Source organism: uncultured Thiocystis sp. (assembly GCF_903866365.1).
Classification (GTDB): Bacteria; Pseudomonadota; Gammaproteobacteria; order Chromatiales; family Chromatiaceae; genus Chromatium.
On the sequence record NZ_CAIPNF010000063.1, the window covers coordinates 1 to 56171 of the forward strand.

Consider the following 56171-nt stretch of genomic DNA (forward strand, 5'->3'; position numbering starts at 1 on the left):
CCCTTCTCGGTGGCGTGTGACGTGAGGCGCGCCTGGCCCTAATGGTGGCGCTTGATTAGTTTTGTACTGTACTGAGGCCACGGTCACTCTACCCATCCTACCTCTACCTCGCTTAGCGGGACAAAACCCGAGCCAGGGTGCGTAGCGCTTCATTGACCGATGCAGAATCCGGAAAGATTTTCGCGACATCCGAATCGAGTAATACGGTGGTAACATTGCCAGAAAATTCTTTGGCGTACTTTCCTCGAACGCATCCTTTCATATTCGCGAAATCATACTCTTCACGCATGTCATCGACTTCGTTAGTGGCTTGATTGCTGTTCATAGAAAGCGTGCTCTTTTATCGTCGCTTTTCTTGCGCTAATGATCCGAATTGTATCTTCACGAAAAACGTGAGAAACAACCAATACTTTAGCAGATGTTGTTTCACCGATTATCAGATAACGATCCTCGCTATCAGAATGATCGATATCAGGATAAGTCATCGATAGAAAATCTTGAAATACTGTAATCGCTTCAGCAAACGAAATATCATGCTTCGCTTCATTTTTCTGGGCTTTTTGATTGTCCCATTCAAATTCCATAAACAGCCTGATGTTTTGTCTTAGCCAGCGTAGTCACACGCGCCGAAGCATCATGTTTGCACCACATAAAACGCTCCGGGGATACCGGGAGCATTCAAGTCTGCCTTCCAGTTCAGTGGTTCGATGGGTTTCGTGACCGGCAGGCTTCCGTACTTAATCATCAACGTCGTGCCGCGGTCACTCTACCCATCCTACGCTGGCTGCGTTTTGGCTGGCGCGGTTGTTGCGTAAGCAAGAACCGTGACAGGCAAATAAGTCAGGTTGAACTGAATGTTCGACAGCTTATCCTTCAATCGGCACAATCTCCGCTGGTACGGCATTGCAGAATAAGCTCCGTCGCGTCCGCGGGGTCCGCTCTTTAACCGCTTGTTAGGCGATTGAGTTATTTACACGCATAAAAATAATTCGAACCGAATCCATTTAGTTAACTATGCATCAAAACGATCAACCACATTAAATCCAAGTATCGGCATCACATTTCTATGCAATTCACGAGCAAATTTTGGAATAAATATACTCAAATTTTTACTGTAATTTATAAGCCAAAGGGATTTCAATTTAGCGCGGGCGTCCTCATTAATATATATCTCCCCATATTTATCAATTAATACCATTGCAGCACTTACTCCATCACAAGCTAACGAAAAAATATAATCTTCCTCATCATTAATCAGAGATGACTTTAAATCATCTACCATACTAGAGAGGTCGTTACGAAAGAGTTCAAGATTCATTTTGTCATCCTTAAGGAGTGAATGTTTCAAAATAATTTCGATTTTCTTGGACATAATCACGAACCTTAATAATATAACAGTTGTCGAAGCCGATCTTGCGTGCTGCCTAACGATTCTGCTTTAGCGACTTGCTAGATTCGGACCCTTTCAGGCGAAGCCAATGGCGTCATAGAACGTGCGGCGCCCCGAGGGTAGCTGGGGAAATACAGATTTTGAATTTTTTCAGCTTCCTTTTCTTATGCGCCGCAATCTGGCCTGATGATCACTTCAGGTCTATCACGTTTCGTGAATTTAGCGAATAAAGCTAAGCAGAATCGACCGAGCGAGAGCGAGGGCGATTTCTGCTTTAGCGCATTGTTAAGTTCGTGCATCAGAAGAAACGCGGCCATGCTTGGCAAGCCGCCGACGCTAAAATCAAAAGGGGGAGAATGAAAAAATCCTTTCCGTTCAGAGAAGCAAAAACGATTTCTGTCATTAACTTGTGTTATGCAGAATCGTTTTTGCTTCTCTGAATAGCATGGATTTTGGATTTTTTCATCCCTCTTTTTTGTCGGCGATTTCGCCTGCCAAGATCAGATATTTTTCTTTATTTTCAAGAACTTAACAGTGAATTAGACAGAATCCGTAATTATGGTGCTAGACAGATTCCACGTTCGCTGTACTAAGACCGGTAGGCTGGGGTGAGGAACGAACCCCAGCGGACGCCGCTAATGATGGGATCCACTCCCCTTCACTCCTGCCTACTCGACTCGTGAAAATCAGATGGTTCATCCGCCAACGGACCTGCGTTCGGATCCAGCAAGCGCGGGAGGAAACCAGTCCGGATCAAGAATCGCGTCGACGCGCCACGGACAGGATTCCGGGAAATCGTCCAAACCCGTCTCTTCGGATGCCTTGGCGACGGCATCCGACCAGACGCCCGCCCACCAGTCGGCATCTTCGAGACTGACCTTCAGGCTGGGGGTGTTCCTGATGCACAGCGCGATGGCGTTGCGCTGCTCCTTAAGCGTGCGGCGCCAACTGTTGCCCTGGCGCGCTGGCTGATGCCGCCATTTCAGCAAGTGGGTCAGCAAGAGCGCCATGCGGCGGCCAAGTTCGCGGCGTTCGCTTTCCCCCACGTCCTCGATTTCCTCGGCAATGTGCGCGATGTCCAGTTGCGCGAACCGCCCCGCGCGCAGGAGCCGCGCCTGCTCGTCGGCCCAGGCAATGATGTCGTCGTCGTAAGCGGTGGCGGTCATCGTTGCCGTGTCTCCGATGGGTCACGCGCGACCCATTACGACAGCGTCAGCCCCTTTTCGCCGCGCGTGATGCCAGTGGGACCGGAGCGGACGACTTCGATCAGCAGTCCCTCGGGGATGGCGTCGATGAAGGCGTCGAGCTTTTTGGAGGCACCGGTGAGTTCGACGACATAGCTGGTCTCGGTCACGTCGATGATCTTGGCGCGGAAAATCTCGGTGAGACGCTTAAGTTCCTCGCGATCCGGGCGCTCGGCGCGCACCTTGACCATCATCATCTCGCGCTCGATGTGCGGTCCGTCGGAAAGATCCAGCAGCTTCACGGTGTCGATCAGCTTGTTCAACTGCTTCTTGATCTGCTCGACGATCTCCTCGCTGCCGGTGGTGACCAGCGTCATGCGCGAGAGGGTCGGGTCGTCGGTGGGGGCGACGGTCAGGGATTCGATGTTATAGCCACGGGCCGAGAACAGACCCGCGACGCGCGATAGCGCTCCGGCCTCGTTCTCCAGCAACACGGCGATGATGTGTCTCATGGTGAAAATCTCGTGTCGTATTAAACCGCGTCCATCCGGATATGCGTCGTGTTGAGCGGTCGGCCAGGTTTGCATGAACCGGTGACCGTCGGCGTCGACGCGGTTTAAATCATTTAAAATTCAATCCTTAAACCGCGTCAGCGATGACGCGCATTGGATTCATGCGTGGCCAAACCAAAACACCAGCCACGCAAAATCCTGTTGGACGCGGTTTAGGCCAGTTCGCGGTCGGTCAGGCTGGGCGACAGGTGCATCTCGTGATGCCCCTTCCCCGCCGCGATCATGGGATAGACGTTCTCGGTCGGATCGACCACGACATCCAGGAACACGAAGCGATCCTTCATCGCGAACGCCTCGCGCATGGCGTCTTCCAGATCGGCGGGACGCTCGACCCGCATTCCGACATGGCCGAAACTCTCGGCAAGCTTCACGAAGTCCGGCAGCGCGTCCACATAGGAATGCGAGTACCGGCTTTCGTAGAACAACTCCTGCCACTGGCGCACCATGCCCATGTAGCCGTTGTTGAGCAGCACCACCTTGATCGGCAGCGAATACTGCTTGCAGGTCGCCATCTCCTGGATACACATGAGGATACTGGCCTCGCCAGAGACGCAGGCGACCTGGGCCTCGGGAAACGCCAGTTGCACGCCCATCGCCGCCGGCAGCCCGAAGCCCATGGTGCCGAGACCGCCGGAGTTGATCCAGCGCCGCGGCTTGTCGAAGGGATACAACTGCGCCGCGAACATCTGATGCTGGCCGACGTCGGAGGTCAGATAGAGTTCGCCATCGGTGACTTTGTAGAGTGTCTCGATGGCGAACTGCGGCTTGATGGCGGCACTGGTCCGGTCGTACTGGAGACAGTCCAGACGGCGCCAGTCGGCGATCTTGGCCCACCAGTCGGCGATCGGCGCGGGATCCGGCTGGGGTTTTTGCGCCTGGTAGAGCCGCAGCATCTCGGTCAGCACGCCCGCCACCTGACCGACGATGGGCACGTCCACCCGAACGTTTTTCGAGATCGAGGAGGGATCGACATCGACGTGGATGATCTTGGCATGCGGACAGAAATGTTCGATCTTGCCGGTCACCCGATCATCGAAGCGGGCGCCGATGGCGATCAGCACGTCGGTCTCGTGCATCGCCATGTTGGCCTCGTAGGTGCCGTGCATCCCGAGCATGCCGATGAACTGGCCATCGGTCGTGGGAAAAGCCCCGAGCCCCATGAGGGTGCTGGTGATCGGAAAGCCGGTGGCGCGCACCAACTCGGTGAGTTGGGCCGAACCTTCGCCGAGCACCACGCCGCCGCCGGTGTAGAACACCGGGCGCGTTGCCTGGAGCATGAGATCCACGGCCTTTTTGATCTGCCCCGGATGCCCCTTCTCGACCGGATTGTAGGAACGCATCCGGATCTCGCGCGGGTAGTGGTAGGGGATCTTGATGTTGGGATCCGTCACGTCCTTGGGGATATCCACCACCACCGGACCAGGTCGGCCCGTGGTCGCGATATGAAACGCCTTGCGAATGGTCAGGGCCAGATCGCGCACATCCTTGACCAGAAAGTTGTGCTTCACGCAGGGCCGGGTGATGCCGACGGTATCGACCTCCTGGAAGGCGTCGCTGCCGATCACCGGCGTCGGCACCTGCCCGGTCAGCACCACCATGGGGATGGAGTCCATGTAGGCGGTGGCGATGCCGGTGACGGCATTGGTCGCGCCCGGCCCCGAGGTGACGAGACAGACGCCGCACTTGCCGGTCGCGCGCGCATAGCCGTCCGCCGCGTGGGACGCACCCTGCTCGTGACGGACCAGGATGTGCCTGACCGTGTCCTGTTTAAACAGGGCGTCGTAGATATGCAGGACCGAGCCGCCGGGATACCCGAAGACCAGTTCGACGCCCTCGTCGAGCAGCGCCTGAACGACGATTTCGGCTCCGCTCAGTTGCCTGCCAGCCCCGGCATCGGCCTCAGCCGCGCCCGCCCTGTTCGGTTCCGCTCCAGTCAGTGCCACTTTAAGCGACCTCCGATCAGCCCGCGCAACCGGGGGACGCATGGCCCGTCGGCGGATGCCCGCGAAGAAGCGGCGCCCGCGTCACGCCTCCTATCGCGGCGAATCCGCGATCGTCGGGAGGCGTCAACCAGCCATGGTTCCCCGGTTGAACGAGGAATAATGAAAACGTTGAAAAAGGATCGAAGTTACAGCGATCGTTACCGGCGGTCAAGCCAGGCAAACCGGCCGAACCGCGACCCTGCCGATCATCGTTCGTTCGGGCGAAGGGCGGCAGGCCGGATCGTTAAACCCTCCTGCCAACCTTGAGCATACTTCTTCTGGCGGCGGACAATCCGTAAGAAATGTCATGCACGTTCTGCAGGAGCTCCAGTTCTTCCCAGGCATCCTCCGGCCATCCATCGGGTTGCCCCTGATCGCCCAGCACCAGGTCGCGGAAGAGCGCTTCGAAAGCTTCGACATCTCCCCAGCCGACCGTCAGTCGATTCAGCGCCTCCGGAAAATCCGTCTCCAGTACGCAGGGCAGGCCGCTTTTGCCCGACCGCCGCGCCCTCTCGGCGCTTGAGACCCTGGCCAATGGAGTGGCGCGGATCCAGTCGGGCACCTCGGAGAGATGCGGATGCCCCGCTTCGCGCACGTCTGGCAAATGGCTCAGAAAGAGATCGACGAAGGCCTTGATCGACTTCTTCGGGTGTTCGAACTCCAGCGTGAGAGTATAAAGATCGGTCCAGTCGAAACCCGTCGGCTGAGATTTCCGCGCGTCGACCACGCGGGCTCGCAGCCGAATCCCTGGCGCTCCAGTGGTTCCCGCGATCGACAGTTTGATGCTCTGATCGATGTCATAGGCCTCGAAGACGGTCACGACGTGACGCCCCGTCGCAATCTGCGCCAGCATGTAACGCAGGTCTTCGTCATCATTGGCGGTCACCTCCAGTTCCCTGACGAGATCGCCGGATCGACCGCTTTGTTCCGTCGACCTTCCTCCTTGCAGCATTTTCAGCAAGTGTTCGAGCCGCGAATGACTGCGCGGAGTCAGACTGAAAAACCGCGCGGCAATCAGATGGGTTCCGTCCTGCAGCGCTTTCGCGCGGATCAGATGGGCATCGGCCGTAATCCGTTCGCCCTGTTTCCAAGGCAGGACGATCCGCAGCGAACTCGTCTGCTCGGGAAGCGCATGGTCAATGGAGAAGAGCACCCCGCCCCAGGAAATATCCAGATTGATCGCGGTGACCGGGTCGACCATCCCAGGAAAAGTCACCTGAATTGGAATGTTGACCTGAATCCGCGCCTGGGTGCGACGATCAAGCCTGAGTACCTCGTTCTGGGGCTGCTTCATATCGCCATTACCCTATAACCGGTCTGCAACGATGTCTTTCGCTGTTGTCGGTTTGTGTCCAGATGAATCCAGCTTGGTTTCAGCAACATCGCGGGCTCCCGCGGTTAGGGAAGACATATCTATTACAACAAGAGTATTCGAAAATTGCATCCCATCCCGCAGACTATTCCAGACTTCGGCGGGAACAGGTCTGGCATCTGAAGAGTTGTTTCCAAGTTCATTGAACCCTAAACTCGCCCGCTTTCCCTTGCAATGACGGTCCCCATGCGCACCTCACAGTTCCCCCTGCAGACCATCAAGGAAATCCCCGCCGACGCCGAGATCGCCAGCCATCGGCTGATGCTGCGCGCGGGCCTGATTCGCAAACTCGCCGCCGGTCTCTATACCTGGCTGCCGCTGGGCCTGCGCGTGCTGCGCAAGGTCGAGCGGATCGTCCGTGAAGAGATGGACCGCGCGGGGGCGCTAGAGGTTTCGATGCCGGCCGTGCAACCCGCCGAACTCTGGCAGGAATCCGGCCGTTGGGAGAAATATGGTCCCGAACTGCTGCGCTTTCATGACCGCCATCGGCGCGAGTTCTGTTTCGGCCCCACCCACGAGGAGATCATCACCGATCTGGCCCGTAACGAACTCAAGAGCTACAAACAGCTCCCGATCAACTTTTATCAGATCCAGACCAAGTTCCGCGACGAGATCCGCCCGCGCTTCGGCGTGATGCGCGCGCGCGAATTCCTCATGAAGGACGCCTATTCCTTCCATCTCGACGAAGCCTCGCTGGCCGAGACCTATCGTCAGATGCACGCGACCTATTGCCGTATCTTCACCCGCTGCGGGCTCGACTTCCGGCCGGTGCAAGCGGACACCGGCAGCATCGGCGGCAACGCCTCGCACGAGTTCCATGTGCTCGCGACCTCCGGCGAGGACGCCATCGCCTTCTCCACCGGCAGCGACTATGCCGCCAACGTCGAGATGGCCGAGGCCGTGGCGCTCGCCGCCGCGCTGCCGCCGCCCGCCGAGGACGCGCGTCTGGTCGACACGCCCAACGCGCGCACTATCGCCGATTTGGTCGAAGGGTTCGGTCAGCCGATCGAGCGCACGGTCAAAACGCTGGTGGTTGCCGCCTCGGACGCCATCGACGCCGATCTGATCGCCCTGCTGGTGCGCGGCGATCACGAACTCAACGCCATCAAGGCGGAAAAACTGCCGCAGGTCGCCGCGCCGCTACGCATGGCCACCGAGGCCGAGATTCGCGTGGCCATTGGCGCCGGTCCCGGCTCGCTCGGCCCGAAGGATCTGCCTATCCCCTGCCTCATCGATCGCACCGTCGCGGTCACCGCCGACTTCAGCGCCGGCGCCAACCAGGACGGCAAACACTGGTTCGGGCTCAACTGGGGCCGCGACCTGCCGCTGCCCGAGGTTGCCGACCTGCGCAACGTCGTCGAAGGCGATCCCAGCCCGGACGGACAGGGGACGCTCACCATCGCGCGCGGCATCGAGGTGGGGCATATCTTCCAGCTCGGACGCAAATACAGCGAGGCGATGAAGGCGACCGTGCTGGGCGAGGACGGGCGCGCGACCACGCTCACCATGGGCTGCTACGGCATCGGCGTCTCGCGCGTCGTGGCCGCCGCCATCGAGCAGCATCACGACGATCGCGGCATCCGCTGGCCCGCGCCGATCGCCCCCTTCGAGGTCGCGCTGCTGCCGATGAAACTCGGCAAATCCTACCGCGTCCGCGAGGCCACCGACCAACTCTACGCCGACCTCCAAGCCGCCGGGATCGAGGTGCTGCTCGACGACCGCGACGCCCGCCCCGGCTTCATGTTCGCGGACATGGAACTGATCGGTATCCCGCATCGCATCGTGGTCGGCGACAAGGGGCTCGACGACGGACAGGTCGAGTATAAGGGACGCACCGACGCGGAGATGCAATTGGTCCCGCTCGCGGAGATCGTCGCATTCGTCCGCGACCGCTTAGCGATTTCCTGAAATAAGGCGATTTCCGGGAAACATCGCCCCCACCCCTCGCGGCTCGGGCGGCGGCGCGTTTCGTCAGGAAAGGGACAGGATTAACAGAATTTTTCAGGATTAAAAATAATGAAAACAAATTGTTATGAAATCCTGCTCATCTTGAGACATCCTGTTAATCCTGTCCATTTTCACGCGCGATCTCTGGCATGAACATTTCCGGAAATCGCCTAAAAACAGCAACCGTAAACAACGGAACCACATGACCAAAGAAGCCACTTTTACTCGCGATGAACTCCTGGCCTGCGGCCGGGGCGAGCTGTTTGGGCCGGGCAACGCCCAGTTGCCGGTGCCGAACATGCTAATGATGGACCGGATCGTCCGCATCGCGAATTTCGGCGGAGCCAATAGCAAGGGCGAGATTCTCGCCGAACTGGACATCACACCGGAACTCTGGTTCTTCGAATGCCATTTTCCGGGCGATCCGGTCATGCCCGGCTGTCTCGGACTCGACGCCCTGTGGCAACTGGTCGGCTTCTATCTGGGCTGGGTCGGCAATCCCGGCCATGGTCGGGCGCTGGGCGTGGGCGAGGTCAAATTCACCGGCCAAGTGTTACCCGCCGCGAGCAAGGTCACCTACCACATCGACATGAAACGGGTCATCACCCGCAAGCTGGTGCTCGGCATCGGCGACGGGGTGGTGCAGGTCGACGGGCGAACCATCTACACCGCCAAGGATCTGCGGGTGGGACTCTTCACCTCGACGGAAGGGTTCTGAGCGGTCCATGACTGCGGACGACGGCCTCGCAGTAGGTCCTCCAAGCAGACCCTGTAGCCTCACGGTTGCGGATTCCGCCGCACGGGCCGGCCCATGGGTCGACGGAACAATGATCAACGCACTCGCTCAACTCCAAGCGCTGCTCGATGCGCTGAATGCGCTCAACGAGGTTATCGATGCTAATTTGCTGGCGGGCATAGTCCCCCAGCGATTCAGCCTGATCGCGTTTTACGCCAGACATCGCCAGCTCAAGTGAACTGAGACGATACTTGACGTCTTTAAACTCCGAGTGCATCTCGGTCCGCAGTGTCTGTACATCCGAGCGTAATGCCCGCAGATGCTCCAACACTAAATTGTCGACACTTTCAGTCATTGTGGTTTAACCCCATGAATCAATTAAAAGAGACGGACGGAGGACGCCGCCCGGGATGACCCGAATCGACTTCTACAGCCTGGAACCCGAGAGTCGCGGCGACCGCTTTCTCCTGACCTGCCGGCTCGTCGAGCGGATTCGCGCCAAGGACCTGCGCGTCCTCATTCACTGTCCGGATCCGGAGCAGGCGCGCCATCTGGACCGCCTGCTCTGGACCTTTCGCCAGGACAGCTTTCTGCCTCATGGACTGGTGGGTCAGACCGATCCCGAACTCACGCCCGTCTTCATTGGCGACGCTGGAAAGCCGGAAACCGAGTGCCAGGTTTTGCTCAACCTCTCCTTCGAGATTCCCGGCTTCGTGGACCGTTTCGAGCGCGTGTGCGAGCTGATCGACCATGACCCCCACGCCCGCGCCACCGGACGCGAGCGTTTCCGCGCGTATCGCGAGCGTGGCTATCCGCTGGAGCATCATCGGATACGGCTTTAGGTGATTTCAAGGGCATCTCCATCCCTTGAGCAGGATGCAGTCCTGTAGGGGCGAATTTATTCGCCGCGTCGGTTACGCCGATGCCCGGATGTAGGGGCGAATTCATTCGCCGCGTCGAGTGCGCGGATACCGGGATGTAGGATGTAGGGGCGAATGAATTCGCCCCTACAGCATGCGCGCGGCTCTCAGAATCTCCAGTGCCGCGTCGAAGTTGAAGCGCTGAATCTCACGCTCAAGATCGTCGAATGTCTCGCCCAATGCCGCGCGCAGCAAGGCGGCCGAGTCGCTTGCGAACTGGACGGACTGCACATTGTCCTCCGTCAGCAAGGCATCCAGTTCGCTGATGACCCGATCCAGCAGGGCCCCCTGAACAGGCGTTTCGGGACGGCTCCATTCGTCCTCCTCCGGCAGCGCCAGGATAGCGGCGACCAGGCGGTCAAGTTCCCGCTGGAGTTCCTCGGTCGCGGAGGCGATGACCTCCGCCGCGGAACGACGCCCAAGCGAGACTTCCAGGCGCCCCGCGCAGCTCGCCAGACGATCGGCGCCCAGGGTCGCGGCGGCCCCTTTCAGACCGTGGGCGACCCGTACCGCCCCCAGTTCGTCGCCCGCCGTCAGACAGGCGCGCAGCGCCGCCGGATCCTCGCCATGCGACTGTGCGAACAACCGCAGCAGACGCAGATAGATCGTGCGCTGTCCCCGTACCGCCGCGAGTCCGCGCAGACTGTCGAGCCCGGGAACCCCGGCCAGCCAGGGTTTCCAGGCGACGCCTTCGCGCGAGACGGCTCGCGGGCCGTCGCTGTCGCGCGCGTCGCTTCCCGGCAGCCATTGCAGCAAGGCGCGGTAGAGCACGTCCGGTTCCACGGGCTTGGGCACGAAGTCATTCATCCCGGCGTCCAGACACGCCTGCCGATCCTCCGCGAAGGCGTTGGCGGTCATGGCCAGAATCGGGACCGCCTCATGCCCTGCCTGGGCGCGGATCGTGCGCGTCGCCTCCAGACCATCCATTTCAGGCATCTGCACATCCATCAGCACCAGGTCATAGGCGTTCGCGGCGACCATGGCGACCGCCTCCCGACCGTTTGCAGCCGTCTCCACCGCCAGGGCCACCGCATGCAGCAATTCCATCGCCACCTCGCGATTGATGACATTGTCTTCCACCAGCAGAACGCGCGCGCCCGCCGCGCGGCGGCGTAACGCGGACTCGGTATTGGTCGACAGTATTGCGCATGGTGTCGGCGCGATGCCGCGACCGCGGCCGAGTCGGGCAGTAAACCAGAAGGTGCTGCCCTGCCCCGGCGTACTTTCGACGCCGGCATCGCCACCCATGAGTTGCGCCAGCCGCAGCGTGATGGCGAGCCCCAGACCGGTGCCGCCATGCTTGCGCGTGGTCGAGGCATCGGCCTGACCGAAGGGTACGAACAGACGCGGCAGCTCGTCCGGCGCAATGCCGATGCCAGTGTCGATCACCTCGAAGCGGACCAGCAGCCGGTCGTCGGATTCATCCAGCAGGCGAGCGCGCAGGGTGATGGTCCCGCGCTCGGTGAATTTGACCGCGTTGCCGACAAAATTGAACAACGTCTGACGCAGCCGGGTGGGATCGCCGTGCAGCCAGGGCGGGACATCGCCTGCATCCACCTCGATCGTCAGCCCCTTGGATTGGGCCTGGTCGGCGATCAGCGAACATGCATGGTCAAGGATGCCCATCAAGGGAAAATCGGTCTGCTCCAGTTCAAGGCGGCCCGCCTCGATCTTGGACAGGTCGAGAATGTCGTTGAGGATGGACAGGAGATGATGGGCAGCCGACTCGATCTTGTTCAGACGCACGGCCTGCTCGGGCGTCACACCACTGCGTTGCAGCAGATAGGTGAGACCGACGATGGCGTTCATGGGCGTGCGGATCTCGTGGCTCATATTGGCGAGGAAAGCGCTCTTGGCCCGATTGGCGGCCTCGGCCGCCTGCCGCGCTGCCTCACTGATCCGTTCTATCTCTCGTTGGGCGCTGATATCGCGGGAGAATCCCACCGTACCCAAAACGCTGCCATCCGTGTCGAGGATGGGCGCCTTGAAGGTTTCGAAGATGGTTTCCGCCTGACTGGCCAGGGGCCCCTCCACCGTTTTTTGCCGCCGCGAGGCCATCACCTCGTCATCTTCGGCCCGGTAGCGCTCGGCCATCTCCCGCGGCCAGAGATCGAAATCGGTCTTGCCCAGCAGGTCGGCGATCGGCCAGTGAACGGCCTCGGAGAACGCGCGGTTGACGGCAAGTACGCGCCCTTCGCGATCCTTGAGCCAGATCAGATGCGGGATATTGTCGATCAATGCCCGCAGGGAGCGGGTCTGACGGCGTAGCTCTCCGGTGCGCTCCTCGACCCGTTCCTCCAGATGGTGGCTGTAACGGTCCAGCTCCGCCTCGGCGCGCTTGCGTTCGCCGATGTCCCGGCAGATGCAGAGCACCAGATTCCGTCCACCCCAGGTGGCACCGCTGGCGCTGACCTCGACATCGTATTCGGAGCCGTCCTTGCGCCGGTGGCGCGTTTCGAAGAGTGTGCCCGCGGTCTTGAAATCGGGGAATCCCTCACGGACCTGCTGTTCGGACAGCACCGCGTCGAGATCCCAACTGTGCATCCCGATAAGCTCCTCCGCCGGATAGCCCGCCATCTCCGCAAAACTCCGGTTGGTCTCGACGACCCGATGATCCTGATCGAACACCAGGATGCCATCGCGCGAATTCTCGATCAGCGCCAGACGCCGCGCGGTCTCGTCGGCGAGGGCGCGCGACACCTGGTCGATGTCGGTAATGTCGCGCGAGATCCCGAACGTGCCGATCACCTGACACTGGGCGTCGTGCAGCGGGCCCTTGATGGCAAGGAAGAGCCGCTCGCCCAGGGTGGTCATCAGAGGCTCCTGAAAGGTCACGCTCTGGTCACCCGCCATGACCCGCTGGTCGTTCAGCCTGATCATCTCCGCCTGATCGGGGGGAAAAAGATGGCCGTCATCGCGTCCCAGCACCGCTTCGGCGGATTTCCCGGTGATGCGCGTGGCGGCCTGGTTGAACAGCAGATAGCGGCCCGCCTTGTCCTTCGCGAAGATGGCATCGGTGGAACCGTCGGCAATCGCGCCGAGCAGGCTCAATGCGCGCAGCCGATCGGTCTGGGACTGATGCAGGCTGGCGGCGAAGACCAGTTGCTGACGCTGGCGCAACAGGAAGGCACCGGCGGCGGTCATGAACAAGGCCAACAGGCCCGCCAGACCGATCCAGACAGCATTGTTCAACACCCCGGCATAGAGTTCGAACCGATTGAGCTTGGCGACCAGAAACCAGTCGCTGCCGGGCACGGCAAGCACCACGCCGATGGCCGGCATACCGCGATAGTCCACGCCTTCCAGCAAGACCCCGAGTTTGGCCTGATCCCACAGCGCCTGCACGGCCAGCACGTGCTCCGACGTGATCGGCACGCGCAGCTTCAACGCGGAATCGGCCCGGTGCCGCAGTTCGTTCAGATACAGCGCCTGGTCGCCATCGCGCCGGAACAAGAGGGTCTCGCCAGTGGCAGTAGGAATTGGCCAGGTCTGGAGCATGGGGTACAGATAGGCCGCCAGGTCTGAATGCAGGACGATGACCGGACCGGGAGCGCCGTCCCGCGCCGGCAGCGGCACCAGGAAATCCAGGTGGATCCGATCGAGATGATCGCGATAGGGTCCGAACTGGCTCACCGTCTGATCGGTGACGGACTGCCTGACCGCCGCGACCAACTGGGGATCGGGGGTCGGCATGGCGCCGTCCGAACTCCAGAGCGGTTCGCCCAGGGCATTCAGCAACAGGACGCCTTGAAAGCCGTTATAGCGCGCGAACAACTTGAGATTGGCCCGCAGATCGACAGCCGCCGCCGGCTCGGCACCAGCGAGCCAGTGTGCATCGAAGTCGGCTCCGAACCGGCTGGCGCGCAGGAAACGGGCGTCGTCCCACCGCTCATTGAGCCAATCGGCGATCTGGCGTGTCTTGAGTTCGGCAATCGTCTTGAGACGGGCGGCCTCGCCATCCTTGCGCTGATGGACATCGATGGCAATGCCACCCGCCGTCAGGATGACGATGGCCGCCGCCAGCAAGGCGAACGGCAGCAGCATGGCATGGTGCGGCGGCTCCGGAAGCTCCGCCTCCGCGACTGGCGCGACCGGTTGCAACAAACGCCGCAGCAGGCCATAGAGCAGCAGGGAGGTGACGGCGACGAACAGCCAACCCTTGATTGTGCTAACGAGGGTGATCTGGGCCGGGACAACGACCAGCCAGGCCATCGCCTTATCGGACAGCAGGATCCACAGCCCGGCGAACACCGCGTACACCAGCACCACGGTCAGGATCGTCGAGAACGTGGCGCGGCTGGCGGGTCGCTCTGGGTCTGGCCTCACTGCGATCTCCTCAAGGTCGCCATGGGCGCGGGCGGCTTGAACTGTCGGGTCGAATCGACCTCGGTTCGAGCAAGGTCGGCATCAGTTCGGCGGATCAAGTTCGGCCTCGCCGTAACGAGCGGCGATTTCTCGGAACTCCTCGAACCTGGCGAGAAAGGCATCGGTCACATCCGGATCGAAATGGCTGCCACGCCCGACGACGATGATGTCGAAGGCGTCGCCAAAATCCATGGGCGGTTTATAAACGCGCGGCGAGATCAGCGCGTCGAACACATCGGCGAGTGCCATCAACCGCGCGGCAATCGGAATGGCGTCGCCGGCCAGACCGTCGGGATAACCGCTGCCGTCCCATTTCTCATGATGATAGTGGGCGATGTCCTTGGCCAGGACGAGAAATTCGACCAACCGGTCGGCATCGCGTTCGGCCAGTTCGATGGCGTCGCTGCCCAGCTTGGCGTGGGTTTTCATGATTTCCCACTCCTCAGGCGTGAGCTTGCCCGGCTTGAGCAGGATGGAGTCGGGAATGCCGACCTTGCCGATGTCGTGCAGCGGAGCCGACTTCGCCAACTGGTCGATCACGCGGTCGGTGAGGAACTCGGAGAAGCGGGGATGATTGCGCAATTGCTGGGCTAGCGTGCGGACATAACCCTGGGTGCGCCGCAGATGGTTGCCGGTCTCCGGGTCGCGGATCTCGGCCAGATGCGCCAGCGCATGGATACTGACATCCTGCACGACCAGATTCTCGCTCATGCGTCGCGCGAGTTCGGCCTCCAGATAGGCGTTCTGATCCTTCAGCCAATCGCGCGCCTGCTTGAGTTCCAACTGGGTGCGGACCCGCGCCAACAAGATCGACGGCATGATCGGCTTGGCGATGTAGTCCACCGCGCCGACATCGAGACCGCGCAGTTCGGCCTCGGCGCTGTCCATCGCGGTGACGAAGATCACCGGAATCTCGCGGGTCAGGAGATCGGCGCGCAGTCGGGTGAAAACCTCGTAGCCATCCATGCCCGGCATCATCACGTCCAGCAGGATGAGATCCGGCCAGGGCGCGGTGGCGGCGATCCGCAACGCCTTCTCGCCAGACGTGGCCGCGCGTACCCGATAGTCGAGTTGCAAGAGTTCGCTCAAGACCGTGAGGTTTTCGGGCGAGTCATCGACGATCAGGATCGTCGGCAGGGCTCCGTCCAGCATTTAACCTCCTAAAAAGGTGGGAATGATGCGTCTATCCCTAACAATGGGCGGATATCATAGATGAATAATCGGCGGACGGGAGCATCGCGGCCTGTTTCGACCATAAAAACAATCCGGGATGTCGCATTAACCGCATGCCTAACCAGGTCTGTCACGTTGCCGTTCGCCTGGTCGGCGAGCGGACGCGGCCATTTAGGGGTTGACGCCGCCGCATTTCCGACTAAATTAATAGGTCAAGAAGCTTGAATGATCATGACATAAATTCATTTAATGGCTATCTATTCACTGACTAGGGGAACGCCACAATGATTCAGTCTGACCTACAGCAGCAAACGCCCGCCGGGGGGCGTCCCTTGCCACTCGATGAAGACGGATTTTTAGTCGCTCCGGAACTCTGGAATCGGGGCATGGCAAAGTTCATCGCCAAACTTGATGGCGTCTGGCCGCTCAGTCCCGAGCATTGGAACATCATCTACTATCTGCGCGAGCATCGCCTGACCTATGGCGCGCTGCCACCCGCCTCGCAAATCTGCCGCGCGCACGGCATGGAGCGTCGCGCGGTGCAACGGCTGTTCGGCTCCTGCCGCGAGGCCTGGCGCATCGCCGGGCTCTCGCATCCGGGCGAGGAAGCGCTGAACCACATGACCTAACGCCTGCGCTTCGACGGGCGGATGGCGGAAATCAGTTCGCCTCCAGCCCTTCCACCCGCTGAAATCCGCGCGGCAGCAGGCGTCCGCGCCGGCCGCGTTCACCCTGATAGACCTCCAGGTCGGCCGGCTTGAGCGTGAACTCGCGCTTGCCGGACAGGATCTTCAGGCTGCCGCCCGCCGGCACCACGGCCAGCGCCACCATGACTTCCTCGCGCGCCGCGACTTTCGCTGCCGGAATCCCGATAATTTTGTTGCCCTTGCCGCGTGACATCTCGGGCAGTTCGGAGACCGGAAACACCAGCAGATAGCCGGCGCTGGTGGTCGCCGCCAGCCGCGCGCCGACGGCGTCGCCAAGCGGGACCGGAACCAGCACCTTGGCGCCCGGCGGCAGGCTGACGATCGCCTTGCCGGCCTTGGGCTTGGCGAACAGATCCTCCAGCCGGGCGATGAACCCATAGCCCGCGTCCGAGGCGAGCACATAGCGGCTCTCCGGCGAATCCCCGAGCACGGCGACGAAGCGGGCGCCCGGCGGCGGATCGAGTCGGCCGGTCAGCGGCTCGCCCTGTCCGCGCGCCGAGGGCAGACCGTTGGCCGGAAGCGAATAACCGCGCCCCGTCGAATCCAGAAAGACCACGGTCTGATGGCTGCGCAACCGGGCGGCACCGAGAAAGCGGTCGCCCGAGCGATAACTGAGTCCCACCACGTCCACCTCATGTCCCTTGGCCGCGCGGATCCATCCCATCTCGGACAGAACGACGGTCACCGGCTCGCTCGGCGCCAGTTCGTTCTCGTCGATGGCGGTCGCCGCGTTGCGCGCGACCAGCGGCGCGCGGCGCGCGTCGCCGTATTTCTCCGCATCGGCGGCGATCTCGTCGCGGATCAGGCGTTTCAGCACCGTTTCATTCCCCAGAATCCGCCGTAGCCCATCGCGTTCCTCGGCCAGTTCCGCCTGCTCGGCGCGGATCTTCATCTCTTCCAGACGCGCGAGCTGACGCAGCCGGGTGTTCAGCACATAGTCGGCCTGAGCCTCGGTTAGGGCGAAGCGCGCCATCAGGATCGGCTTGGGCTCATCCTCGGCGCGCACGAGGCGAATCACCTCGTCGAGATTCAGGAAGGCGATCAGCAAACCGTCGAGCAGATGCAGGCGTTCCAGTACCTTATCCAGACGATGCTGTAAACGCCGGCGCACGGTCTCGGTGCGGTAGGTCAGCCATTCGACCAGGATATCGCGCAGGCTCATGACCCGCGGGCGGCCGTTCAGGCCGATCACGTTCATGTTCACCCGATAGCTGCGCTCCAGATCGGTGGTCGCGAACAGATGCAACATGAGGCGTTCGACATCGACCCGGTTGGAACGCGGCACGATGACGAAGCGGGTCGGAAATTCATGATCGGACTCGTCGCGGAAATCCTCGATCATGGGCAGTTTCTTGGCGTTGAACTGCGCGGCGATCTGCTCCATGACCCGGCTGCCCGAGACCTGATAGGGCAGCGCCGTGATGACGATCTCGCCCCGCTCGATCTCGTAGCGGGCGCGCTGTCGGACGCTTCCGCCGCCGGTCCGATAGAGCTTCAGGAGTTCGTCCGGCGGGGTGACGATCTCGCCGGTAGTCGGAAAATCCGGTCCCGGAATAAACCGGATCAGATCCTCCACCGTCGCGTCGGGGTGTTCGAGCAGATGCTGACAGGCCGCCGCCACCTCGCGCAGATTGTGCGGCAGGATATCGGTCGCCATGCCGACGGCGATCCCGGTGGTGCCGTTGAGCAACAGATTCGGCAGACGCGCGGGCAACAGCCGCGGCTCCTCCAGCGTCCCGTCGAAGTTGGGCTGCCAGTCGACCGTGCCCTGATCGACCTCGCCGAGCAGCAACTCGGCATAGGGTGTCAGGCGCGACTCGGTGTAGCGCATGGCGGCGAACGACTTGGGATCGTCGGGCGAGCCCCAGTTGCCCTGTCCATCGATCAATGGATAGCGATAGCTGAAGGGCTGGGCCATCAGCACCATGGCCTCGTAACAGGCCGAATCGCCGTGCGGATGGAATTTGCCCAGTACGTCGCCGACGGTGCGCGCCGACTTCTTGAACTTGGCCGTCGCCGACAGACCCAGCTCGGACATGGCGTAGAGGATGCGCCGCTGCACCGGCTTGAGTCCGTCGCCCACGTAGGGCAGCGCGCGGTCGAGGATGACGTACATGGAATAATCCAGATACGCCTTTTCGGTGAAGTCTTTCAGAGGGCGGCGTTCCAGGCCCTCCGCGTTATACAGCAGGGTGTCCGTCATGGGTCATCTTGAATTCGGTCGCAAACAGGGCGGGCATGATGCGGCAAGGAGGCGGGAAGCACAATAAACCGCGCCACGTGGGGCATGCAAAGTTCGCGCTTCACGCGATGTTGTCAGGACTCGCGAAGGTCGGCGCGGGCACGGTTTATCGCCGACGCAACAGATCCACCCGGTGCGGCTTGAAAAACCGCGCGCCGTCCGGCGTTAGATGACGCTCGAAGGCCACGCGGATCGCGGCGAGACGGGTGGCCTCCAGATCGCGCTCACGATGCGTGATCTGGATAAAGCGGGCGGCGAAGCTGTCCCAATCGGGATAGACGCCTTCGGATTCATAGAAAACCTCGCGTTCCAGGCGGAAAAGCCCTGCGTCGATCGCGCGTCCCAGTGCCGCGAAGGCTGCGGTTCGCACCTCGCGCTCGTCATGAATCAGACGCATGATCTCGTTAAAATCGCCCCAATAAACCGGCTCGGAGACATACAGCAACCCGCCCGGCGTCAGCACACGATGAATCTCGCCGAGCGCCTGATCCATCAATTCGATGGGGACATGGTGCAGCGACTTGAACATGAAAACCCGGTCATAGGAGCCATCCGGATCGGCGATCGACTCGGCGCCGCCCGCGCGGAAATCGACCGCCGGCAGATCCGCCAGGGCGAGGTTTTTTGCGTGCTGAATCGCATCGACCTCGGTCGCCGTCACCTGGTATGCACCCAGTCGCGTCACCAGCTCGCGGGTCGTCCAGGCGGCGCCGCAACCGAGTTCAAGAACCCGCGAACCATGCACGCTGAGCAGATCCTCGATCACCTCAAGCTCGCTACAGCGACGATAGGCGGCGGGGTCATTGATTTGCATCGGCGGGCTGATGGACGCCATATAAACTCCAGGGTTGCGGTTCTCGTTTCACGGCCATCGCAGCCTATACTACAAAACTCTGTCATTCGAGCCGCAAAGAGCGATTGAGTCTGGCCCGGAGAATGACCGACCCTCACATTGATCGATTCCGTCAAGAGGCATTGACCACCCATGTTCGTCCGTCTCCTGCTGGTGCTGTTGGCGCTCGCCGCGATCATCGGCGGTCTTGCCTACACCAAAGTCCGCCAGATCCAGACTGAAATGGCGATGTTTTCCCAGCCGATGCCGGCGCCAACGGTGTCCGCGGCCGTCGTGGAGACGCGCGTCTGGGAACCCACGCTGAAGGCGGTCGGGACCGTGCGGGCGGTTCAGGGTGTCGATCTCAACAATGAAGTCGCGGGACAGGTCAAAGAGATCCTGTTCGAATCCGGCGCCAGTGTGAACCAGGGGCAGATCCTGCTCCGACTTGAGGATGACGTGGACCGGGCCGACCTCGAAGGTCTTGTGGCGGCGGAACGTCTGGCCCAGATTCAGTTGGACCGCAATCGCGCCTTGCTCAAGGGTCGCGCTGTCGCTCTGGGCGATGTCGACGAGATCGCCGCCCAACTCGATCAGGCGCGCGCCCAGGTCAAGGCCAAGCAGGCGACGATCGAGAAAAAGGCGATTCGCGCGCCCTTCGCGGGTCGGTTGGGTATTCGTCAGGTGAATCTGGGGCAATACCTGCCGGAAGGTTCGGCTATCGTCCCACTCCAGGCGCTGGAGACCGTTTATGTCGATTATTCACTGCCCGAGCGCCATCTGGCCCAGTTGCGCGTCGGTCAGCCGGTGAGCGTGCGGGCGGCGCCCTACCCCGACCGAACCTTCGAGGGCAAGATCCAGGCGATCAGCCCCGGCATCGATCGGGGCACCCGCAACGTGCTGATCCGTTCCCGTTTCGAGAATCCCGATCTGGCGCTGCGACCCGGCATGTTCGCCCGCGTCGCCACCCGGCTGCCGGTCCAGGAACGCGTCCTCACACTCCCCCGCGAGGCGGTCACCTTCAACACCTATGGCGATTCGGTGTTCCTGATCGAGGAGAAAGACGGCAAGACCCTGGCGCAGCGCCGCCAGATCCGCACCGGGGCCGTGCGCGGGGACGAGGTCGCGGTACTCGACGGGCTGACCGAAGGGGATCGCGTCATCGTCGCCGGTCAGGTGAAACTGACCAACGGGCAGGAGGTCAGTCTCTTACCGGCCAGCGCCGAGGCCGCCACGCGGGCGCGACCCGAATGAAGTTCACCGATATTTTCGTCCACCGTCCGGTGCTCGCGAGCGTCGTGAGCCTGCTGATCCTGATCCTGGGACTCCGCGCCTTCCTGGATCTGGATGTCCGCCAGTACCCCAAGACCCAGAACACGGTGGTGACGGTCACCACCGCCTATCCGGGGGCGAGCAGCGATCTGGTGCAGGGATTCATCACCCAGCCGCTCCAGCAGGCCATGGCCGAGGCCAACGGGATCGACTTTCTGTCCTCCACCAGTGCCGCCGGAACCTCGGTCATCGAGGCTCACATGCGCCTCAACTACGACCCCAACGCGGCGGTGGCTGAAATTCAGGCCAAGGTGGCGAGCCAGACCAATGTGCTGCCGGAGTCCGCCCAGAATCCGGTGATCGACTCCACCACTGGGGACAGCACCGCCCTGATGTATCTGGCCTTCTATAGCCAGGAGATGGACCTGCCGCAGATCACGGACTATCTGATCCGGGTGGTTCAGCCCCAACTCCAGGCTGTGCAGGGCATCGCCAAGGCGGAGCTGATCGGCAACAAGACCTTTGCCATGCGGATCTGGCTGGATCCGGCGCGCATGGCCGCGCTCAAGGTGAGCGGCGACGAGGTGTCCCAGGTTCTCCAGGACAACAATTATCTGTCCGGTGTCGGTCGCGCCCAGGGCGAGCTGGTCCAGGTGGATCTGTCCGCCACGACCGACATCAGCAGCGTCGAGGACTTCCGCCGGCTGGTGGTGCGCGCGGAGTCCGACACCCTGATTCGGCTGGAGGATATCGCCGAGATCGAGCTGGGCGCCGCCGACTACAACTCGACCACGCTGTATAAGGGTATCCCGGCCATCTTCATCGGGATCGAGCCCGCCCCCGGTTCCAATCCGCTCGACGTGGCCGAGCGCGTCCATGATCTGATGCCGGGTCTCAAGGCCGATTTCCCCGAGGGGCTGAACGCCTTCATCCCCTACGACGCCAGCGAATTCATCCAGGAATCCATCAAGGAGGTGTTCAAGACGCTGGCCGAGGCGGTGCTGATCGTGCTGCTGGTGATCTTCCTGTCGCTCGGCTCGCTGCGCGCCGCGCTCATCCCCTCGGTGGCGGTGCCGCTGTCGATCGTCGGAGCCGGATTCCTCATGCTGCTGATGGGCTTTTCCATCAACCTGCTGACCCTGCTCGCCATGGTGCTCGCCATCGGTCTGGTGGTGGACGACGCCATCGTGGTGGTGGAGAACGTGCACCGGCACCTGGAGATGGGCAAGCCCCGGATCCAGGCGGCGGTGGACGCGGCGCGCGAGCTCGCGCTGCCGATCATCGCCATGACGACCACCCTGGTCGCGGTCTATGCCCCCATCGGTTTTATGGGCGGACTGGTGGGTTCGCTCTTCACCGAGTTCGCCTTTACGCTCGCCGGGGCGGTGCTGGTCTCGGGGATCGTCGCGCTCACGCTGTCACCCATGCTGTCCGCCGCGGTGCTGCGCGAAGGCGGCCAGCAGGGGCGATTCGAGCAGGCGGTCGAGCATTTTTTCGAGCGGCTCGCCAGCGGCTACCGGCGGTTGCTGCATGGCTGGCTGCACTATCCCAGCGCGACCCTCCTGGTGGCGGTGGTGGTGCTCGCGGCCATCTATGGCATGTACAGCATGACCCAGAAGGAACTGGCTCCGACCGAGGATCAGAGCATTCTGTTTTTCATGGCGACCGCGCCCCAGACCGCCACCATCGATTACAACCAGCGTTTTGTCGCGGAAATGAGCCCGCTTTTCGAATCCTTCCCCGAGTATCAGGAGAGTTTCATCCTGGTCGGCTTCGGGGACGCCAGCACCACCTTCGGCGGCTTCAAGATGCCCCCGCCGAACCAGCGGGAACGCTCGCAGATGGAGATCCAGCCCCAGCTTCAAGGCGCACTGTCCCAGATCGCCGGGCTCGATACCGTCGCCTTTTCGCTCCCCAGCCTGCCGACCCCTGGCAGCGGGATGCCGGTGGAATTCGTTGTCCTATCCGATCGGGGATTCGAGGAACTCTCCGGACTCGCCGACCAGTTGCTCGGTCAGGCCATGGCGAGCGGCAAGTTCATGTTCCTGATGAAAGATGTCAAGCTGGAGCGACCCCGGATCGTGCTGGAGGTGGACCGTGATCTGGCGGGCGATCTGGGGATCGGCATGCGGGATCTCGGGCAAAGCCTGTCGGCCATGCTCAACGAGGACTATGTGAACTGGTTCAGCCTGGAGGGTCGCAGTTACAAAGTCATCCCGCAGGTGGCGCGAGGCGACCGCAACGACGCAGCGGAACTGCTGGACTATCAGGTGCGCACCGCCGCCGGCGAACTGGTGCCGATCAGCGCGCTGGTCACGCTCCGCCATCGGGTCGAGCCATCCAAACGCGCTCAATTCCAGCAATTGAACGCGGTCACGCTCTCCGGCGTCATGACACCAGGCGTCACCCTGGGCGATGCACTGAACTCTCTGGAGCGGGAGGCCCAAAGCCTCTTCCCGCGCGGCACGCGCATCGACTACAAGGGCGAATCGCGCCAGTTCAAAAGCGAGGGCGCGGCACTGGAGGTGACGTTCTTCCTGTCTCTGCTGATCATCTATCTGGTCCTGGCGGCCCAGTTCGAGAGCTGGCGCGACCCTTTTGTGATCCTCATGTCCGTGCCCCTGTCGATCGCCGGGGCCATGGCGTTTCTGTTCCTGGGCTTCGCCAGCATCAACATTTACACCCAGGTCGGGCTCATCACCCTGATCGGACTGGTCGCCAAGAATGGGATCCTGATCGTGGAATTCTCCAATCAGCTCCGCGAACGCGAAGGTCTGACCAAGCGCGAGGCGATCGAGCAGGCATCGGCCATCCGGCTGCGCCCCATCCTGATGACGACGGTCTCGATGCTGGTCGCCATGATCCCGCTCCTGACCGCCAGCGGTCCGGGCGCGGTCAGCCGCTTCGACATTGGGTTGGTCATCGTTACCGGGCTTGGCATCGGCACGGTTTTCACCCTGTTTATCGTGCCAGCCTTCTATCTGCTGCTCTCGCCGACGCATCATCGGCGCATCGGCGAGGGACAGGACGCCGCGCACACGATCTGACCACTTCCCGAAGATCTGACGATAACAACAAAAAAGAAGTAACATTAATGCATGAAAATAAGATTTGAATGGGATCCGGCGAAGGCGGAACGCAATCTCAGGAATCACCATGTCAGCTTCGAGACGGCAACCCGCATCTTTGCCGACCCATTCGCGTTGGTCGAGCAAGACCGCATCGAGAACGGGGAACATCGCTGGCAAACCTTGGGCACCGTGGATGGCTATCTGTTGCTACTGGTGGCCCATACCGTCCGGGACGACGAGGACGGCACTGAGATTGTCCGCATGATTTCGGCACGTCGCGCTGAACCGAAAGAGAGAAAACGCTATGAGCAAAATCGTCCGCTGTGAGGTTGACCTGAACAACCTGCCGCCTCTGACCGATGAGCAGAAGGCCGAACTCAAGGCGCTGTCCGACATGCCGGACAGCGAAATCGACGACAGCGACATTCCGCCATTGGACGATGCGTTCTGGAAGAATGCCGTGCGCAACCCGTTCTACAAGCCCACCAAGACCTCTACCACGGTGCGCGTTGACTCGGATGTGCTGGCGTGGCTCAAGAGCCAGGGAAAGGGCTATCAAACCCGCATCAATGCCATCTTGCGCGAAGCCATGCTTCGTTCGCTGAATCATAAGGCTTGATCCATGAAGTCACATCACCCCCTCGATCGCTGGCTGTCGACGCTCTTTCATTACATCGAAAAGGCGGTTCTGGTCGGTGTCGGTGCACTGGCGCTCGTCGGCATCGGGCAACTCATCCAGAGCATCTACCAGCATGGACAGGTCAAACTGGAAGACCTGCTTCTGATGTTCATCTTCATCGAGATCATGGCGATGGCGAACGTCTATTTCGTCCGCCGGTCCGTGCCCTTCACCTATCCCATGTTTATCGCCGTCACCGCGCTCTCGCGCTTGATCGTGCTCCAGGGCAAGAACATCGCCCCCGAGAACCTCCTCTACGAAAGCGGCGCGATCCTGCTGGTCAGTCTCGCCATCCTCATCATCCGCTTCAGTCAACGCTATAGCGCGGCCGCCATCGAGACCGAGGAAACCGAGGACGAGAAGCACGAATAACCCGAGTGAACCTGGTTACTTCTATCATTTGTCAATGTCGACGATGGGAGTTACCCTTGATCGAAGCAGGGGATCTCGCCGCTGTCGGCGGGTATGTGATCATCACGAAGGGGTGGAGTCATGTTGAGCAAGCAAACGGTGATTGCCTGGGTGATTGGGATCGTCGTCCTATTTTTTCTTCTCGATTCGTTTGGATCCGCGTCAATCTCGGATGCATTTGCCAGGGTTTCCGTGGTCGCGGTCGTCGTCTTGTTCCTCCTGTATCGAATCGGCAAACATCGCGAAGGATACGAAAAACTCATCGCCGCCGGGGTTGCGGTCGACGGCAAACCATCGTTACGGGCGAGTTGCTATGTCGCGACGATTCAGCATGGCGAGGTCCGATATCGCCTCGGTTCATACACCGGCATTCAGCGCATCATCAGAGATCTACCCGCCGGGACACCTCATCAATGGGGGCATCTTGATGCCGTATCCATCGTCCGAACGCCCCAGGATCTGACCCGCGTCGCATAGGGCGATCGCAATCCAGACGCGACGAACCCGCCAAACGGCGGGCTCCATTACACCAAGGTCTGACCCATCCACGCACACAAGGCATGTCAGGCCGGATGCGTTTTTAGGCGATTTTCGGGAACGTTCATACCCATTCCAAAGGCTTCAAAATGGACAGGATTCACAGGATGTTTCAAGATTGACAGGATTTATAAATAATGACTTATATACTGTTAATCCTGCGAAATCCTGTTAATCCTGTCCATTGCCCGCCTCTCTCTGGGTAGAGTGTTTTCAGGAAATCACCTTAACGAAGATAGCTCGGCACCACGAAATCGAGATCCGTGGCCGGTATCCCGAGTTCCCTGAGTCCATCGCGCTTGCACACGCTGTCCACCTGAAGCGACAGATAGTTGTCCATCGTGAATGGCTTGCCCGGTAATCGTTGGAAAATCCGCGCCTGAAGCCGAGAGAGTCGGTCATTTAAACCAAGCACCCACACCTCGCGCCCGATCCGCTCGCCCGTATAAAGGACCAGTTCACGGAGATCGAAGGCGCGCGGGCCGCAGAGTTCATAGGTCTTGCCATGGGTGTCTGGGTCGTCGAGACAGCGCAGCATGGCCTCCGCCACGTCCCCGACATAGACGGGCGCGAAGCGGGCATCCGGGCAGGCGAGCGGAAAGGGGCCGGGGAGCAGTCGCAACAACCCGGCGAAGCGGTTGAAGAAGCGGTCTCCGGGGCCGAAGATGACCGACGGGCGGAAGCTGGTCACCGCCAGCCCCTCCCCCGCCGCCGCGAACGCCACCGCCTCGCCGCGACCCTTGGTCCGAAGATAATCGCTTGGGCCGGACTCGGCGTTCGCGTGCAGCGCGCTCATGTGCAGATAGCGCGTCACGCCAGCCTGGAGAGCGGCGCGGGTCGCCGTCTCCACCGTCCGCACATGGGCCTGCTCGAACGTCCGCCCGCCGCCTTCGTTCAGAATGCCCGCCAGGTTGATCAGCACCGTGCAGCCGGCCATCGCCTCGGCCAGTTGCGCCGTTTCCCAACCCGCGATCTCGCACAATTCGCAGCCTGGAATCAGTCGCAGATGACGCTGCCGGTGCGGATGGCGCGTCGGCACGCGGCACGCCATCCCGGCGCGGGACAGACGGTTCAACAGATGCCGACCGACGAAGCCGGTTCCGCCAAGGACAAAGACGCGGTGATGTTTCATCTCGGTATGTGACTCATGCTGGGGTGCTGGGGCGCCGATTCGCCGCATTGCGGTGCGATCGCGCGATTAAGTGCTCAGGGCGCCATCACGGTTGAGCAGGTGTCGCGTATTATAGCCGCCGCGCCCCAAAGCTCTTGACGTTGTTTCCTCCTCCATTTCCAGGCTCAAACCCTTTCGTAAGCAACCCAATGCCAGCCCTCGAACTCTCCGCCTATCTGACGATCGGCATCCTGTCGGGCCTGCTGGCCGGACTCTTTGGGGTCGGCGGCGGCGTGGTCATCGTGCCCGCCCTGATCCTGATCTTCACCCGGATGGGCATCGGCGGAGACTGGATTCCGCATCTGGCGGTGGGCACCTCGCTGGCGACCATCATCGGCACCGGGGCGGCCTCGACCCGCGCCCATGATCGCCGCGGCGGTGTCCGTTGGGAGCTGGTGGCCCGGCTGGCGCCCGGCATCGTACTGGGAACCTGGGCCGGGGCGGGACTGGTCGCGAGCATCCCGGAATGGTGGTTGAAGCGCGTCTTTGCGGGATTTCTGGTCTTGGTGAGTCTGCGCATGCTGATACGATCAGCACCGCGACGCAGTGCCCCGCTGCCTGGAACGGGTCGTCTGTGGGCGGTCGGCGGCGGGATCGGGATGCTCTCCGCGCTGGTCGGGATCGGCGGCGGCACCATGACCGTGCCCTTCCTGAACCGCCATGGGCTGGAGATGCGTCAGGCGGTCGGCACCTCCGCCGCCATCGGGCTGCCCATCGCGATCGCGGGCGCCATCGGCTTGATCCTGGCCGGGTGGGGGCGGGTCGGGCTCCCCGCGTTCAGCACCGGCTTCGTCTATTGGCCGGCGGTCGGGGTCATGCTGCTCGCCAGCGTGCCGGCCGCGCCGCTCGGGGCGCGTCTCGCCCATGCCCTGCCGGTCGCGCTTCTGAAACGTCTCTTTGGGCTCTTGCTGCTTGCGGTCGCGCTCCGGCTCGCCTTCAGCGACTGAGCGATTCGCGTCCCTGACCAAACACCAGACGCCGATAGAGAAAGACCTCGCCGCTCTGATTGCGCAGCGCCAGGCGGCCCTGGTCGAGCGCGAACTCGAACGTCTGGGTGAAATTCTCACGCGAGTTGGTCAGTTCGATACGGGTTGGGCCAATGCCAACCCCGCCCTCGATGAAACCGTCGCAGGCGGAGTAAAGCCGATAGAAGGCGCCCTGCACGATGAGCAAACCGCCCTGGTTGTCCTCCCAAAGCCCCTCCAGCGACGCACCGCCCCCCGGCGTCGCCCCGACCGCGCCGGACAGCGGCAGGCTCTGGGAGAAACGCTCCGCCATCTGATTCATCTGCGCGCCGCCGGGCATGCCCTGAACGCCGGGGACGGACAGGCCGGGGACGGCGCCAAAGGGCGAAGGCAGACCCGTCATCCCCGGCATACTCATGGGAGTGTAGGGCATCGTCTGACCCATGGCGGGCGGACCCGCGCCCGGCCCACCCACGCCGGTATTGGCGAACCCCATCGATTCCATCATGCGCGCGATCGCATTGGCCATGGCCTCGGCCATGGTCTGCTCGGCGAGCGCGCCTCCCGCCAGACCGAGCGAGAGCGCCAGCGCCAGGAGGAGTCGCGCGATGAGCGGCAGGGAGCGGCGAGACAGGATCGACATCATCAGGATTTAAACCAGGGATACGGAGTTCGAGACTAGGCCGGAACGGCGACGCGCGGGGATAAGGGTCGACCGGCCGGGCTAACGCCGCTTTAACAGGATGCGTCAAGCGCGAGAGTCTAACAGACCAGGGCGCATCCGGAATGGCTCGCCAGGCCGAATCGTTCAGGGCTCCAGCCGCGCCTCGCGCCAGAAACCGGCCCCCGGCACCGGCGGCAACAGGTCGCTCAGGCGCACCGGCGCAAGCCCCAGACGATCCGCATAGATCACGCGATAGGTCAAGACGCGCTCCACATACGCGCGCGTCTCGGCAAAGGGGATCCCGGCAATCCAGAGATCCGCGTCGAGACACGCCTCGGGCAGCCAGCGCGCGACCCGGTTCGGTCCCGCGTTATAGGCCGCCGTGGCGAGCGCGGCATGCCCGAAGCGATCGCGCATCCGGGCCAGATAGGTACTGCCGAGCGCGATGTTCAGGGCGGGGTCGAGCAATGACCAGCGCGAGGGCGCGTCCAGCTCCAGCTCCGCCGCGACCTCCGCCGCGGTGGCGGGCATCAGTTGCATCAACCCCAGGGCGCCGGCGTTCGAGGCGATCGTGCGCGCGAAGACGCTCTCCTGACGCATCACCGCGAAGATCCAGTCGGCATCGATCCCGGTCTGCCACGCCTGCTCGGTCACCAGCTCCCGATAGGTCAGGGGGAAGCGCAGGTGCAGATCGTCCCAATAACCGGTGCGCGCCAGCGTGAAGATGGCCTGATCGTGCCAGCGCAGCGCATCGGCGATCACGGCCGCCGCCAGCAGATCCGGCGATTCCAGATTCCGGGTCAGCGCGCGCCACTCGCGGCGGATATCGGCCTCCCGCCCCAGGGGATAGAGTTCCCGGATCCGCTGAAACGACGGCGCGAGGACGAGACGGCGAATCCGCTCGGGTTCCGCCGGGGTCGGCGCATGCTCCAGACGATAGGGCTGTCCGCTCCGGTCCGCCGCCAGGAAGCCCCAGAAACTGCGCTGGCGCGCCGCCTGCTCAAAACTGGCTTGAGCCGCTGCCGGGCGCCCCAGTTTCTCCTCGGCGCGTCCCTGCCAGTAGAGCCAGCGGTCGCGTTTCTCCTCGCTGTCCGGCATGCGCGCGATCCACTTGGCCACCCAGTCCCACGCGCTCAGCTCGATGGCGGCGCGCAGGCGCGCCTCCTGCTCCGGAAGATTCTCCCCGGTCTCCCGCAGACCGTCCCAATAGGCAAGCCCCAGACGATCGCCGGTGCGCGCGAGCGCGCGACCCACCGCGGCATGGGCGCGGTCGAGCGCCGCCGGGTCAAGCGTCAGCGCCTCGCGCCACTGCATCAGCGCCAAGGCCGCGTCATCCGGCGCGCGCCGCGCCAACCGAACAATCCCATGAGCGAGGATCGCCGCGCGCAGCGGATGCGCGTCGGCAAATTCCGCCGACTCCAGCATCCGGGCGGGATCCCGATCCAGGTCCAGCCAGCGTTCCAGCCAGGGACGCTCGGCCTCGGGCAGAAGCTTCCCAAGCCCACGGGCCAAGCCCGCCTCGCCAGACTCCATCGCCAACCGGATCCGCTGCCAGGTCAACCCGGTCGTCAGATGACCGGCCTGCCGCCAGGCCGCGAAGACAGGATCGCAGGCATCCGGCCGCGAGCGCGCCGACAGCCAGATCGACTCGACCTGGGGCATGGCCTCCTCGGCGCGGCCGGTCTCGATCAGCGCGCGCAGAAACAGACAGCGGCGCTCGACCGACTCGTCCGCCCGATAGATCCGCGCATAATCGGTCCAGCGTCCGGCGTCGGCGAGCCGGCGCAGATACGCCAGGCGCAGACGGTCGGACAGCGGCGAATCCGGATCGGCGGCGAGAAAGTCCTCGATCGCGGCGTCCGGCGTCGCCTTCAGGTTTCCGGTCAGATCGGCGAAGCGCAGATAGGGATAAAGCGGATACTCGCGCAGCGTGTCGGCCAGCGACTCGAAACGCGCCCGGTCGCCCTCCTTGAGCGCCTGCTCGGCGGCGAGAAAATCATCCCGACTGTCCGCGCTGGCCGCCATGGCGGTCAACGTCAACAGGCTGGCCAGCACCAGACGCAAGGCAGCGGAGACAAGACGCTGGGGAGAAGAAACACAAGGGAGGTTGGCAGTCATCGGTCGCGTGAGATGGCGGAAACCAGAGATGGAGACGCAAGGAGCCCAGTGTACCTTGAAGTCCAGACCCTATTTGAGCATGGCCGCGATCCAAGGCTCGAACCATGAACGCCAGGAAGTCTGATATAAAGCAAACCGACCATCGCCTTTCGGTTGCCGGCAACCCGCGAATTCCCTCCCCAATTCCCTCCCCCATACCCCTGAATTCCGATCACTAAACAGAGAGATCCCATGAAAACAACCATCATCGCATTGATTTTCCTATTGATCGGCGGATCCATCGGAGGCATTCTGGCGCTTGGCTTCGGCATGGGAATGGGCGCCGCCAGCGGTGCGGTGATGGGCGCTCAGGCGGGTGTCTGTCTCGCGACCGACATCGCGCGGCAACAAGGGCTGCTCGATGCCGCCGCGCAGAATACGGTCGTCTCTGCCGCCATCGCCGGGATTCGCGCGCAAAGCGCCGCTGTCCCCATCGAGGCGGGAATCGAGTGGATCGAGGATGCCGCGGGTTGCCGCAAGCTGCTCGATCGGTTCGCCCAAGGTTCCATTCCTGCAACAACGCCCACCGCGAACTGACGCGGCGACCGCCGCGGACCAAGCCGCATGGATCGGGACGCCCCTCAAGATCCCTGGCTCGGCACTGGAGATGCCTAAACTTTTTGCGAGAGAGACGTTATAGTTACTGTAGGGATCCCGCTTGCAATCGGTTTTTTGTCCAACACCTGATCCGCAGGAGGTGCCGCCATGTTACTGGTTCGACAACCTGCGGTGGCCGACCGCTTCTACCCCGGCGACCCGCGTGAACTGACGCGGATGCTGGACAGCTTCCTGGCCGAAACGCCGCCGCGCACCCCGCCGCCCAAGGCCCTGATCGTCCCGCACGCCGGCTATATTTACTCCGGTCCGATCGCCGCGACCGCCTACGCCACGCTGGCGCCGGCACGCGCGAGCGTCACCCGCGTCATCCTGATGGGACCAAGCCATCGGGTGCCGTTGCGCGGTCTGGCGACGAGCAGCGCCGACCGGTTCGACACCCCGCTGGGCGCGATACCGCTGGACCGGGCGGCCATCAATCAGGCGCTCGCCCTGCCCCAGGTTCGGTCCATGGACGAGGCCCACGCGCTGGAACACAGCTTGGAGGTCCAGCTTCCCTTTCTGCAGCGGGTGCTGGCGGATTTCAGCCTGGCCCCGTTCGTGGTCGGCGACGCCAGCCCCGACGCGGTGGCCGAGGTGCTGGAGCTGCTCTGGGGCGGTCCCGAAACACTCATCGTCATCAGCTCCGATCTGAGCCACTATCATGACGACCGCACCGCGCGACGCCTGGATGCCGCCACCTCCGCGGCCATCGAGGCGCTGCGTCCGGACAACATCGGTTACGACCAGGCCTGCGGCCGCACCCCGGTCAACGGACTCCTGACGGTGGCGAAACGGCGCGGCTTGCAGGCGCGGACTCTGGACCTGCGCAATTCGGGCGACACCGCCGGATCGCGCGATCAAGTTGTGGGTTATGGCGCCTATGTCTTCCATTGAGTCAAAGCCGACCAGTGCGTCAAAGCCGAACGGCGACGCCGAGCCACGCGACATCGCCCTGGACCGGCAACGCCGGATCCTGCTGGAGGTGGCGGCACGCTCCATCGCCACCGGCCTAGAGTGCGGGAGGCCACTGGAGCTGGATCCCGTCGACTACCCCGAGCCGCTGCGGGCGATCCGCGCCACCTTCGTCACCCTTGAGCGCGACGGCGCGCTGCGCGGTTGCATCGGCGTCCTGGACGCCTTTCGCCCTTTGGTGGAAGACGTCGCGCGGAACGCCTTCGCCGCCGCCTTCCAGGATCCCCGCTTCGCGCGGCTGCAACCGGAGGAATGCCCCCGGCTGACGATCAAAATCTCCGTCCTCACCCCGCCGGAACCGCTGGAGTTCGCCTCACAGTCCGATCTGCTCGACCGCATCCGTCCCGGGATTGACGGACTCATACTCACCGAACAGGGCCGGCGCGGCACCTTCCTCCCCTCCGTGTGGGAGCAGTTGCCGGAGACGGCGTCCTTCCTGGAGCATCTCAAGCGCAAGGCCGGGCTACCCTTCGGGTATTGGTCCGACACCTTGCGGGTGTCCCGCTACACGACCAAGTCATTTGGCGGATCCTTCAGTGACATCGATGCACGGATCCAGGCTCGGACACCGACCTGAATCGCATCCAAACGGCGCCGCGTCACCGCTCGGAAAATCTGAACAAGTTTGAAATCACTCATGAACTACTGGCTCTTCAAATCCGAACCCGAGACCTTCGGCATCGACGATCTGGCATCGCGACCCAATCAAACCGAGCCCTGGGACGGGGTGCGCAATTATCAGGCGCGCAACATGCTTCGCGACCAGATGCGAATCGGCGACCGGATTCTCTTCTATCACTCCAATTGCGAGGTGCCAGGGGTGGTCGGAATCGCCGAGACCTCGAGCGCACCCCGCCCGGATCCCACCGCTTTCGATCCAGAGGCAAAATATTTCGATCCCAGGAGCAACCTCGATCAGCCACGCTGGTATCTGGTGGATGTGCGCTATGTGCGTCATCTGAAACGGACCATCCCGCTTGCGGAACTCAAGGCACACGCGCCGGGCGAGTTGGATGGGATGCCGCTGGTACGCAAAGGCAATCGGCTCTCGATCATGCCGGTCAGCCCGGAGCAGTGGCGGTTCATCCTGGGACTGGAGTAGACCGCGATTGCTCGGTGCGACGCCCTGAGGCAACCGGAGTTACCCACGGATCTCGCGTCTACAGCAGCCTGACGACTGGCACCTGCTGGAGTCCAAGCATCTGCCTGCCAAGCTTGATCGCCTGTTCGGCGAAAGTCTCCAGATCGCCCCAGCCGTCGCTCGTATCGACCACTTCGGACATGAGCGCGTTCACGACCCGCAGTCGATAGGCGCCATCGGCGCGCTCGGCGGGCGGTGTCTGCTCGGCGCAGACATAGAGTACAGGCTCGCGCTGCGCCGGCGGGACGAGAGCCAGGATATAGCGGTAGAAACGGCCATCCCCGCTCTCGATCTCGCCCAGAAGCGAGGCGGTATGGTCGCCCACCTGATAACGGCGTTGCGGGATCGCGGTCTTGATCGCTGGACGGTCTTGCATCGGCTTGCTCCGTTGAAATGTTCTGAACAGATGGGGATGTACCGCGCGGAACGCGAGACGAAGCGGTTTGGTTCAGGATCCGGCTGCATAGTCGATACTGATTTCCTCATCCACGGCGATCGTCCGCCGGGCATAAAGGTCGAAACCGTCGAACTCGGCATTCGGCCGATCGCTGTGATTCAGCCAGCGCAACAGATTATTGCCGCGCCGACCGATCAAGACACCCGTCTCGACCGCATAGAGCCAGAGCACATGAGGACCGTCTTCATCGACCTCGACGCCTTCGAAGGTTCCGATGTAATCCCCGGCAGCGAACCGCACGCGGGCAAAACAACCTTGACCATGAATCGGCGACCGGGCCGCATAGAGCCGGCAGCGCAGCGGGTCGAGTGCATGATGGAGACGCAAGATACCGATGGTTCCCGTATGGCAAGAGTGAACCTACACCGTCATCCGCCGATAAATCTCCGAGACCCGCAATGGCAGCCTGTCGACCTTCTCGACCAGGACGTAACCGGCTGGCCCGAACACATGGGGAAGATACGCCTGGGCCTGATCGTCGATGGTGATGCAGAACGGATGGACGCCCCGCCCGCGCGCCTCCAGCACCGCCTGGCGGGTGTCCTCGATGCCATAGTCGCCACGGTAGCCGTCTTCGTCGTCGGGGCGGCCGTCGGACAGGACGATGAGGACGCGGGTGCGCGCCTCGACCGCCAGCAGCTTGCGGGTCAGATGACGGATGGCGACGCCCATGCGGGTGTAGTCCTGGGGCCGGATGCCGCTGATGCGGGCCTGCACCTTGGCATCGTAGGGCTCGGCGAAGTCCTTGACGCGGTAGCTGTCGCAACGGGTGTGGGTATAGCCGGAGAAGCCGTGGATGGCGTAGCGGTCGCCCAGACGTTCCAGCGCCTCGCACAGCAGCACCAGCGATTCGCGTTGGGCGTCGTTGATCCAACCCTTGGTGGAGCCGCTCATGTCCACCATGAAGAGCACCGCGAGATGGCGATCGAGCTTGCGGCGACGCAGAAACAGTCGGTCGGTCATCTCCAGCCCCTGGGTCCGATCGGCGTGGGCCTCGACCAGGGCATCGATGTCCAGATCGTCGCCAAAGGGTTCGCGCTTGATCAGCCGTTCTTCGCCACGGATCGCCTCGAAGGTGCGGTAGAGGTGTTTCAATAATCCCCGGTATTTGTGACGGGTCGCGGCGACGAAATCATCCGGCTGGGGGTGGACATCCTTCTCGCGCAGTTGGCACCAACCCTTGCGATAGCCCTGACGGCCGGCGTCCCATTCGTCGTAGAGGAAGGCGCCGGATGCCGGCGCGGGCGCGGCGTCCTCGCGGGCTTGCCCCGACTGATGCTGATAAACGCCCTGCCCCGCCGCCTCCAGAAACTCGGGCGGGATATGGCCGAAGTCCTGTGCGATGGATTGCAGGAGTTGCACGGTCTCGGGGATCGGGCGCACCGGCTGGTCGCCCAGCCGCAATTGGAAGGCGAAACCGTCGGGCCAGTCGTCATCGGGTTCGGGATCGACTCGAAACGTCGGCGGTTCGCCGGCGGTCGCACGGCGCGCAACCCCCTGTTCGTCGGCGATCCGGGCGAGCGCCACGGCGAGCCGCTCGCGTTCGCGGGCGATCCGCGCGGCGCTAACCTCGGCCACCCGTTGCGGGTCCAGCACGCCCTGATAGCAGACCGGCTCCAGCGGCTCGACACCGGCGGCATGGAGTTCGCCCGCCAACGTCCAGCTCAGGGCCGCGTCGGCCTCGGGATGGGCGACCCGCTCGGCCGCGGCGCGCCACACCGGCGCCAGCGCGGCGCGCCCCGCCAGTCGTCGCATCTCGCGCCAGAGACCGGGGAGTTCGGCGGCCAGCCGGGCATCCAGCCGGAGCCCTTCGAGCGATTGGAACAGATCCAGCACCTGGCGCGGATCCGGGTAGCCCGCCAGCCGGACGAGCGCGGGCTCGCGCCAGGTACCGAACCAAATCTGCGCCCAGAGATGAGCGACGATGGCCTTATACAGTCGAAAATTGTCGTCGCGTTCGGCGAAGCGACTCAGAACGGGGGGTAGGAAGAGCGTCTCGGTGTCGGTCAGGACGGCCTCGCCGGTCTCCAGGCGCAGCCCGCGCCCGGCGAGACCGGTGACAAAGGATTCCAGCACCGGCGCGATCTCGGCGAAACGCACCTGGCGATGGAGATCGCGCCGCGCGCGGGCGTCCTCGGCCACATGGCGCAGGATGCGCAGAGCGCCCTGAGTGCCCGAGCGGTCGTAGCTGTCGAGCAGGCCCATGATCCAGTCATGGATCGCCTCATCCGGGAGATGCCGCAGGATCTCCGGGGAATGGACGCAGAGATGATAGGTCAGCTCCAGACTGGTGCGGGCGACCCGCTCCAGATGACCGAACAGGGCCTCCACCCGCTCCGCCGGGAACCAGGCCAGCGCCTCGGCGGACGGGCGCACGCTGCGGCGCATCGACAGCACCATGAAGACGAGCGTTTCGAGCCGGACGTGGATGATGTCGGCGGAGAGCGCACCCGGCGCCCGGCGTCCGTCCTGTCCATAGCGGCTGGCCAACTCCTCGGCATCGAGCGGGGTGGCGCGGATGCGGGCCAGGCATTCCTCCTGACCAATATGGATGTCAAGGCCGCGCCCGTCGCTCATGGCAGGTCGAAACTGGCCCACACCGGGCAATGATCCGAGGGTTTCTCCATGCCACGGATGGCATGGTCGATGTCGGCGGCGAGGAGACGCTCGCGCAACGGCGCGGTCACCAGCAGATGATCGATCCGCAACCCATGTTTGGGCTCGCGCTCGAAGCCGCGCGAGCGATAATCGAACCAACTGAACCGGTCGTCGACCTCGGGGTGCAGCGCGCGATAGGCGTCGGTCAGGCCCCAGTCCGCGATCGCCTTGAGCCAGTCCCGCTCTTCCGGCAAAAAGCTGCATTTACCGGTCCGCAACCAGCGTTTGGCGTTGTCCGCGCCAATTCCGATGTCCAGATCCAGCGGGGCCACGTTCATGTCGCCAAGCACCACCAGATTCTGGTCCGGCGCGAAGGCTGCGCGCAGATAGTCCAGCAGATCCGCATAGAATTTCCGTTTCGCGGGGAATTTCAGCGGATGGTCGCGGCCCTCGCCCTGGGGGAAATAGCCGTTGATGACGGTGATCTCGCCACCGTCCGACAAGGGGTAGCGTCCGGCGATGAGGCGGCGCTGGGCGTCTTCGGAGTCGTGCGGAAAGCCCCGGGTCACGGCCAGCGGCTCGACCCGGCTGAGCAGGGCCACGCCATAATGGCCTTTCTGACCGTGGACGTGGGTCGCGTAACCCAGTCCCCGCGCCCAGTCGAAGGGAAACTGCTCGTCGGCGACCTTGCATTCCTGAAGACCGATCACGTCGGGCGCATGCGCCGCTTTCAGCGCCTCGATCTGATGCGGCCGGGCGCGAATTCCGTTGATGTTGAACGAGACGATCTTAAACAATTCAGGCAGCCTCAGGTGACTCGAATGCGTCGTAAGGCTAGCATGCCGGGGCGAGGCGTCAAAATCTGGTCCAGGTCTGCGCTATGTTCATGTGCATTAAAGTTCCATAATATAGAGATGATTCACTTGGCTCGGTCGCCGTCCGCCGTTGGGACGTCATCCCGACCCAGGCGTGATCGGCCCGGCGCCGTGACATCTTGCACCTGCTCCCGGTATCCCTCATCGCTCAGGACGTCATCCCAGCATGAAGACGCTTCGCTCGCTCAATCTCGCCGAAAAGGCTCAACAATCGCTCGCGGCCTCCGCGAGAGTGCTGCGTTCGCTCGACTGGTCCTGGTCAACGCCCTATAAAAACTGGCTGCCCAAGGTCGGACCCGCCGAGATCAAGGCCGACCTCCTCGCCGCGCTAACCGGGGCCATCGTGGTGCTGCCCCAGGGTGTCGCCTTTGCCACCATCGCCGGAATGCCGCCCGAATATGGCCTCTATGCCGGGATGGTGCCGGCCATCATTGCCGCTTGGTTCGGATCGTCGCGGCATCTGGTCTCCGGCCCGACCACGGCCGCCTCGGTGGTGCTGTTCTCGGCGCTCTCCGTGATGGCGCTGCCGGGTTCGCCCGACTATGTCGTCCTGGCCCTGACCCTCACCTTCATGGTCGGCGTCATGGAACTGGCGCTGGGATTCGCCCGTCTGGGCGCGCTGGTCAACTTTATCTCGCATTCCGTGGTGGTGGGCTTTACGGCGGGCGCGGCGGTGCTCATCGCGGCCAAGCAACTCAAGCATTTTTTTGGCGTCGAGATGGATAGCGGCGGCAATCTGCATGAAATCGTGTTCCATTTCGGCCAGCACCTGCTGGAGACCAACCCCAGCGCGACGCTCGTCGCCGCCGTGACCCTGGGGATCGGCATTGCCTGCAAACGCTGGCTCCCGAAGATTCCCTACATGATCGTCGCCATGATTGTCGGCAGTCTGCTGGCGCTGGGTCTGACTGACTGGCTGGGAGCGGCGCAGACCGGCATCGCCACCGTGGGCGCGCTGCCCTCGACCCTGCCGCCGCTATCGGCGCCCTCGCTGACGCTGGAACATATTCGCCAGCTCGCGCCCTCGGCACTGGCCGTGACCCTGTTCGCCTTGACCGAGGCCGTTTCAATCGGTCGCTCGCTGGCCGCGCGGGGCGGTTATCGCATCGACGGCAATCAGGAGTTCATCGGTCAGGGTCTGTCGAACATCGCCGGGTCATTCTTCTCGGGCTATGTCGCCACTGGCTCCTTCAACCGCAGCGGAATCAATTACGAGGCCGGCGCCCGTACCCCGCTGGCATCGATCTTTGCCGCCTTCATGCTGATGGCCATCGTGCTGCTGGTGGCGCCTTATGCGAGTTATCTGCCCAAGGCGGCGATGGCCGGAATCCTTTTCCTGGTTGCCTGGAATCTGGTCGATTTCGTGGAGATCCGCCATATCCTGCACTCGTCCAAGCGCGAGACGGCCGTGCTGGGCGTCACCTTTTTCTCCGCCATCTTCCTGGAGCTGGAATTCGCGATCTTCGCTGGCGTCCTGCTGTCGCTGGTGCTCTATCTCGAACGCACCTCCAAGCCGCGTATCGTGACCCTCGCGCCAAATCCATTCCTGCCCAACCACGCCTTTTCCAGCGATCCTGAGCTGACCCAATGCCCGCAACTGCGCTTCCTGCGCATCGATGGCTCGCTCTTCTTCGGCTCGGTCCCTCACGTCGAGCAGTTCTTCGACAAATTGCGCGCCGAATACCCGCAACAGAAACATCTGGCGCTGTTCGCCAACGGCATCAATTTCGTGGATCTCCAGGGAGGGCAGACGCTCTCGCGAGAGATCGCAAAACGTTTCGCGGACGGTGGCGGGATGTATCTGATTAACGTCAAGCAAGGTCTGTGGGAGGAACTGGAACGCTGCGGCTGCCTGGATGACACGGGGGCGCGCAATGTCTTCCAATCCAAGACGGCGGCGATCCGCGGGATCTACCAGAAGCTTGATAAGAGCGTCTGCGCCACCTGCGACAAGCGGATCTTCCGCGAGTGCAATGCCTGACCCATGAAAGCCATGATCCTCGCGGCGGGACGCGGCAACCGCATGCGGCCATTGACCGACCACACGCCCAAACCGCTGCTCGAAGCCGCCGGCAAGCCGCTCATCGTCTATCACATCGAGCGTCTGGCGGCGGCCGGTATCCATGATTTGGTCATCAATCATGCCCATCTGGGCGACCGGATCGAGGCGGCCCTGGGCGATGGCGCCGACTTCGGGGTACGCATCCGCTATTCGGCCGAGGGACAGGCGCTCGAAACCGGCGGCGGCATCTTCAAGGCGCTTCCGCTGCTTGGCCCCGCGCCGTTTCTGGTGGTCAACGGCGATGTCTGGACCGATTGCGCGCTGACCGATCTGAACCTGGACGCGGGCGACCTGGCCCATCTGATCCTGGTGGACAATCCGCCGCATCACCCGACGGGCGACTTCGCCCTTGCCCAGGGGCGCGTGTCGGCCGATGGATCGCCGCGTTTTACCTTCAGCGGTCTCGGACTCTATCGCCCGGAACTCTTCCACGGCTGTCCATCCGGCGCCTTCCCGCTCGCGCCCCTTTTGCGCCACGCCATGCGGGCGGGACGGGTCGGCGGTCGGCGGCATGCCGGGCGCTGGTTCGACATCGGCACGCCGGAGCGCCTGGCCGAGCTGGATCGGCTGCTTGGGCGGCAGTAAACCGCGCTTCCGGGAGCGAAGCTCAAACCGGGCGCTATACTAAATCCAACCAACGTCGCCGAAACCGCGCAAACCGTCCGCAAGCCTCTTTATCCCACCCGAATATCATTCACGAAACGAGTAGAGGATCATCGTGAACATTCAGATTGCCGACATTACCCTGCACATCGACGAGTCCCTGGATGCCGAAAACCGCGCACGCCTCGAGACCGCGATCCGCGCCGTCGATGGCGTGGTCAGCGTCCATGCCCAAGCGGACCGGCCCCATCTGATGATCGTCGGATATAACCCCGAGAAGACCAGCAGCGCGGCCATCCTGGAGACCGTGACCGCGCAAGGCATCCATGCTGAATTGATCGGGCTGTAACGCGATATCGCCATTGCTGGCACGCGCGCATGGGCCAGGCAATCGCCGCGACGCAATTTACGCAACACGACTTCGCCGTGTTTTCCAAGCGTCTGCGCCAGGAGACCCGTTTGCTGGAGCGCTGGTTCGCGGACGGCACGCTGGAAGACGGGGAGCCGACCGTCGGCTACGAGTTGGAAACCTGTCTGGTCGCGCCCGACATGCTCCCCGCGCCACAGGTCGACGCCTTGCTGGAGCGCGCGGCGGATCCGCTGGTCGTCCCTGAACTCGCCACCTTTAATGTCGAGTTCAATGGGACCGCAACCCGCTTACAGGGCAATGCGCTCTCGCGTCTGGCGGGAGAACTGACCGCGACGCTGGAGCGATGCGACCGCGCGGCATCGGACCTGCGGGCTCGCCTGACCATGGTCGGCATCCTGCCGACGGTACGCCCAGAACATCTCGCCCTTGACTTCATGACCCCGCGCGAGCGCTATCGCGCACTCAACGCCCAGATCTTCGAGCTGCGTCACGGACGCCCACTGCAACTCCTCATCGAAGGACGTGATCGTCTCGATCTGGAGTGGCGCGATGTGATGCTGGAGGCGGCGGCCACCTCCTTCCAGCTCCATCTCAAGGTCAAACCGAGTGAGGCTGCGCGCGTTTATAATGCCGCGAAAGTGGTCAGCGGCCCGTTGGTGGCGATCAGCGCCAACTCGCCCTATCTTTTCGGTCGCGATCTCTGGGACGAGACCCGCATCCCGCTGTTCGAGCAGGCGGTCTCGGTGGGCGGCCCCATCCTTCAGGAGCGCGCCAATTTCGGTTTTCGCTACGCCGAGCGTTCGATCCTGGAAACTTTCCGCGCTAATCTCGACCGTTATCCGGTGCTGCTCCCTCAGCTGATGGATGCGCCCCCGGAGCGACTCGCCCATCTGTGCCTGCACAATGGCACCATCTGGCGCTGGAATCGTCCGCTGATCGGTTTCGATGCGTGCGACCGTCCGCATCTGCGTATCGAACATCGGGTGATGCCTGCCGGACCCACGGTGGCGGATGCGATCGCCAATGCGGCACTCTATTTCGGTCTGATGCGGAATCTGGCGCGGGACGCAACACCGCCCGAGTCCCGGTTGCTTTTTTTACATGCGCAGAAAGGTTTCTATGCCTGCGCCCGCGAGGGACTGGCAGCGCGGATCCCCTGGCTGGACGGACAGACTCTGCCCGTGACGCGGATCATCCAGGACGATCTGCTGCCGCGCGCCAGACAGGGGCTTGCGGATCTGAGGATCGATCCGGCGGAGATCGATCATTGGCTCGGAATTATCGCCGAACGCCTTAAAACAGGTCAGACCGGAGCGCGCTGGCAGCGCGCCTGGGTTGCACGGCATCAGCCGGACATGGCCGGTCTGACCGCAGCCTATCTCGCGCATCAAGAAAGTGGCCAGCCGGTTCACCGGTGGACGTTAGACTAGCGCGACCCCATATCGATGACTGTGGGGCGGGTTTGAGACCTGCTCACTCGACACACCGCGTATCATCTGATGAACGCGGTTTCATCCGTTCAGCCCTCGGATTCCGAACGCCCTCCATGCTCAAGCAATTCGACGCCCTGCCCGACGGACTCCTGGACGCGGAGAGCCACCAACTGAACGCATGGCTCGGCGCGCCCACGCTGATTCATGTATCCGGCGCGCGCGAACCGGCGCTGTTCGTCTCCGTGCTGATGCACGGCAACGAGACGGTCGGCTGGGACGCGATCAGGGATCTGTTGAACGCGCGACTCGCCCGCTTCGGCGAGCTGCGTCTACCCCGCTCGCTCACGATCTTTATCGGAAATGTCGCCGCCGCAGCCAGCGGTGCGCGTCATCTCCCTGATCAACCCGATTACAATCGCGTCTGGCCCGGCTCCGTCACGCCCCACACACCTGAACACGACATCATGGCGCGCGTCGTTGACATCATGGCCGAGCGGGGGCTTTTCGCGAGTCTGGATCTGCATAACAACACCGGATTCAATCCCCACTATGCCTGCATCGACCAGATCGACAATCGCATTCTTCACCTTGCGACACTCTTCAGCCGGACCGTCGTCTATTTCAAACGTCCGACCGGTGTCCAGTCGCAGGCAATGGCCCGGCTCTGCCCGGCGGTCACCGTGGAGTGCGGCAAGGTCGGCGAACCGCAGGGCGTCGAGCATGCACGGTCCTTTATCGACGCCGCGCTGCACCTGAACGACATTCCCGATCATGCGTTACCGCCTCAGGACATCGACCTCTTTCACTCCGTCGCGCAGGTCACGGTACCTGCCGAGGTTCGCTTCAGCTTTTCGTCGGACGAGGTCGATCTGCGCTTGAACCCGGCACTGGAGCACTGGAATTTTTGCGAGTTGCCGCGCGGCACGGCCTTCGGACAGCGACTGAATGGGAAGGCTGCCCGACTGGAGGTTCGCGACGAACAGGGGCTGGACGTGAGCGACCGGTACTTTCACATGGAGGACTCCGAACTGCGCCTGTGTCAGCCCGCCATGCCATCCATGCTCACCCGCGACGAGACCATCATCCGCCAGGATTGTCTCTGCTATCTGATGGAACGCTATCGCGAGCATCTGCCGCAACGGCGCTAAACCGCGTCAATGGCGACGGTGGCGCGGATCGCTGCTCCGCGCAGGGTCTAAGGAAGCTGATCCAGCCCAATCGTCGACGAGGATCGTACCCTCTTGTCCGCCGCGCGGAGCACGAGCGGCGCGATGACGATCAGCGTCCCCAGCAGCAACAGGATTTCGACAACATAGACAAACGCATAGCCGATCACGGGGCCGGTCAAGTCGGGACCGAGCGCTCCGGACTCCGCGAATCCGGACACCACATCACGCATTCCTCCGCCAAACGCCATCGCAACCCCGCTCGCGGTCGCCTGAACCGCGCCCCAGGCACCCAGCGCGAGACCGCTGTGGCCACCTTCGGCCAGGTCCATGGCCGCGGTCAAGGTGCCGACGGCAAAGAGACCGGCGCCAAATCCGATCAGCGCGGTCCCGAATCGAAAGAGCGAGGTCGATCCCAGCGACGCCGCGAGGATCACCGCCGCGAAGGCCACGAGACCAACAACGCCCCCGATGGCCGACAGCCGATAGGTATTCGCGCCGCGGCTCAAAACACGCCCCGCCAGCGCGAATGCCGCCAGGGTTCCGCTCGACAGCAGCGCGGTTAGCGCCGTGGTTTGAGAAACCGTCATGCCCAGGATCTGACCGCCATAGGGTTCGAGCAGGATGTCCTGCATCGTGAAGCCCGCCGTCCCAAGACCCACCACCACCAGCAAACGGCTGGCCCGCCCGCCCTGCGAAAATGCCCGCCAGGTTTCGAGAAAAGGCGGACGCTGGATCGGCGTGGCGGCGCGGGTTCGATCGATGGCCTCCTGTTTCCACAAGGCGACCAGATTCAAGAAGATGGTTGCCGCCGCGGCGCCCTGAATCAGTTGGATGAGCAATTGCGGCGTAAAGTTCGTCAGCAATTGTCCGAACAGCAAGGAACTGGCGAGCATGCCGAGTAACAGGGTCACGTACAGTAAAGCCACCACGCGCGGGCGTTTCTCGACCGGGGCCAGGTCAGTGGCCAGTGCCAGACCCGCCGTTTGAGTCGTATGCAAACCCGCGCCGACCATCAAAAACGCCAGGGCCGCGCTGATGGTTCCCAGGAGATTCAGGGCGTTGTCGGTATCGGCCAACAGCAGTAGGGCGAACGGCATGATGGAGAAACCGCCAAACTGCAAGATGCTGCCGATCCAGATGTAGGGGATGCGGCGCAGGCCAAAGGCCGAACGGTGATAATCCGAGCGGTAACCGATCAAGGCGCGCAACGGCGCGAAGACCAGGGGCAGCGCCACCATGGTCGCCACCAGCCAGGTCGGAACCCCGAGTTCGACCACCATGACGCGATTGAGCGTGCCGGTCAGCAGGACCATGGCCATGCCGACCGAGACCTGAAACAGCGACAGACGCAGCAATCGACCCAGCGGCAGATCGACCGTCGCCACATCGGCGAAAGGCAGGATCCTGCGCACCAACTGGCGCCAGAGGAGTAACCGTGATTCGGTAGGGCGACTCATGCGGTAAACATCTCCGGGAGATTGGTGTGACTGGCAACGGTCGGCGGACGCTCGGAAACCTGCGGCGGCCCCTGTATCCAGGTGCGAATCTGATACCAGACACGCCCCACATGCTCGTGAATGGCATAGTAACTCAGCAGAAAGGCCCGCGCGGACGGCAACCAATCGCGGTAGGTCAATTCCGCCCGCCAACCCGGGCGATGTGCGAAACCGGTCGGTGCGGGCGTGACCGTCAGACCGGTTCCCGCGAAGGCGTCGACGGCGCGCGGCAGATGCCAGGCGTCGCTGACCAGCAGGATGTGGGTCATGCCATCGCGTTTCAGCAATTGAGCCGTGTAAGCGGCATTCTCCCAACTGGTTCGACTCTCCGATTCGATCGCCGCGACCGCGATCCCATAGTCAGTGCGCAACAGGTCGGCCATGAGCACGCCCATCGACTGCGGCTCGTCGGGCAGGTGCCCCCCCGAGACATAGATGGGAAAGCCGGTGATTCGAGCGAGGGTCGCGCCATAGCGCACCCGCCGGAGGCTGGCATCGTCAAGCGTATCGCCCCCATACTCGGGCGCGTCGGTCACGCGCCCGGCGCTCAGAATGACGATGGCCTGCGCCGCGGGCGGAATCGGCGTGTCTGGCCTGCCAAGGGCTGGATACGTTTCCAAGGGTTCCATGAGCAGGGTTCCGACCGGCGGCAGCAGCATCAGGGTCAGGATGGTCACGGCGACAAAGATTAGCAGGCGCCCGAGAACCCCGCGCACCAGAAAAAACGCCGCGGTTAGCATCAGAATCAGGATGCCGGGCGGCAGCAGGACACTCTTGAGGATGCTGTACACCATCATGCCGATTCGATCCTCTTCCCGACGCGCGCGCGGATCAGGTTGTCGCGATGACGTCGCCCGCCTGGCGATCGGCATGATACGAGGAGCGCACCATGGGTCCACTGGCGACATTGGAAAATCCCATCACAATCCCGAGTTCGCGCAACTCGTCGAATTCAGCGGGAGTCCAGTAACGACTGACCGCGAGATGATCCCGGCTCGGCTGAAGGTACTGCCCCAGGGTCAACATGTCGCAACCGTGGGCGAGTAAATCGCGCATGACGTCCAGCACCTCCTCGCGTGTCTCGCCAAGTCCGAGCATCAAGCCGGATTTGGTCGGTACCCTGGGATGGCCGACCTTGAATGACTGAAGCAACCGCAGCGATCCGGCATACTCCGCGCCGGGCCGAGCACGCCGATAGAGTCGCGGCACGGTCTCCAGATTATGATTGAAGACATCGGGCACGGCATCGCCCCGGAACTCGGCGAGCGCCACCGCTTCCCGACCCCGAAAATCCGGAACCAGAATCTCCAGCCGTGTCGCCGGATTGCGGGCGCGAACGGCACGCAGACAATCCGCGAAGTGCCCTGCCCCGCCATCGCGCAAATCGTCCCGGTCGACCGAGGTAATGACCACGTAACGAAGACCCATGGTCGCGATGGAGTGCGCCAGATGCGCCGGCTCGTCCACATCGGCGGGTTTGGGCCGACCATGGGCGACATCGCAGAAGGGACAGCGGCGGGTACAGACATCGCCCAGGATCATGAAGGTGGCGGTTCCACGCTGGAAGCATTCGCCCAGATTCGGGCACATCGCTTCCTCGCAGACCGTGGTTAGCTTGGACTGTCGCAGCAAACCCTTGATGCTCGCCACCTCCGAACCCAGCGGAGCCCGGGCGCGAATCCAGCTTGGCTTGCGGAGAACTGCGCCGCCGAGATCGACCTTAACGGGAATCCGCGCCAGTTTGTCCTGACCCCGCTGATGGGTTTCTGGCGTCGTGCGCGAGGGTGCGCTCAGTGCATCGAAATCGGACATGAAGACGCTCGCGGGGACAGATGCTTCAAGACATGGATACCGCGTCACACCGATCGCCGCTGGCGACCGCGCAAGGCCGGGTCCGCTCACAAGAGAAGTCAGGTCATCCTGGGCGCGATTCAATCGACCAGCAATTTCCCGATCAACAGATGGAACCAGGGGGTAAACCAATCCGGATGTAATCGCAGGGCGCGACGAATGGCCGGAACCGCCATCCAGCGCCAAGCACCAATCTCGGACGGATCTGGTTTGGGATCTCCCGTATGGACGCCATGAAAAATGTGCAGGTATTCATGCTCGATCAGTCCCGAGTCCCGATCCTCGGCGCGATAGATCAACTGCGTGCGCTCGGTGAGCGGCGCGCGGATCCCGAACTCCTCTTTCAAACGCCGGCTGGCCGCCATCGGCGTCAACTCGTCCGGCCGCGGATGTCCGCAGCAAGTATTCGACCAACGCAGCGCGAAATGATATTTGCTTCTGGCGCGCCGCTGCAGCAACAGATCGCCCTGGGCATTGAACACTAAAATCGAAAAGGCGCGATGGAGTTGACCGTCGCGATGCACATCCAGCTTACCGGACGTGCCCTGCGCTCGATCGTTCTGGTCCACGAGGATCACTTGTTCCACGGCATCGCGCTTTCCGGCCCGCTCCAACGCATCGGCGGCCAGGGGTGGAACCATTCTAGCGCTCAAGATTGACCTCCAGTGCATGTCCCATCGGACTCGGATGAATGCGCCGTGGCGGCATGTCCAAATGTTTCGATTGCCGCCCGCAGTTCCTCATGCCGCACGGCCTGCTCCTGAAGAGAAACGCCAGCGGCAATCGCCTCCCATGCCTGACGAATACTCGCCGCCCCTCCGCGAGGCCCCATCGGATGCCCGAAAACGCCACGTCCTGGGACAAAACCGAAATCGACGGTTCCCACCTTCTCGAAGACCTTGCTTAATGTGCCGGCCCAATCGCTCCCGCCAGGAACCGGCAGACTGCGTTTGATCGCCCCCATGGGCGCAAGACAGGCATCGACATTCGCGCGGACTTCTTCGTCCGAGGTGTGCATCCGCTCGCCAAATCCCGGCATGATAATCGCGTCGAACCCGGCAAGTCGCTGGAGTTTGGCGAACACCCTGGAATGGACGCCAAAGTGAGCGAGACGACTGAACGGCGCAATGAAGGGGAAATGAGCGATCAGCGGGACGCGCGCGTGCCGACGTAGCATCCGCACCGCGCTCAGACCAACGGGCATTGCATTGACCAGCAGTGCATTGGCGCCGTTCGCGACCGCCAGATCATGCAAATCGAGCAGTCGGTCAACCTCGTCGGTGATGTTCGCAAGATACATCTTGCGGCATCCGGTTTCCTGTTCGGCCCGTCGTCGCGCCGCACCCAGCAGCGCCGAACGCTGGTCCAGCGGACACCATGGAGTATCGGCCAGCATCTCATCGTCCTTGGCAATATCAAGCCCACCAAGCCAGCCTTCATAGCCCAGATCGCTGAATGACTCGGGAGGCAGTCCGATATTCGGCTTGATCACGCCAAAAAAGATGGGCCGGTCATACACCTGAAGCAGATCGCGAAGACCCTCGACACCAAAACGAGGCCCCTCGAACTCCGCCAGGTATGCGTCCGGAAAACGAATATCCAGCAATTTGACGACCGGTGCGCCAGGCGAAAAAAAGGTGCCTTCGCCACAGACCGCGCTTAACAGGTTCGGGAGACGTGGACCGAAATTTCCGTGGGGATGTGCGATCGTCACACGGCATGCCTGCACGCCACCAGCCCGCGCGCCGCCAATCCCGTAGCTAAACTCGGGCCACCCCGACTCCAGTAGGGTCAGATCGATGACACGGGCGGCAAACCGGGGTCTGAGATCCTCGGAGCATCCAACTCGCCGCCACTGCGCGGTTGACTGTTCGGCACAGAAATGCGCCACGGCAACCCTCGGATCGCCGGAACATTCCAGGTAGTAATCGAGGTGAAGATAGGCATCCTGGTCCAACGCATCCGCATCGGCGAAAAAACCCGAGCAATCGGAATCCTGCATGCGCTAGCGTTCTCCGGCGAGTTGCACCCGTAACGTTCGTTCTTCGCGAGGACCGTCCAGTTCTATAAAAAAGACTGACTGCCAACCGCCTAATAGCAATTCCCCGTTCGAGACCAAGATGGTCTCAGAGGCATTCATGAAGAGCCCCAGCAGATGTGAATGGGCATTTGGCCGCCCGTCGACTGGGTTCAGATTATGCCGATATTTAGCATCGCAAGGAACGAGCGTAGTCAGAAAATCGATCATATCCCGTTGCAACAGCGGCTCGCTTTCATTCAAGGCAACGAATGCTGTCGTATGCGTGGAGCAGATCGTCATCTGCCCATTCTGTATCCGATTCCGGGCGAACATATCCCTGATCCGATCCGTAATATCAAGGATTTCGATCCGCGCGGAGGTTCGCAATGAAATGTGATCACAAAGAAAAAGCATGATCGGTAGCTGCGTTATCACGACAACGGACAGGGTGAGCTAACAGCATTTCCCCGCCCGCCGGCGCTTTCTGCCGCTAAGGTTAGCGACCTTGTGGCAACGGGACCATCTGGGCGGCGGCCGGAGGCAAGACCTCCGAACTTTGAAACCAGTTGAACGTCGGGCTACTGAACAGGAGTAAATGGATTACAAAGGCCAGCGTGAACATGGACCCTACGATGCCCATGACGAGCATACGCAGGTCGAAGTACTGCCAAATCTGCCACATTTTTTGCATTGATGATGTCTCCCGAAACAGGTTCATCCTGTTATCCATTCGCGCGAGCTTATCCACAAGGGAATGAGGAGCATCAAAGGGCACGCCGCTAGGCGTACCCTAGGATGCTGAGAATGCCCTGATGTGGACGCTAGCTGCTAGCCGAGCCAATTGAAAGCTGGGCTGCTAAGCAGAATGAAGTGGATCAATAGCGCCAGCACGAACAGAAAACCAAGCAAGGCAACCAAGCTTCTACGGGGATCGAAAATCTGCCAAATCTTATGCATTTGTATTCTCCAGTCTCTTATGGATGGGCGCTGCGGAAACCAACAATCGCCCGGTCGGTCACGAACATTAAAATCCTAGACTATTACAGCCAAGGACGCCACAACCACACGAGGATGTGTGCGACAACCACGATCCCCGTGAACGCGACGAAACTGGACACGAAGATGCCATGAAATTCTTTCGCTTCATCTTCGGTCAGTCCAGACATCGAACGGTTCTCGTTAGCCATTGGACGGTTCCTCATTGTTCATCGGGGATGGCTTGCGGCACTGACACAAGCCGACCCCGATCACTGTCCGCAGATGCAGCCCTGATGAGCGACTTCCGCGACTTTCACTCCGTCTTTCAACGCCGGAATCCGGCGCCAAAAGGCTTCCTTGCCAACTTAAAACAACCATCAGGCTACAGCTTTTGCGCGGTCGGCACAGCCACTTCAACGGGCGCTGTTTCAACGGGCGCCGGTTCCATGGGGGCCGCCGCATCAGGTGCCACTTCCGGCGCTGCCGCCTTGGTGGGGCCTGCAAGGGCAGGATAATCCTTCAGCATCTGCGCCGCATAGAGCGGTTTGTATGCGCCTTGATGGCAGGTCACGCAACTGACCTTGAAGGGGTCGCCATAGGGACCCTTGCGCGAAGCGGGAAGCACGTCATTCAGGGGCCAGAGATAATTCTGGTTGATGTCGCGCACATGACGGATCGCATACCAAGCCGTCGTCCGCTGCGGTCTACTCTGATCCCAGGCAAAGAAAGACCTGGTATTGTGGCAGAAAGTGCAGTTGACGCCCATCGCATCGGAGATCTGCATCATCAACGCATAGGTCCATTCCGCCTGTTTGATTGACGTGTTGTTTCCGGATGGCAATGCCGTCGTACCAATCACACGAATATCGTTTGCCTGGTCGAGGAACGGGGTAAACGGATCATAGGGCAAGGACGAATAGGCGGCGGTGGAGGCCGCGATGTTCTGCCCCGTCGGATTCACCCCAGAAGGCTGCCCCGGACCCGGATCAGTCACCCAAACGTACTTGGGTACTGGATTTCCGCGATGGCAGGTGTAACAGGTTACACCCGTATTCACCACATGAGCTTTCCAGTCCGCATTCGTATTCTGGGTCATCTCGAACATCCGACGCGAGACTACCTTGGTATAGATGTTATCGGATGCGAAATCGCCAGGTACATGGCAATAATTACAGCCTTCCTTCGGCGAAACCCAGAGTGTCACCGCCACCATCAGCCGGGTGAAGTCGGCAACGCTGAGATCGCTCAGAACCTGTACGTTCTTATAGACATCCGCCACCATGGGGCCACCCGGCGCTGCTGCCGGAAGTGGCTCGGGTGGGATGTTTTCCTTGACACTCGCCGCAAGGAGTCGCGGATTGTAATTCTGCTCCATCCCCAAGCCACGATATCCGACTTGCACAACTTCTGGCGGCGGACGCTCGCATCCTAAAAGGAGGACGGAAGCGACAACTGCGACCAGCGGGACTGATGCATGTTTTGCAAATTTCATTGCGACACCCCCTGCAGCGTATATGGGTCTTGGACGAGCACATCGATCGGATAGCTCGGCGCGACACCATGCTTGACTGCCCAGAGATACCAGTTATCGACCACCGTGCCGGTCAACAGGATGCCAATTCCAGCGGTGATGACCGTCAAAACCGCGAACCACCAACCCCAGCGATGGATTGACTCCATCGAGGCGTTGAAGCCCATGGTCCAGCGCCAGAACAGCGCGGCTCGTTCAGCCGCCGTCCCACGATCCACGATCTGATCGATTTCCCGGTCCCCACCGTAGCGACTGACCGCCAGGATGGTTGCGCCATGCATTGCGAACAGCAGGGCCGACCCATACAGGAACACGATCGAGAGCATATGGAAGGGGTTGTAATAGAGATTACCGTAGCGAATCGAGAATGCCGCCGTCCAATCCAGATGAGGGAAGATGCCGAACGGCACTGCCTCTGCCCAGCTACCCATCATGATGGGGCGGATGAAGCCCAGGCTCAGATAGAAGAAGATCGCCGCGGCAAACGCCCATGACAGATGCTGGCTCATACCCAGTGCTTCGGCGCGCATGTAGGTGCGAACCCACCACAGTAGGATCGACACGGTCAAGAAGAAACCGGCAATCAACCACCAACCACCTTCGGAGAGAGGCGGTATGCTCAATCCATATTGCGGCGCGGGCGGTTCAAGAGCCAGCCAGAACAGATTCTTGACGAATTCGATCGGGCTCCAGTCGACGGATGCCAGCATGTTAAAACCGATAATCTCGATCGCGAAGAAACCAAAGATTAACGACAAGGTACCGGCGAATCCGAGATAGAAGGGTCCAATCTGCGCGTCCCCAATCTTCCCCAACCAATAGGAGAAAAACGGCTTGCCAATCCGCGGCAGATTCCCTTTCGGCAGCGGCACACCAGGATAAGCCGGAGAGCGCACCTGCACACTGTTAAAAATATTCTGATATTCAGGCATTGTAGTCTCCTAGATCCTACCAGAGTGGGAGCTCAAGCCACCAGTTCCACCATTCCGGCCATCCGCGCGTCCAGAAGGGTCCACTGATAACAATACAAACCGCACTCCAGAACACGGCGCTGAGGGCTAGGAACAAGCCCAAGCGGTGAATGGCGAGCGCACCGATGGAATAGCCAACGATATCGCGGAAGAAGGTATTCTCATGCTCACTGGTCTTGACGGGCTCGCCTTCCTGTGGATTTGTCACCGAAAGAATTAGCGATCCGTGCATCGCAAGCGCCAAGGCATTTGTAAAGAAGAAGGTAATCGCCAACATATGAGCTGGGTTGTAATGGAAATGCAGGAATTGGTACCCAACATTCGAGACCCAGTCGAGATGACTCATGATTCCATAGGGAAAACCATGCCCCCAACCGCCCAGCAGAATGGGACGAATCACCACAAGCGTGATGTAGGCGCCAATCGCGAAACTGAAAGCAAATGGTACGTGGAATCCGATCCCAAGCTTCCGCGAGATTTCAATCTGCCTCAGTGCCCAGGAGACAAATGCACCGATCGCGCAGAAGGTGATGATCTGCCAGAGACCTCCCTCCGTCATCGGCGCCATCCCCAAACCGTAACTGAGATCCGGAGGAGCGATGCTGATCTGCCAAATGTTGAAGGTCTGGAGTTCAGCGTTAGGACCGAGGGTGGCACCCCAGACGATCAGGAGCGTTCCTAGCAAGGCGAAGAAGAACGCCGATACTCCGAAGAAGCCGACGTAAAACGGCCCCACCCAGAAATCGAACAGATCTCCCCCGATCAGCGTCCCGCCACGGACGCGGTATTTTTTCTCAAAACTGAGCATGGCCATTGTAAAACCCTCTGCTGGGGAGGCAGCCTGGCCGGATGCCTCCTCTTAGCACTGTCGGCGGTAGGTGAGGTTTGCCATGGGGCCTTCTCTCGCCCGCCACCCCCGTCAAGGACGCGATTACCGTTGCGGCACAACCGGCGCCACTTGCTGGACCGAAGCGGCGGGGACGCCGTCTTCGAGCCAATTAAAGTTGGCGGTGCTGAGCAGAATCATGTGAATCGCAAGCGCTAGGATAATCAGAAATGCGAACAGCGCGATCAGGACACGACGCGGGTCCATGATCAGCCAGATCTTCCACACGTTTTCAGACGGAAACATTATTTTCTCCTCCGATTAAAACAAAACGGGTACATCAGTTGCTGGCACAGTCCAGCACCAGCTTTTCCCGAAATGATTACAGCCAGGGCCGCCACATCCAGGCAAGAATGTGCGCAAAAATGACGATCCCGAAAAATGCCGACATACTTTGCACAAAGAAGCCGTGAAATTCTTGGGCTTCTTGTTCAGTCAGACCGCTCATGCTGGTGTCAGACATTACAAATCCTCCAAATTTTAATATATTTCATTAGGTTATGCTGCACTTTGCCCGTGCGGCAGAGGCGCCATGGACCAACCCACCACGGCAAGGAAACCACTCAGTACACACAGGCACAAGTCCCTTTGATCTAGCCCGCTAAGCAAGGATCCTGGAAGCGGTTCCCCTACTCCATGGCAAAGCCCATGCGGCACATGTCAAACTCTCCTTGCTTGGCACCACGCCCAACATTCAGTCGATCCTAGCGGGATCAGCGGCAGCGCAGAGAGCCTGAAAAAAAGCCCTGGAACCTGGATCATGGCTCCGAGAGATTCAGCCAGAACCTTCCGGAGTGGTTTGATTCAGGTGTCAGTCTAGCTTGACTGACGCAGATGTCAATCTACATTTACACATGATTTTTAGACATCTTGCTATAACCTGCCCGACCTCAACGTCAGGTGGCTAAATGCACGCGGCTTAAACCGAATCGAGACAGGGGGCGGCAGCCAGCGGCAGCCGCCTTTAGATGGCATTCGTGAGACCAGATGGACTCTGCGGGGTCAGCGTCTTGGCATCCGATAGGGGAGCAGGTGCTGCACCCAACCCGAGCGAAAGCGGTCCAGGGACAGGCTCTCATGAACGGCTTCGACTGGCCGGCCCAGTAATTGGGAAGAGATCACGGAGCGGGAGTAGAAGGGCGTGTCCTCAAGCGTCTTGACGACGCGCGGCGGCCGGCCAGGATCCGCCTGACTGCCACGCGCGACCCGCCAGATTGGCGTCCGGGGCAGACGATGGTTCGGCGGCGGTTCGAATTCGCTGATCGTCCCGTCGGCCCCGAAATGAAGCGCAAGCGACAGGGGTTGGTCATTGCGCCGATCGACGTTGTAGAGGATCGCACTCTCCTCGCCCATCCCCGCCCGCGACCAATCCCAGTAGACAAAGGCGTCTTCCAGTGGCTCATCGCCCCAATTGCGGTCGAAATAGGCGTGCCCGGTCCAGCGGATCTTCGGGCGTTCGAGTTCGACCTCCACGCGCGCGCTCGGTGCGATCGGGCGCCAGCGATGCCGCCCCTGGCTGTCGAGGGTAAAGCTGCGTTCGTTCACGAAGGTTGGCGTCAGATGGATCTTGCCGCGCACACGCTGCGGGATGGGCGTGCCGATCTCGTCAAGCTGGATGGTCAGCGACTGATCCGCATTCCAATGTATCGAACTGGGTCCGATCTTCAATGCCGCGGCATCCTGCGACACGGCACCGGCCCGGCGTTCGGTCATGGTCCAGCGGCGCTCCTCGCCGTAGAGACAGACATTCATCGAGCAGTAGTCATGCGGATCATCCTGACCACGGCGGCGACCCTTGAAATAATAGGGCGAGAACACGCTGCCGATGAACGCAATCAGGGTCAGGCCATGGCGGCCATCGTCGCTCAGCGCGTCGACATACCACCAGGCATAGCCGCGCGGCGGTACGGTCAGGTCGAAGTCAGGTCCGCCAGGAGAGCCTCCGCCGCCAGGCGCCCCGAGATGGCCGCCATCGGCAGCCCCGGCCCCGGATGCACGCTGCCCCCCGCCAGATACAGCCCCGGCACCTTGCTGCGCGCCCCCGAGCGACTGAACGGCCCCCGCCATCCGTGCGATGTTCGCCCGTACAGCGCTCCACCGGTGCCCGGAAACAGACGCTCGAAGTCCAGCGGGGTCGTCCTGACCAGATTGCCCGGATGCCTGTCGACCCGCAGGCCACAGCGTGCCAGCAGTGTGAATGTCTGCTCCTCGCATTGATCGATCTCTCTCGCTTGAAGGGGATTGGTATCGCCGCGTGCCGGCGCATTGACCAGGCACATCAGCCGCTCGGGACCAGCTCCGGCCGCCTCGCCCAAATCGTCGCGGTCCTGGGCGCAGACATAGACGGTGGGTTCGTCCGGAAGCCGGCCATGTTTGAAAATCGCGTTGAACTCAGCCGGGTAATCACGGCAAAAAAACACATTGTGGCGCACCAGCGGAAAGCCCGCCGTAGCCGCGTTCAGACTCCATGTCATCGCCGACAGCGAGCGTGCGGAAACGGGACGAGGAAGCACCGCGCGTTTGGCCGAAGCGCCCAGGAGCCCAGCCGCGAGCGCGGCCGAGTCGGCATTGCAGACGACGGCATCGGCGGCAAACCGCTCGCCATTGTCCAGCAGGACACCACTGACGCGACCGCGGTCGATCAGGATTTCGCTGACGCCAACGCCATAGTGAAACTCAACGCCGCGCCGGGATGCCAGCGATGCCACCGCCTCGGGTAAACGCTGGATGCCGCCGTCCACCATCCAGACACCGCCCTGCTCAACATGAGCGACGATCCCGAGCGTCGGCGGCGCCAGAAAGGGCGACGAGCCAACATAGGTGGCATAACGACCAAACAACTGGCGCAGGCGGGGGTCGGGAAAGAAACGGCCCAGATCACGCCACAGCGTCGAATAGGGTTTCAGTCTAGCAACATTGAGCAAACCCGAGTCCAGAACCAGCGATAGCGGCGTCGGACGGCCTTCATAGATGAAGGCATGCTCCAGCGTGCGATACATGTCCGCCGCGCGACCGCAGAAATCGCGAAACAGCCGCGCCTGGACGACACCGGAAAAATCGCCGATCGACTCGACCGAACGCTCGACATCCGCATAGAGATCCAGGCGTTCATGCTCGCTCCAGGCGTGTCGCGCGAGGATCTCAGCCGGTCGCAACCGAAGGTGGTTCGCGAGCGACTCGCCCGCGTGAGCGAAAAGCTCCTCGAAGACTGAACGCATGGTCAACACAGTCGGACCGGAGTCGATGCGCGCCTGATCAATCGTCAGTTCGCGGACCTTGCCCCCGACCGTTTCCCGCGTTTCCACGAGCGTGACCTTCAGTCCGCCGGACGCCAGGCGCAACGCCGCCGCCAGTCCGCCCATCCCCGCGCCAATCACAACCACTCGTTTTTCAGGCATATGCATAACTCCGTGACGGCACAGCACCCCCAAATACTCCAGCGTCAGAGCGGACCAACGCTGGAGAGGGCGGTTCCATCGCTTGATAACACGGAGTCAGGACAGGCGATCGCATGAAAGATAGAGAAATCCTGTTGGCGCCGAGACTTCTTCTTATCCGAACTGAGTCAAGAGCGTGGTCGCCGCGATGCGCCCCGAGATCGCTGCCATCGGGATGCCCGGCCCTGGATGGACGCTGCCGCCGGCCAGATACAGCCCCGGAATTTTGCTCGTGTTGCCCGGTCGATCGAAGGAGCCAAACAAACCATGTGTCACCCGCCCAAACACCGCGCCACCAGACGCGGGATAGGCTTTCTCGAAATAGGCGGGGGTCGTCACGGCAACCTCCTCGCTCTCTTCCAGGGTGAGTCCGCA

At 61.9% G+C, this 56171-nt stretch carries 56 protein-coding genes (1 of these 56 running past the window's edge); 21 read left to right on the top strand and 35 right to left on the bottom strand.

Going from position 1 to position 56171, the window contains the following annotated elements; all coding sequences use genetic code 11:
- Positions 1-112: 112 nt before the first annotated feature.
- The 7 genes from QZY07_RS03935 to QZY07_RS03965 form a co-directional block, all read right to left on the bottom strand.
- Entirely contained in the window at positions 113-325 is a 213-nt protein-coding gene (locus tag QZY07_RS03935; RefSeq protein WP_295399940.1) for a hypothetical protein, read from the bottom strand.
- The gene (locus tag QZY07_RS03940; protein ID WP_295399942.1) at positions 303-584 is read right to left on the bottom strand and encodes a BrnT family toxin; all 282 of its coding nucleotides are present in this window, start codon (positions 582-584) and stop codon (positions 303-305) included. Before QZY07_RS03940 ends, QZY07_RS03935 begins: the two co-directional genes overlap by 23 nt.
- Positions 585-1012: 428 nt before the next feature.
- A complete protein-coding gene (locus tag QZY07_RS03945) occupies positions 1013-1318 on the bottom strand; it encodes a hypothetical protein (protein WP_295399944.1) in 306 nt (101 codons plus the stop codon).
- Positions 1319-2085: 767 nt separating this feature from the next.
- On the bottom strand, positions 2086-2556 hold the full coding sequence (locus QZY07_RS03950) for a DUF29 domain-containing protein (protein ID WP_295399945.1): 471 nt from the start codon (positions 2554-2556) through the stop codon (positions 2086-2088).
- A gap of 35 nt (positions 2557-2591) precedes the next feature.
- Entirely contained in the window at positions 2592-3086 is a 495-nt protein-coding gene (ilvN, locus tag QZY07_RS03955) for an acetolactate synthase small subunit (protein WP_014777520.1), read from the bottom strand.
- 212 nt (positions 3087-3298) lie between these two features.
- Entirely contained in the window at positions 3299-5020 is a 1722-nt protein-coding gene (locus QZY07_RS03960; RefSeq protein ID WP_295400060.1) for an acetolactate synthase 3 large subunit, read from the bottom strand.
- A gap of 352 nt (positions 5021-5372) precedes the next feature.
- Positions 5373-6422, bottom strand: a complete 1050-nt coding sequence (locus tag QZY07_RS03965; RefSeq protein ID WP_295399947.1) for a PilZ domain-containing protein — start codon at positions 6420-6422, stop codon at positions 5373-5375.
- Between the two features lie 264 nt (positions 6423-6686).
- On the opposite strand from QZY07_RS03965, the gene QZY07_RS03970 reads away from it, so the two are divergent.
- The 4 genes from QZY07_RS03970 to QZY07_RS03985 all read left to right on the top strand — a co-directional run bounded on the left by QZY07_RS03970 (position 6687) and on the right by QZY07_RS03985 (position 10025).
- Positions 6687-8408, top strand: a complete 1722-nt coding sequence (locus QZY07_RS03970) for a proline--tRNA ligase (RefSeq protein ID WP_295399948.1) — start codon at positions 6687-6689, stop codon at positions 8406-8408.
- 241 nt (positions 8409-8649) lie between these two features.
- The gene (gene fabA / locus QZY07_RS03975; RefSeq protein ID WP_295399950.1) at positions 8650-9165 is read left to right on the top strand and encodes a 3-hydroxyacyl-[acyl-carrier-protein] dehydratase FabA; all 516 of its coding nucleotides are present in this window, start codon (positions 8650-8652) and stop codon (positions 9163-9165) included.
- A gap of 109 nt (positions 9166-9274) precedes the next feature.
- On the top strand, positions 9275-9421 hold the full coding sequence (locus QZY07_RS03980; RefSeq protein ID WP_295399952.1) for a hypothetical protein: 147 nt from the start codon (positions 9275-9277) through the stop codon (positions 9419-9421).
- A gap of 172 nt (positions 9422-9593) precedes the next feature.
- Complete coding sequence (locus QZY07_RS03985) at positions 9594-10025, top strand: DNA polymerase III subunit chi (protein ID WP_295399953.1); 432 nt, start codon at positions 9594-9596, stop codon at positions 10023-10025.
- A gap of 165 nt (positions 10026-10190) precedes the next feature.
- Here QZY07_RS03985 and QZY07_RS03990 read toward each other — a convergent pair whose 3' ends face one another.
- Positions 10191-14429, bottom strand: coding sequence for a PAS domain-containing protein (locus QZY07_RS03990; RefSeq protein WP_295399955.1), 4239 nt, complete (start codon positions 14427-14429; stop codon positions 10191-10193).
- Positions 14430-14510: 81 nt separating this feature from the next.
- Positions 14511-15620: a two-component system response regulator gene (locus QZY07_RS03995; RefSeq protein ID WP_295399957.1), complete on the bottom strand. Its 1110-nt coding sequence runs from the start codon at positions 15618-15620 to the stop codon at positions 14511-14513.
- A 305-nt stretch (positions 15621-15925) separates the two neighbouring features.
- On the opposite strand from QZY07_RS03995, the gene QZY07_RS04000 reads away from it, so the two are divergent.
- The gene (locus QZY07_RS04000) at positions 15926-16270 is read left to right on the top strand and encodes a TusE/DsrC/DsvC family sulfur relay protein (protein ID WP_295399959.1); all 345 of its coding nucleotides are present in this window, start codon (positions 15926-15928) and stop codon (positions 16268-16270) included.
- A 31-nt stretch (positions 16271-16301) separates the two neighbouring features.
- Here QZY07_RS04000 and parC read toward each other — a convergent pair whose 3' ends face one another.
- Complete coding sequence (parC, locus tag QZY07_RS04005) at positions 16302-18551, bottom strand: DNA topoisomerase IV subunit A (RefSeq protein WP_295399960.1); 2250 nt, start codon at positions 18549-18551, stop codon at positions 16302-16304.
- Positions 18552-18696: 145 nt separating this feature from the next.
- On the bottom strand, positions 18697-19425 hold the full coding sequence (locus QZY07_RS04010; protein ID WP_295399963.1) for a class I SAM-dependent methyltransferase: 729 nt from the start codon (positions 19423-19425) through the stop codon (positions 18697-18699).
- Positions 19426-19575: 150 nt separating this feature from the next.
- Here QZY07_RS04010 and QZY07_RS04015 point away from each other — a divergent pair, with 150 nt between their 5' ends.
- The 6 genes from QZY07_RS04015 (at position 19576) to QZY07_RS04040 (ending at position 25332) form a co-directional block, all read left to right on the top strand.
- Positions 19576-20676 (top strand): efflux RND transporter periplasmic adaptor subunit, encoded by a 1101-nt coding sequence (locus tag QZY07_RS04015; RefSeq protein ID WP_295399965.1) that lies wholly within the window; start codon positions 19576-19578, stop codon positions 20674-20676.
- Positions 20673-23741 (top strand): efflux RND transporter permease subunit, encoded by a 3069-nt coding sequence (locus tag QZY07_RS04020; protein WP_295399967.1) that lies wholly within the window; start codon positions 20673-20675, stop codon positions 23739-23741. Before QZY07_RS04015 ends, QZY07_RS04020 begins: the two co-directional genes overlap by 4 nt.
- 51 nt (positions 23742-23792) lie before the next feature.
- Positions 23793-24092: a BrnT family toxin gene (locus QZY07_RS04025; protein ID WP_295399968.1), complete on the top strand. Its 300-nt coding sequence runs from the start codon at positions 23793-23795 to the stop codon at positions 24090-24092.
- The gene (locus tag QZY07_RS04030; protein WP_295399969.1) at positions 24070-24384 is read left to right on the top strand and encodes a BrnA antitoxin family protein; all 315 of its coding nucleotides are present in this window, start codon (positions 24070-24072) and stop codon (positions 24382-24384) included. Before QZY07_RS04025 ends, QZY07_RS04030 begins: the two co-directional genes overlap by 23 nt.
- A gap of 3 nt (positions 24385-24387) precedes the next feature.
- Positions 24388-24816 carry a phosphate-starvation-inducible PsiE family protein gene (locus tag QZY07_RS04035; protein WP_295399971.1) on the top strand — a complete coding sequence of 143 codons (429 nt, stop codon included), beginning with the start codon at positions 24388-24390 and terminating at the stop codon, positions 24814-24816.
- A gap of 138 nt (positions 24817-24954) precedes the next feature.
- Positions 24955-25332 (top strand): hypothetical protein, encoded by a 378-nt coding sequence (locus tag QZY07_RS04040; protein ID WP_295399973.1) that lies wholly within the window; start codon positions 24955-24957, stop codon positions 25330-25332.
- A 286-nt stretch (positions 25333-25618) separates the two neighbouring features.
- Here QZY07_RS04040 and QZY07_RS04045 read toward each other — a convergent pair whose 3' ends face one another.
- Positions 25619-26524: a complex I NDUFA9 subunit family protein gene (locus QZY07_RS04045; RefSeq protein WP_295399975.1), complete on the bottom strand. Its 906-nt coding sequence runs from the start codon at positions 26522-26524 to the stop codon at positions 25619-25621.
- Positions 26525-26712: 188 nt separating this feature from the next.
- Here QZY07_RS04045 and QZY07_RS04050 point away from each other — a divergent pair, with 188 nt between their 5' ends.
- On the top strand, positions 26713-27510 hold the full coding sequence (locus QZY07_RS04050) for a sulfite exporter TauE/SafE family protein (RefSeq protein ID WP_295399977.1): 798 nt from the start codon (positions 26713-26715) through the stop codon (positions 27508-27510).
- Here the strand turns inward: QZY07_RS04050 and QZY07_RS04055 are convergent.
- A complete protein-coding gene (locus tag QZY07_RS04055) occupies positions 27500-28174 on the bottom strand; it encodes a hypothetical protein (RefSeq protein ID WP_295399979.1) in 675 nt (224 codons plus the stop codon). The two genes, QZY07_RS04050 and QZY07_RS04055, sit on opposite strands and share 11 nt — an antisense overlap.
- A gap of 162 nt (positions 28175-28336) precedes the next feature.
- Positions 28337-30310 (bottom strand): transglycosylase SLT domain-containing protein, encoded by a 1974-nt coding sequence (locus QZY07_RS04060; RefSeq protein ID WP_295399981.1) that lies wholly within the window; start codon positions 30308-30310, stop codon positions 28337-28339.
- A 231-nt stretch (positions 30311-30541) separates the two neighbouring features.
- Here QZY07_RS04060 and QZY07_RS04065 point away from each other — a divergent pair, with 231 nt between their 5' ends.
- The 4 genes from QZY07_RS04065 (at position 30542) to QZY07_RS04080 (ending at position 33020) form a co-directional block, all read left to right on the top strand.
- On the top strand, positions 30542-30886 hold the full coding sequence (locus tag QZY07_RS04065; RefSeq protein WP_295399983.1) for a hypothetical protein: 345 nt from the start codon (positions 30542-30544) through the stop codon (positions 30884-30886).
- A gap of 168 nt (positions 30887-31054) precedes the next feature.
- Complete coding sequence (gene amrB / locus QZY07_RS04070; protein ID WP_295399985.1) at positions 31055-31840, top strand: AmmeMemoRadiSam system protein B; 786 nt, start codon at positions 31055-31057, stop codon at positions 31838-31840.
- Entirely contained in the window at positions 31818-32495 is a 678-nt protein-coding gene (gene amrA, locus QZY07_RS04075; protein WP_295399988.1) for an AmmeMemoRadiSam system protein A, read from the top strand. The genes amrB and amrA overlap by 23 nt, the downstream gene beginning before the upstream one ends.
- A 60-nt stretch (positions 32496-32555) precedes the next feature.
- Positions 32556-33020, top strand: coding sequence for an EVE domain-containing protein (locus QZY07_RS04080; protein WP_295399990.1), 465 nt, complete (start codon positions 32556-32558; stop codon positions 33018-33020).
- 58 nt (positions 33021-33078) lie between these two features.
- On the opposite strand, the gene QZY07_RS04085 is transcribed toward QZY07_RS04080, so the two are convergent.
- From QZY07_RS04085 to xthA, 4 genes are all read right to left on the bottom strand, one after another.
- Complete coding sequence (locus QZY07_RS04085) at positions 33079-33435, bottom strand: hypothetical protein (protein WP_295399991.1); 357 nt, start codon at positions 33433-33435, stop codon at positions 33079-33081.
- 72 nt (positions 33436-33507) lie between these two features.
- Positions 33508-33843, bottom strand: a complete 336-nt coding sequence (locus QZY07_RS04090; protein WP_295399992.1) for an SET domain-containing protein-lysine N-methyltransferase — start codon at positions 33841-33843, stop codon at positions 33508-33510.
- Between the two features lie 33 nt (positions 33844-33876).
- Entirely contained in the window at positions 33877-36093 is a 2217-nt protein-coding gene (locus QZY07_RS04095; RefSeq protein ID WP_295399993.1) for a VWA domain-containing protein, read from the bottom strand.
- Positions 36090-36911: an exodeoxyribonuclease III gene (gene xthA / locus QZY07_RS04100; RefSeq protein ID WP_295399994.1), complete on the bottom strand. Its 822-nt coding sequence runs from the start codon at positions 36909-36911 to the stop codon at positions 36090-36092. Before xthA ends, QZY07_RS04095 begins: the two co-directional genes overlap by 4 nt.
- Before the next feature lie 244 nt (positions 36912-37155).
- Here xthA and QZY07_RS04105 point away from each other — a divergent pair, with 244 nt between their 5' ends.
- The 5 genes from QZY07_RS04105 to QZY07_RS04125 all read left to right on the top strand — a co-directional run bounded on the left by QZY07_RS04105 (position 37156) and on the right by QZY07_RS04125 (position 42605).
- Entirely contained in the window at positions 37156-38970 is a 1815-nt protein-coding gene (locus QZY07_RS04105; protein WP_295399995.1) for a SulP family inorganic anion transporter, read from the top strand.
- A 3-nt stretch (positions 38971-38973) separates the two neighbouring features.
- A complete protein-coding gene (gene murU / locus QZY07_RS04110) occupies positions 38974-39636 on the top strand; it encodes an N-acetylmuramate alpha-1-phosphate uridylyltransferase MurU (RefSeq protein ID WP_295399996.1) in 663 nt (220 codons plus the stop codon).
- Positions 39637-39769: 133 nt separating this feature from the next.
- On the top strand, positions 39770-40003 hold the full coding sequence (locus tag QZY07_RS04115) for an ATP-binding protein (protein ID WP_295399997.1): 234 nt from the start codon (positions 39770-39772) through the stop codon (positions 40001-40003).
- Positions 40004-40032: 29 nt separating this feature from the next.
- Complete coding sequence (locus QZY07_RS04120) at positions 40033-41454, top strand: glutamate--cysteine ligase (RefSeq protein WP_295399999.1); 1422 nt, start codon at positions 40033-40035, stop codon at positions 41452-41454.
- 116 nt (positions 41455-41570) lie between these two features.
- Entirely contained in the window at positions 41571-42605 is a 1035-nt protein-coding gene (locus QZY07_RS04125) for a M14 family metallopeptidase (RefSeq protein WP_295400000.1), read from the top strand.
- A 47-nt stretch (positions 42606-42652) separates the two neighbouring features.
- On the opposite strand, the gene QZY07_RS04130 is transcribed toward QZY07_RS04125, so the two are convergent.
- From QZY07_RS04130 to crtD (QZY07_RS04210), 17 genes are all read right to left on the bottom strand, one after another.
- Positions 42653-44083: a BCD family MFS transporter gene (locus tag QZY07_RS04130; RefSeq protein WP_295400001.1), complete on the bottom strand. Its 1431-nt coding sequence runs from the start codon at positions 44081-44083 to the stop codon at positions 42653-42655.
- Positions 44080-44919, bottom strand: coding sequence for a YdcF family protein (locus QZY07_RS04135; protein ID WP_295400003.1), 840 nt, complete (start codon positions 44917-44919; stop codon positions 44080-44082). Before QZY07_RS04135 ends, QZY07_RS04130 begins: the two co-directional genes overlap by 4 nt.
- 34 nt (positions 44920-44953) lie before the next feature.
- Positions 44954-45934, bottom strand: a complete 981-nt coding sequence (lipA, locus tag QZY07_RS04140) for a lipoyl synthase (RefSeq protein WP_295400005.1) — start codon at positions 45932-45934, stop codon at positions 44954-44956.
- A 119-nt stretch (positions 45935-46053) separates the two neighbouring features.
- Entirely contained in the window at positions 46054-46626 is a 573-nt protein-coding gene (gene idi / locus QZY07_RS04145; RefSeq protein ID WP_295400007.1) for an isopentenyl-diphosphate Delta-isomerase, read from the bottom strand.
- Complete coding sequence (locus tag QZY07_RS04150; protein ID WP_295400009.1) at positions 46623-47975, bottom strand: RuBisCO large subunit C-terminal-like domain-containing protein; 1353 nt, start codon at positions 47973-47975, stop codon at positions 46623-46625. Before QZY07_RS04150 ends, idi begins: the two co-directional genes overlap by 4 nt.
- A 3-nt stretch (positions 47976-47978) precedes the next feature.
- On the bottom strand, positions 47979-48407 hold the full coding sequence (locus QZY07_RS04155; RefSeq protein WP_295400010.1) for a secondary thiamine-phosphate synthase enzyme YjbQ: 429 nt from the start codon (positions 48405-48407) through the stop codon (positions 47979-47981).
- A gap of 82 nt (positions 48408-48489) precedes the next feature.
- A complete protein-coding gene (gene pufA, locus QZY07_RS04160; protein WP_295400012.1) occupies positions 48490-48711 on the bottom strand; it encodes a light-harvesting antenna LH1, alpha subunit in 222 nt (73 codons plus the stop codon).
- A gap of 110 nt (positions 48712-48821) precedes the next feature.
- Positions 48822-48950 carry a light-harvesting antenna LH1, alpha subunit gene (gene pufA, locus QZY07_RS04165; RefSeq protein WP_295400013.1) on the bottom strand — a complete coding sequence of 43 codons (129 nt, stop codon included), beginning with the start codon at positions 48948-48950 and terminating at the stop codon, positions 48822-48824.
- An 83-nt stretch (positions 48951-49033) separates the two neighbouring features.
- Complete coding sequence (gene pufB, locus QZY07_RS04170) at positions 49034-49180, bottom strand: light-harvesting antenna LH1, beta subunit (RefSeq protein ID WP_295400015.1); 147 nt, start codon at positions 49178-49180, stop codon at positions 49034-49036.
- 173 nt (positions 49181-49353) lie between these two features.
- Complete coding sequence (pufC, locus tag QZY07_RS04175; protein WP_295400017.1) at positions 49354-50463, bottom strand: photosynthetic reaction center cytochrome PufC; 1110 nt, start codon at positions 50461-50463, stop codon at positions 49354-49356.
- Positions 50460-51434, bottom strand: a complete 975-nt coding sequence (gene pufM / locus QZY07_RS04180) for a photosynthetic reaction center subunit M (protein ID WP_295400019.1) — start codon at positions 51432-51434, stop codon at positions 50460-50462. The genes pufC and pufM overlap by 4 nt, the downstream gene beginning before the upstream one ends.
- Positions 51435-51450: 16 nt before the next feature.
- Positions 51451-52287 (bottom strand): photosynthetic reaction center subunit L, encoded by an 837-nt coding sequence (gene pufL, locus QZY07_RS04185; RefSeq protein ID WP_295400021.1) that lies wholly within the window; start codon positions 52285-52287, stop codon positions 51451-51453.
- 117 nt (positions 52288-52404) lie between these two features.
- Positions 52405-52605 (bottom strand): light-harvesting antenna LH1, alpha subunit, encoded by a 201-nt coding sequence (pufA, locus tag QZY07_RS04190; protein ID WP_295400023.1) that lies wholly within the window; start codon positions 52603-52605, stop codon positions 52405-52407.
- A 76-nt stretch (positions 52606-52681) separates the two neighbouring features.
- Positions 52682-52822: a light-harvesting antenna LH1, beta subunit gene (pufB, locus tag QZY07_RS04195; RefSeq protein ID WP_295400024.1), complete on the bottom strand. Its 141-nt coding sequence runs from the start codon at positions 52820-52822 to the stop codon at positions 52682-52684.
- Positions 52823-53361: 539 nt separating this feature from the next.
- The gene (locus QZY07_RS04200; RefSeq protein WP_295400062.1) at positions 53362-54177 is read right to left on the bottom strand and encodes a carotenoid 1,2-hydratase; all 816 of its coding nucleotides are present in this window, start codon (positions 54175-54177) and stop codon (positions 53362-53364) included.
- 92 nt (positions 54178-54269) lie between these two features.
- Positions 54270-55757: a 1-hydroxycarotenoid 3,4-desaturase CrtD gene (gene crtD / locus QZY07_RS04205; RefSeq protein WP_295400027.1), complete on the bottom strand. Its 1488-nt coding sequence runs from the start codon at positions 55755-55757 to the stop codon at positions 54270-54272.
- 153 nt (positions 55758-55910) lie between these two features.
- Positions 55911-56171: the 3' end of a 1-hydroxycarotenoid 3,4-desaturase CrtD gene (gene crtD, locus QZY07_RS04210; protein WP_295400029.1), read on the bottom strand. 1227 nt of this gene lie beyond the right edge of the window; 261 of the gene's 1488 nt are visible here — the last part of the coding sequence; the start codon falls outside the window, past its right edge; its stop codon occupies positions 55911-55913.

What these genes read in the sequence shown, in the direction of transcription:
- pufA (WP_295400013.1), bottom strand. Translation starts at nt 48,950, where the DNA reads ATGCATAAGATTTGGCAGATTTTCGATCCCCGTAGAAGCTTGGTTGCC.
- QZY07_RS04095 (WP_295399993.1), bottom strand. Translation starts at nt 36,093, where the DNA reads ATGAGCGACGGGCGCGGCCTTGACATCCATATTGGTCAGGAGGAATGC.
- pufB (WP_295400024.1), bottom strand. Translation starts at nt 52,822, where the DNA reads ATGTCTGACACCAGCATGAGCGGTCTGACTGAACAAGAAGCCCAAGAA.
- QZY07_RS04125 (WP_295400000.1), top strand. Translation starts at nt 41,571, where the DNA reads ATGCTCAAGCAATTCGACGCCCTGCCCGACGGACTCCTGGACGCGGAG.
- QZY07_RS04080 (WP_295399990.1), top strand. Translation starts at nt 32,556, where the DNA reads ATGAACTACTGGCTCTTCAAATCCGAACCCGAGACCTTCGGCATCGAC.
- parC (WP_295399960.1), bottom strand. Translation starts at nt 18,551, where the DNA reads ATGACGGACACCCTGCTGTATAACGCGGAGGGCCTGGAACGCCGCCCT.
- QZY07_RS04050 (WP_295399977.1), top strand. Translation starts at nt 26,713, where the DNA reads ATGCCAGCCCTCGAACTCTCCGCCTATCTGACGATCGGCATCCTGTCG.
- QZY07_RS04015 (WP_295399965.1), top strand. Translation starts at nt 19,576, where the DNA reads ATGTTCGTCCGTCTCCTGCTGGTGCTGTTGGCGCTCGCCGCGATCATC.
- QZY07_RS04055 (WP_295399979.1), bottom strand. Translation starts at nt 28,174, where the DNA reads ATGATGTCGATCCTGTCTCGCCGCTCCCTGCCGCTCATCGCGCGACTC.
- pufC (WP_295400017.1), bottom strand. Translation starts at nt 50,463, where the DNA reads ATGAAATTTGCAAAACATGCATCAGTCCCGCTGGTCGCAGTTGTCGCT.
- QZY07_RS04060 (WP_295399981.1), bottom strand. Translation starts at nt 30,310, where the DNA reads ATGACTGCCAACCTCCCTTGTGTTTCTTCTCCCCAGCGTCTTGTCTCC.
- murU (WP_295399996.1), top strand. Translation starts at nt 38,974, where the DNA reads ATGAAAGCCATGATCCTCGCGGCGGGACGCGGCAACCGCATGCGGCCA.
- crtD (WP_295400027.1), bottom strand. Translation starts at nt 55,757, where the DNA reads ATGCCTGAAAAACGAGTGGTTGTGATTGGCGCGGGGATGGGCGGACTG.
- QZY07_RS03950 (WP_295399945.1), bottom strand. Translation starts at nt 2,556, where the DNA reads ATGACCGCCACCGCTTACGACGACGACATCATTGCCTGGGCCGACGAG.
- fabA (WP_295399950.1), top strand. Translation starts at nt 8,650, where the DNA reads ATGACCAAAGAAGCCACTTTTACTCGCGATGAACTCCTGGCCTGCGGC.
- pufA (WP_295400023.1), bottom strand. Translation starts at nt 52,605, where the DNA reads ATGTTTCCGTCTGAAAACGTGTGGAAGATCTGGCTGATCATGGACCCG.
- QZY07_RS03980 (WP_295399952.1), top strand. Translation starts at nt 9,275, where the DNA reads ATGATCAACGCACTCGCTCAACTCCAAGCGCTGCTCGATGCGCTGAAT.
- QZY07_RS04020 (WP_295399967.1), top strand. Translation starts at nt 20,673, where the DNA reads ATGAAGTTCACCGATATTTTCGTCCACCGTCCGGTGCTCGCGAGCGTC.
- QZY07_RS04150 (WP_295400009.1), bottom strand. Translation starts at nt 47,975, where the DNA reads ATGCAGGATTCCGATTGCTCGGGTTTTTTCGCCGATGCGGATGCGTTG.
- pufA (WP_295400012.1), bottom strand. Translation starts at nt 48,711, where the DNA reads ATGAACCTGTTTCGGGAGACATCATCAATGCAAAAAATGTGGCAGATT.
- ilvN (WP_014777520.1), bottom strand. Translation starts at nt 3,086, where the DNA reads ATGAGACACATCATCGCCGTGTTGCTGGAGAACGAGGCCGGAGCGCTA.
- QZY07_RS03995 (WP_295399957.1), bottom strand. Translation starts at nt 15,620, where the DNA reads ATGCTGGACGGAGCCCTGCCGACGATCCTGATCGTCGATGACTCGCCC.
- QZY07_RS04045 (WP_295399975.1), bottom strand. Translation starts at nt 26,524, where the DNA reads ATGAAACATCACCGCGTCTTTGTCCTTGGCGGAACCGGCTTCGTCGGT.
- QZY07_RS04030 (WP_295399969.1), top strand. Translation starts at nt 24,070, where the DNA reads ATGAGCAAAATCGTCCGCTGTGAGGTTGACCTGAACAACCTGCCGCCT.
- QZY07_RS03935 (WP_295399940.1), bottom strand. Translation starts at nt 325, where the DNA reads ATGAACAGCAATCAAGCCACTAACGAAGTCGATGACATGCGTGAAGAG.
- QZY07_RS04085 (WP_295399991.1), bottom strand. Translation starts at nt 33,435, where the DNA reads ATGCAAGACCGTCCAGCGATCAAGACCGCGATCCCGCAACGCCGTTAT.
- amrA (WP_295399988.1), top strand. Translation starts at nt 31,818, where the DNA reads ATGGCGCCTATGTCTTCCATTGAGTCAAAGCCGACCAGTGCGTCAAAG.
- lipA (WP_295400005.1), bottom strand. Translation starts at nt 45,934, where the DNA reads ATGTCCGATTTCGATGCACTGAGCGCACCCTCGCGCACGACGCCAGAA.
- QZY07_RS04130 (WP_295400001.1), bottom strand. Translation starts at nt 44,083, where the DNA reads ATGAGTCGCCCTACCGAATCACGGTTACTCCTCTGGCGCCAGTTGGTG.
- QZY07_RS03985 (WP_295399953.1), top strand. Translation starts at nt 9,594, where the DNA reads ATGACCCGAATCGACTTCTACAGCCTGGAACCCGAGAGTCGCGGCGAC.
- pufB (WP_295400015.1), bottom strand. Translation starts at nt 49,180, where the DNA reads ATGGCTAACGAGAACCGTTCGATGTCTGGACTGACCGAAGATGAAGCG.
- QZY07_RS04010 (WP_295399963.1), bottom strand. Translation starts at nt 19,425, where the DNA reads ATGGCGTCCATCAGCCCGCCGATGCAAATCAATGACCCCGCCGCCTAT.
- QZY07_RS03965 (WP_295399947.1), bottom strand. Translation starts at nt 6,422, where the DNA reads ATGAAGCAGCCCCAGAACGAGGTACTCAGGCTTGATCGTCGCACCCAG.
- QZY07_RS03970 (WP_295399948.1), top strand. Translation starts at nt 6,687, where the DNA reads ATGCGCACCTCACAGTTCCCCCTGCAGACCATCAAGGAAATCCCCGCC.
- QZY07_RS04120 (WP_295399999.1), top strand. Translation starts at nt 40,033, where the DNA reads ATGGGCCAGGCAATCGCCGCGACGCAATTTACGCAACACGACTTCGCC.
- QZY07_RS04035 (WP_295399971.1), top strand. Translation starts at nt 24,388, where the DNA reads ATGAAGTCACATCACCCCCTCGATCGCTGGCTGTCGACGCTCTTTCAT.
- pufL (WP_295400021.1), bottom strand. Translation starts at nt 52,287, where the DNA reads ATGGCCATGCTCAGTTTTGAGAAAAAATACCGCGTCCGTGGCGGGACG.
- QZY07_RS04065 (WP_295399983.1), top strand. Translation starts at nt 30,542, where the DNA reads ATGAAAACAACCATCATCGCATTGATTTTCCTATTGATCGGCGGATCC.
- QZY07_RS03945 (WP_295399944.1), bottom strand. Translation starts at nt 1,318, where the DNA reads ATGAATCTTGAACTCTTTCGTAACGACCTCTCTAGTATGGTAGATGAT.
- amrB (WP_295399985.1), top strand. Translation starts at nt 31,055, where the DNA reads ATGTTACTGGTTCGACAACCTGCGGTGGCCGACCGCTTCTACCCCGGC.
- QZY07_RS04135 (WP_295400003.1), bottom strand. Translation starts at nt 44,919, where the DNA reads ATGATGGTGTACAGCATCCTCAAGAGTGTCCTGCTGCCGCCCGGCATC.
- QZY07_RS04105 (WP_295399995.1), top strand. Translation starts at nt 37,156, where the DNA reads ATGAAGACGCTTCGCTCGCTCAATCTCGCCGAAAAGGCTCAACAATCG.
- pufM (WP_295400019.1), bottom strand. Translation starts at nt 51,434, where the DNA reads ATGCCTGAATATCAGAATATTTTTAACAGTGTGCAGGTGCGCTCTCCG.
- QZY07_RS04155 (WP_295400010.1), bottom strand. Translation starts at nt 48,407, where the DNA reads ATGCTTTTTCTTTGTGATCACATTTCATTGCGAACCTCCGCGCGGATC.
- QZY07_RS04025 (WP_295399968.1), top strand. Translation starts at nt 23,793, where the DNA reads ATGAAAATAAGATTTGAATGGGATCCGGCGAAGGCGGAACGCAATCTC.
- QZY07_RS04000 (WP_295399959.1), top strand. Translation starts at nt 15,926, where the DNA reads ATGATTCAGTCTGACCTACAGCAGCAAACGCCCGCCGGGGGGCGTCCC.
- QZY07_RS03940 (WP_295399942.1), bottom strand. Translation starts at nt 584, where the DNA reads ATGGAATTTGAATGGGACAATCAAAAAGCCCAGAAAAATGAAGCGAAG.